This is a genomic window from Nitrosomonas sp. Nm132, assembly GCF_900100485.1.
GTDB lineage: Bacteria > Pseudomonadota > Gammaproteobacteria > Burkholderiales > Nitrosomonadaceae > Nitrosomonas.
On record NZ_FNDH01000006.1, the window covers coordinates 1 to 57671 of the forward strand.

Here is a 57671-nt window from a genome sequence, read left to right on the forward strand (position 1 = left end):
ACACGATACGACAAACTCAAGAGAAATTACGAAAGTATGGTAGCTATCGCGTGTGGATACCTGTGGCTACCTATGTGAAATGTCAACAGACCCTAGTGTGCGAGAAAAAAATCACCGCGCAGGAATAAATGCGTTGAGGCGAACAACTTTACATTAGGTTAGCAGGATCGGGTCGGGGTAACGGGATTGCGCCCGTTACCCCGACCCGATCGCGGGCTAAGCACCACAGCACTTCTTATATTTTTTTCCGCTACCGCAAGGGCAAGGGTCGTTTCTGCTAACTTTAGCAGGCGTAGTCAGGGAAGAAGGATGCAGCATGGGCACATCGTCTCGCCTGAGCTTGGTTCGTAGCCGATTGAAGGTGTTAGTGAGGTCCTGATTGAAATGAGGGGGGTTACCCATTATTTTCCATAAGGGGCGATTCTCCAGGATGGGTGCAAGCAGTTCGAAGGCTTCAGTTTCATTATCCTGATCAATCAATAGTTTTGCTAGCTCAAGACGAACATTGGCCATGTACGGATCGATCTGCAGCAATCTTTCAAAAGCAGCCTTTGCCGCTTTGGGCCGATTCAGATTTAACAGCAGTATGCCGAACGTGTACCAGTGCTTTACATCATTGGGGTTACGCTGGAGATGTTCGCGCGTGATTTTCAACCCCTCGGACAGAGGCATAACCTGACCCTCCACTCTGCAATCATGAAATGAAATCAGTGATTTTCCTTGCCAGCCGGTTTTTCTGTCTGCTGCCGCAATTATCATTTGCGCCGTTACGCTCATGTTAGCTTCCGGGGTGAGTTCAAATTCCACATCCTTGCCACATGACAGGCAAGGTATCTCATCCGCAATGAGAATAGTCGAAGTTTGATGCTCAGCAAGAGGAGAAACCACCACGCCTTTGACATGATATAGATTGATCGCATTGCATTCGGGGCAACGAAGTTTGAGCGATAAGGAATCTCTAAATAATTCACCACGCTCGAATGACTCCAACCGGAGCTTGCTCATTTTATAATCATCCAGTACGCGTTTTTCGACTGTTTCCAATAAAGGATCATCTTGTTCAAGCAGACGGCTGATTATGTAGAAGGCGCGATCAATCCAGGGTTGTTTCCGCTTTAATTGAGGCCTGAGCAAATCGAGCATTCTGTGATCCGGCACTGACAAAGCTAATTGGCACCAACGCTCGGCATCCTCTTCGAATAGGCTTGAGAAGCGGTCTACTGTAAAATCGGCAGCATGCTTTCCGCCAATAGCGACAATAGTGGATAAGCCATAGATTCTTTGAGAGAAATCAAGCGTGTCCCATTGCTCGATCAGCATTTCTTGAGCTTTTGTGCCGATTGATTTCAGGGACTCTTCGGCAGCTTCGCATAAGAAATCATCCGATTCTTCTGTAGCTGATTCGATCAAACAGGGTATAAATTCTTCAAACTGCAGCTTACCCATTGCTTTTGCCAAATGCACACCGCCATAAGTCATGTTTGTTTTGGCTAGCAAATCAATCATAGCGATTGCTGTTTCCTGACGGGGAAAGGCTTGCAGTCGTGCAATGAGTTGATCGAATTGAGGGAGCCAATTTAAATCAATAGCCAGCAGCGTCAGCGTGTGATCGAGATCCTTGTCCGATGGATCGAAATCATCAAGTTCATAAGCATGTAGACAGGCGGCAAGCGTTGCATCATAGCGCATCTCTTTGCTTAAATACCGGGCTAACACATTTTCAGGTTGGATGAGTGCAAGAAAAGTTCTGCATGCCGGTTGATGTGCTTGTTCCAGGATTGTAACGAGATCAGCAAGCGAGCCATTTTTATCAAGGCATTGATCGAAAAGATCGAAAGGGGCATTGGTACTCAATAAACCTGCCATTGCTTCGACGCGCTGTGTGGATATTCCTTTGCGTCTGCCCACGGCGAGTTCGAAATAGGCTGAATGACCGAATAGACCGGAAAATAACCGTTTCAATAATCTTGTTTTTCCATCGTCATCTTCGTCATCGTCATTCTTTTGGACTTGCAGAGAAGCCTTGAGGATCGACTGCAGCGATGCTGTTGATAGAATATTCGCAAAATATAATACAGAGGAAGGCATTGAGGCTTTGAAGAAGGCATCACCCGATGATGCTGGAATCAATTTACACAATTTTTCAGCCAACGTTGCATATGACTTTTTAACCTCCGGAAACGCAGCACGTTCCATTGCGATAACACGGTAGAAATCAAGTGGTTCTCCGTTTTCGACATTTGCCAGATACCTTTCGAATAGCGCCAAGAGCTCCTTAGAATGAGATTGAGCCAGGAGAGGTGTCGCTTCCAAAGCTAATTTCCCAGGCCATTGCAGCCATCGATTAAGCAGTATGTCACTCAGATTCGCAAAACGCTCAGTGGGCAAACTCCTGAAAAGCTGACACAAAATATCGATGTCATTATTTTCAATCTGCTGGATCAGGAATAAATCAGGGAACCATTCGGACGCGAATTGGATAAACTCAGACGAGGCTGTGGAAGGTAAGTTTTCCAGGACATCTAAAGCCCATTCAATCATGACGAGGTTATCAAGTTTTTCTGAAACGCGGGTAAGTGCTAACATAAATTTTTACCTAATTTGATTAAAAAGAAGGGTGAAGATTTTTGGAAGTAAAAACAATGCTGTGAATGATCATACTGTAAGCCTGGTTGCATATAGAAGCACGGAAAATTTGACTTCAATCACATGCCACCATAACTTACCACTTTTTATTCCGGCAGCAAGCAGCATATCGGTAAAGGCCAATATTGGTTGCTAGCCCGAATATTTCATAAATTGGCACGTGACCTCACTTGCCAATTTATGAAATATTCGGGTTAAGATGAACACACTGACGCTCTACCCGTTAAATGAGTCAACCGGCAGTACCCAATAGTGCGAGAATTTACACTGATGCGCTGCTGGCGGGTATTGCTGAAATATTTTTTGATGTGCGCCCCCCGTTAGTATTGATGAAATTTTCCTACAAAAATCTACACGAGCGCATAAAAAGAAAAAGCACTTAGCCAGAATCTGGCTAAGTGCTTTTTCTTTTTATATGGTAGGCCGTGCGAGATTCGAACTCGCGACCAACGGATTAAAAGTCCGCTGCTCTACCAACTGAGCTAACGACCCCAAGGCGCGCTATTATATCAATTCATCCAACAATATGAAATACTTTATCCGTCACAAAAGTAAAACAGAGCAAAATAAAAGTCATATTTTCAGGAAAACTCTAATTCCAACCCAACATACGGATAGCCTGTGCGTTGCTCCATGAGAATACTTTCTCAGCTGCTTCCTCCCAAGGTAACCAGATGCTCCGCAGATGCTCGCGCGCAGCGATGCTGATGGGAATGATTCTGGGTACTTTTAGCCCAAAAACATGCTCCATATTCTGAGTGATACCTGGAGCATAACGCCAGCGCCATTCCTGGAAAATTTCATACTGATTTTGTATATGCCAGTCAGTCAGTTCATAACATGCCGCATCGAGGCCCGTTTCTTCTTTTAGCTCCCTGATAGCGGTTTGAAGCAGTGTTTCATCCTGATCCTGACTACCTGTGACAGATTGCCAATACCCAGGATGATCTGCACGTTCCAGCAGCAATACCTGCAAATTCACTGTGTGAACGATGATCAGAACAGAAACAGGTTTCTTGTAAATCGGCACCGCTGAAATTAATAACCCCTGGAAACAGTATCTCCAGGATTACGGAGACGAATATGCAATTCCCGTAATTGCTTTTCTTCAACAGCGTTGGGCGCTTGAGTTAACAGACACTGCGCGCGCTGTGTTTTCGGGAAAGCAATCACATCACGAATCGAATCAGCCCCCGTCATCATAGCCACAACACGATCAAGGCCAAATGCAATCCCACCGTGTGGAGGTGCACCATACTGGAGAGCATTGAGCAGGAAACCAAATTTTTCCTGCGCCTCGCTATCGGAAATATTCAGTGCATGAAACACTTTCGATTGCACATCCTGACGGTGAATACGTACAGACCCTCCCCCAATCTCGACACCATTTAAAACCATGTCATAGGCTTTGGATAAGGCCTTGCCGGGCTCTGTCGCAAGAAGATCTTCATGACCCTCTGCTGGAGAGGTAAACGGATGATGGAGCGCTTTCCAGCGATTTTCTTCCTCGTCCCACTCGAACATCGGGAAATCGACAACCCATAATGGCTTCCAGTCAGTACTGGCCAATCCGCGTTCATGACCAATCTTGACACGCAAAGCGCCTAACGCATCATTGACGACCTTAGCCTTATCTGCGCCAAAGAATACGAGATCACCCTCCTGAGCGCCGGTACGTTCCAGAACGGCGCTCACAACAGCTTCTGGCAAAAATTTCAAGATGGGCGATTGCAATCCTTCCATTCCTTTTTCCAGGCTGTTAATCTTGATATAGGCCAAGCCCTTTGCCCCATAAATGGCAACAAATTGCGTGTAATCGTCGATTTCCTTACGTGATAATTCACTGCCTCTTGGAATGCGCAACGCCGCAACACGTCCACCTGGTTTCTGGGCCGCATCACGAAATACCTGGAAGGGTACATCCTGCATTAACTCAGTCAACTCAGTCAGTACCAGTGGTATACGCATATCTGGTTTGTCGGAACCATACTTAAACATGGCCTCCTCATGGCTCAGTCGAGGAAAGGGATCGGGCAAGTCGATACCGATGGCATCCCGGAACAAATTGCGAATCATCCCTTCCATCAAGGCCATGATCTCATTTTCGTTGAGAAAAGAGGTTTCAATATCAATCTGAGTGAATTCTGGCTGACGATCCGCGCGCAAATCTTCATCACGAAAACAACGGGTAATCTGGTAGTAGCGATCAAACCCAGATACCATCAGCAGTTGTTTGAATAGCTGGGGAGATTGGGGAAGCGCAAAAAAATGTCCGTCATTAACACGCGAAGGAACTAAATAATCTCGCGCACCTTCGGGTGTTGATTTAGTCAATATCGGTGTTTCTACATCAATGAAACCCTGCTGATCGAGAAACGAGCGTACTGCCATGGTGACTTTGTGACGCAGACGCAAGTTTTTTTGCATGACGGGACGGCGTAGATCAAGATAGCGATGCTCCAGGCGTATCGCTTCACTCAAATTTTCTTCATCCATCTGGAATGGCGGTGTAAGTGACGGATTAAGGATTTCAATCATATTCACCAGCACTTCCACTTCACCTGTATGGATAGTCAGATTAACTGTCCCTTCTGGACGAGGGCGCACTACGCCATTTACTTTAAGCACATATTCGTTACGAATTTTCTCCGCAATTTGGAAAGTTACAGCATTTTCAGGATCACAGACGATCTGAACAATGCCTTCACGATCACGTAAATCAATAAAAATTACACCACCATGATCACGTCGACGATGAACCCACCCATAAAGCGTAATAGTTTGATTCAGATAATGAGTATTAATGGCGCCACAATAGTTGGTACGCATAATGTATCGGTTTTAGGTAAAAAAATTAGGAACATCCAAGGATTCATCGTTTTTGGGAGCGAAAAAGCTTAGTCTAACTGTATGCGTGATCAAACCACCGGCCATATCAATCAACGAGTTGATGTAAGAGCGCTGTCGAATCATTCCGTTGTAGCGGTAGATGAAACGGTACTGGCAGTACTTTCACTCTTAGTTTCTGGTTTTGACTTGCTTTCCGATGCTGGCTTGCTTTTAAAATCTGTAACATACCAGCCGCTTCCTTTTAATTGGAAGCCAGCAGCAGAAATCTGCTTAACATAATCACTACTCCCGCATTCAGGACAGCTTCCAATGGGCGCGTCATTCATTTTTTGCAAATGTTCTTTTTCCAGGCCACACGATCGGCAAATATATTCATAGATAGGCATCATTTACCTCCATTAATCTTACAGATGGGAAAAGCGATATTATACTTTAACCATTGCGTCTAATTGTTTTCAAATAAGGAAAACAGTTCTGCTCAACATACTCGCAAAATCTGCAGAAAGAATATATAGGCTGCGACGTTTTTTTAAAGTCTTAAACCTAAAAACTACTTTTATACTGATCATACTTCAAAATTCGGTTTTTATAATCCCTCATCCGGCCTTCTCCCAGCGGGAGAAGGTATAGCTGCCGAATTTTGAAGTGTGATGAGTATAAATTGGATGAGATCCCTGGTTAACCCTCATTTCTCCCATACTTGTCATCAAAGCGGACAATATCGTCTTCCCCCAAATAAGAGCCGGATTGAACTTCGATCATCTCAAGCGGTAAACGACCCGGGTTCTCCAAGCGGTGGCGAACGCCCAATGGAATATAAGTCGACTCATTTTCACTGACAAGATAACTGTTGTCATCACGTATCACCTTTGCCGTCCCGCGCACGACAACCCAATGCTCTGCGCGATGATGATGCATTTGCAATGATAAGGCGGCGCCAGGTTTGACTACGATTCGTTTTACCTGGAAACGCTCTCCCGCATCCACCGCATCATACCACCCCCAGGGACGATATATCTTGCGATGCAACAGCACCTCAGCACGCCCGCTGCGCTTCAGTACATCAACAATCTTCTTGACATCTTGCGTTCTATCTTTATGCGCAACCAGAATGGCATCGGGTGTTTCAATCACAGCCAAATCGTGAACGCCAACACAAGCCACCAATCGATTCTCGGAAATAACCAGCGTATTCTGGCATTCATGCAACAGGACATCTCCACGCACCACATTGCCCGTTTCATCCTTGGGCAGTACATGCCACAGCGAATCCCATGCACCGACATCAGACCATCCTGCAGAAAGCGGAATGACCACTCCAGAAGGCAATACATCACGCTGTTCAGTCAATCGTTCCATGACCGCATAATCAATGGAATCACTTGGGCACAGCATGAAAGCTGTTTTATCCACACGTAAAAAATCACCATCTACCGAGCCTTGATCCCATGCGGCACGGCATGCTGCCAGAATATCCGGGTGGCATTGCTCCATTGCTGATAACCAGATTGATGCGCGCATCATGAATATCCCGCTGTTCCATAAATAAGAACCATCGTCCAGATAGGCTTGCGCAGTGGCTTGACCCGGCTTTTCAACAAAACGGGTGATACCAAAAGCATCCTGCTCCTTCAATGCCTCGCCCGCTTGAATATAGCCATAACCTGTTTCCGGCGCGTCCGGTGTAATGCCAAAAGTTACCATTGCCCCTTCCTCGGCAAAGGCCATACCCTTGCGCACGCTCGTTTGGAAAGCAGGAATATCTACGATGACATGATCAGAGGGCATCACCAACAAAACAGGATCGGCATCATTACGGCCAGCAGCCAATGCAGCAAGTGTTAATGCAGGAGCAGTGTTACGCCCAGCGGGTTCTAATAAAATACTACATTCTTTTTCGATTACCCTAAGCTGCTCGGCAATAACAAAACGGTATTCTTCATTACATACAATCATGGGTGCTTGGATACGTACATCTGTTAACCCGTCCAAACGACGCACAGTCGCTTGCAATAATGAATCTTTATTAACCAGGGATAACAGCTGCTTAGGATATCTCTCACGCGAAAGTGGCCATAAACGCGTACCAGATCCGCCGGACAGGACTACAGGAATCAGCGATTGCATGTTTTTAATTCTGATCTCTTAAAACGATGTCAAATTATAACTGCTCATTTTGCATAAGCAGCGCTACTTCAACTACCCGCAAGCTTTGAGGCAAGTACCTCAACGATACGTTCAGCCGCTCTACCATCCCATAAATGAGGCCGACGCCCCTGTTTGCCCTCGCCACGCAAAATTTTACCCACTTCAGCGATAATGCGCGCGGGATCGGTCCCAACAAGTGTATTCGTCCCCTCCTCTACCGTGATTGGGCGCTCGGTATTCTCACGAATGGTAATACACGGCACACCCAATGCAGTCGTTTCTTCTTGCAAACCGCCGCTATCCGTTAACACCACGGCAGCGTCTTTCCATAAATCGAGAAAGGGCATGTAAGCTTGAGGTCCTACCAAAGTAATATGCCTTCCCAGATCAATATCAAATTTTTTCAAATTATCACGGGTCCGAGGGTGAACTGGAAAAATCAGCGGCAGTTCAGTAGAAATTTCTTTTAATGCCTTACTTATATTAGATAGCACCTCAACATCATCGACATTACTGGGCCGATGGAGCGTAATCACACCATAGCGTCTTGCCTGCGCTGCATGGACTTCTTTAAATTTGCTTGTCTCAGAAGCCTCCATTTCGGTTTGGGTTAGTTTGTTAATCTGATAAAGCAGATTATCCACCATGACGTGCCCGACATGATAAATGGCTTCATCGGGTTTTCCTTCCCGGCGCAAATGCATCATTCCGCTTGGTTCTGTTACAAAAAACCAATCTGAAATACTATCCGTGACCAGGCGATTGATCTCCTCTGGCATTTTTATATCGCCGCTACGTAAGCCTGCTTCTACATGAGCTACAGGGATATGAAGCTTTTTAGCCACAATTGAACAAGCAAGAGTTGAATTAACATCCCCTACTACTACGATAGCATCAGGTGGTTCTGCCTGACAATACTCTTCAAAAGCCAGCATGATTTTGGCTGTCTGCTGGGAATGGCTACCTCCTCCTGCTGCCATGAAAATATCGGGTTCTGGAATGCCAAGTTCCTCAAAAAACACATCATTCATCTCCCGGTCGTAATGCTGGCCGGTATGAACGATTCGATACACCAAATCCCCACTTTTCTGCAATGCCCGCACGATAGGTGCAATCTTCATAAAATTGGGCCGTGCACCCGCAACGAGATAAATTTTCTTAGACATGGTTCCTCCCGGTTTCTCTGGTCTCTGGTCTCTGGTCTCTGGTAATAGCTGCCGCTGATTGTAAACCATCCGTCAGTTGAAAAAGATGAGAATTCAGGCGATTTTATAGGCTTATTATCTTGAACCACCACTAAAAAAACGCTCGCTAATTATGACTACTTGCATTCTCCACAAATATGAATATAATTACGAATCATTCTCATTAACGATATTGTTTGCGCTATACTCATCATTAACAAACGAATTCTAAACCAATCGACAAAAGGCGTGCTTCATGTATATTTGTGTCTGCAAGGGAGTTACTGATCATGCTATTCGTGAGGCCGTTCTTCAAGGCGCTGAGCGAATGCGTGATCTAAAAGCTTGCCTGGGTGTTACTGAACAGTGTGGTCTCTGCGCCTGTCACACAAAAATGGTGCTGGATCAAACACGAAAGCAGAAAACCTTGGCGCAACCCCCTTCACCTGAACCCACTCGTCCCCACGAGTCCATCATTTGAGGAGAGAGTTATGAAAGGTAATGCAGATATTATTCGTTGGTTGAATCGCCAGTTACAGCATGAGTTAACTGCAATCAATCAGTATTTTCTTCATGCACGCATGTACGAAAACTGGGGCTTTAACAAACTCGGAGAGCACGAATATCAAGAGTCCATTGAGGAAATGAAACACGCTGATGAACTCATTAAGCGTATTTTGTTTCTAGAAGGATTACCCAATTTACAAGAGCTGGGTAAACTTTTGATTGGCGAATCCGCGCAAGAATGCGTAACCTGCGATTTGAATCTTGAAAGTGCTTCACGTGAGACGCTCATTGCCGCGATTGCTGCTTGTGAGACAGCTCAGGATTATGTTTCACGAGAAGTTTTTAAACAGATTCTGGAAGATACTGAAGAACATATTGATTGGCTGGAAATGCAACTGGAAGTCATGCAAAAAGTCGGTATTCAGAACTGGCTACAAAGCCAAATGTAACATTCTTAACCTGTCGCTGGCCGGACACTGCCAGCGGCATTCGACATTATCAGCCAGCCAACTCAACCAGCCAGCTATCCCCTCCCCCTGACAAATCAATCTTTTGCTTTGACCAATCTTATTGGAAATAATAATGCCTGCCCTTAGTTCTGTATTTTCTACTACTCAGAATTGGATAAAGACTTTCATTCAAGCGCAAAACAAATGTCGAGGCACTCAATCCAATCGTATAATTTTATATACGACATTATTTTTTCTCGTATATGCTGTTGTTTTACCAAACATTGTTTTTGCTGAATCGCCGGAAGTTACTGAATCTGCTACACGCACTTATAACATTCCCGCAGGCTCTCTGGAAAACGCCCTCAATCAGTTTTCGAATCAATCAGGCGTAAAAATATTTTTTGATGCTGCAAGCATCCAGGGCAAAACAACACAGGGTTTAACGGGTAATTATGAAACCAAAGCCGGATTAGATCGATTACTTGCCGGGACTGAGCTGCAGGTAATGTCGCATGCTGATGGCTTCACACTTGTAAAATTATCTGCCAGTTCCGCAACGAGTCCCGTTGTCACGACCTTACCCTCGATACAAATAACAGCCAATCGCGAAAAGAGTCGCTATATGGCCACCAACAGTATCACAGCAACCAAGACCAATACGCTGTTACGCGATGTGCCTCAATCAATCTCTGTGATAACAGAAGGTCTCATCAAGGACCAGGCAGTACGAAGTATAAGCGATGCTGTGCGCTATGTACCGGGTGTCGGTGTCTCACAAGGTGAGGGAAATCGTGATGCCCTGGTTTTTCGTGGCAATCGCTCAACGGGTGATTTCTTTGTTGATGGGGTTCGTGATGATGTTCAATACTTCCGTGATCTCTATAACATCGAGCGAATTGAAGTGCTGAAAGGCGCCAATGGAATGATTTTTGGGCGCGGTGGCTCTGGCGGGGTGATTAATCGCGTGACCAAACAGGCAGGCTGGGAACCCATTCGCGAGTTTTCTTTTCAGGGAGGCTCATTTAATCTGAAGAGAATAACAGCGGATGTCAACCAAGCCATTAATGATCAAGTTGCTTTCCGGGTAAATGGTCTATTTGAAGATGCTGGAAGCTTTCGTGGCGGCGTAGATTCAAATCGCCTGGGTATTTCGCCAACCGTAACCATTAAACCCACTAACCGCACCAAAGTTGTTTTAAATATGGAACGATTTCATGACGATCGCACTGCCGACCGAGGCATCCCTTCCTTTCAGGGCGGCCCGGTAGATGTTAAAAGATCCCAATTCTTTGGAGATCCGAGACGAAGCAATTCTAATGTCGAGGTTTTATCATTTAATTCCTTGATCGAACATCGATTCGATCTTGGGATAACCCTGCGTAACCGGACAAATTACGCTCAATACGATAAATTTTATGAGAACGTGTTTGCCAATGGCCCTGTCTCTCCCTTTACAAGCCTGGTATCACTGGGTGCCTATAATAATGCCACTGACCGTGAAAATGTTTTCAATCAGACGGATTTCCTGTATTTACTTGAAACAGGGCCTATCGCGCACACCCTGCTGGCAGGTATCGAAATAGGACAACAGATCACCAATAACAAACGGGAAACCGGGTTCTTTAATAATGATCTTACTCCTAGAGGAGCTAGCTTCCGCGTTCCTCTCAGCAATCCCATCACCAATGCTCCCATAACGTTCATTAATGCGGAAGGAGATGCGCATAACCGCAGTAAAGTTGATATTACATCTTTTTATTTCCAGGATCAGATTGAATTCATCCCTCAACTCCAGGCAATAGTCGGCGTGCGCTACGATCTGTTCGAGACAAATTTTCACGACAAGAATGGTAATCAAGATCATCTGAAAACCAAAGATGGCTTATTGTCACCAAGATTTGGCTTGATTTACAAACCGATCGAACCTGTTTCAGTTTATGCAAGCTTCAGTCAGGCATTTGTGCCGCGCGCCGGCGAACAACTGACCTCTTTGACTGTAACCACACAGACACTCGAACCAGAAAAATTTACCAATCTGGAAGCCGGTATCAAATGGGATATTCGTCCCAATCTATCCATAACGGGGGCTGCATTCCGAATAGACCGTACCAATGTGATTACAGTTGATCCCAATGATTCATCCCGGGCTTTTTTAACCAAAGGACAACGCACTGAAGGCGTCGAAGTAGGTATCAATGGTCAATTAACTTCAAACTGGAGCGTGATGGGCGGTTATGCTTATCAGGTTGGCGAAATTACCAGCTCACAACTTGGCGCACCCAAAGGAAACACGGTTGGTGAACTTCCTCGCAATACATTTTCAGCATGGAGCCGATATGACCTAACACCCAGATTTGGTGCCGCAGTGGGGGTCATCTATCGCAGCAGTATGTTCGCTTCAACTGATAATACGGTTAGCATCCCGGATTTTACCCGGGTTGATGCAGCCGTATTTGCTCAGCTAAGCAAGCAAGTCCGTGCTCAAATCAATGTAGAAAATTTACTTGATGCAAAATATTTTGCGTCGGTTCAGAACAATAACAATATTACGCCTGGATCGCCTGTTGCAGTCCGTGCATCCTTGATTGCTAATTTCTAACTAATAAATTAAACCTGGAAACCCTTCAGGTCTAATTTATTACCAATCCATTTTTATATTCTAAAGGAATACGAGCGACAGTGATTATATGATTGATAATAATTATTATTTGTATTACTGTTATTATTTTCAACAAGGGAGGGTTATATAAATGCTTTTATCTAGATTTTTAATCATGCTGGGCAGTATCTTGATGCTGTACGGCGGGATTACTACGTTGAGTAACGAGAGCGGCATTGTCCATGCCGCAACACTTCAAACAACCTCTAGCAAAGAGGCCATTGAAACGGCTGTTTCTGCTTTCAAGACTATTGGCACATTGCGAAGAGAATCACCCATTAACGCAGATGCCATTGCAGGCGCCTATACGGGTGCGCTGCAAACCCTTACTCAGGAAGTCGATACTACCAATAGCTTGAGTCTGGATAGCGATATTCTGGCTGCAATTGATGATATCAAAAAGAACAATGAACCCAAGTTAGCGGGCCAGGTCATCGACAAGACTTTGCAGCGTGTTTTCTATCAAATTATTTTTAATCGCATTGCAACGATACGAGAACAATTTAATGATGGAACCCCTGCCGCGCTCATTCAAAAGTTAGATGAAGCAGTCGCATCGTTTCAAGCGATTACTGGAACGGTTGCAAGAGCCAACCAGGTTCTGACTGCGGATAGACGGTCCCTGCAAGAAGGCGCCAATTCCGGATTGGATATTTTAATTAATGAATCATTTGAACGCGTTAGGGCAACGTTAACTAAAAGCAACCCAGTCGAAGATTTTGCGAACTTCGGGGTTGAGCGCTACGCTATCAGGATGTCATTAGCTCGCGCCTATTACAATTCGGTTTTACGTGAAGTGGCCGGTGTTATTGAGAATAGAGACCGTGATCCGGAAACCACAGCCATAGAGCTAAAAGAAGGTGAAATTTTTTATCGTATTATTGAATCACTTATCGCCAGAGATAATCCAGCAGGTAGTTTGCTCATTAAAGCTCAGCTGACAGGAAATGCTTCAAGAATTGTAGCAGATGAAATCGTCAGTGAATTAAGTAAGGGATTGATTGGCCGGGTCAAAGCTGAAATGAACGGTCAAGAACAGAATATTGGCAAAGATCGTGCTCATGCGATGGCAGAAGCTGCAGGTGCAGTGTATTTCGCCAATATCCTTCTACCGGATGTAGAACTCCGCCTGGGTACTGGCGTGCGCAGCAATCTGGAGAATGCGTTAAATCTTCTGCAAAGCGCCAGCAGTGAAAATAGTGCGCCTAAATCGGCAGAAGCACGTCAAGCCATATCAACCATTCTGGCTAGCTATGAAAACGAGCTTAATGTAGCCAAATATAATAATACGAGCGACACCGCTTTTATTGATAGCGCCGTTTCAGCTTATCAGGCTATTGGTGAGTTACGTAGACAAATTCCTGTTAATGCAGATGCCATCGCTGCAGAATATGAAGGAGAGTTGCAACAATTGACTCTGTTGGCTGATAGCATTTATGGATTGTCAATGAACAGCGATATATTGACCGCCATCGGATTTATCAGGAATGAAAATCAGGTTGCGTTGGCTGCACAAGCCATTGACAAAACATTACAGCGCGTTTTCGCCCTGGTCATCTATAACCGGGTAACGCTAGCCCTTGATGCATTTGATAACCTGGCACCTGAAGCGCTTAAACTTGAATGGGATCGGGCGTACGCGGCGTATCAGGCAATTATCGGCACGGCATCCAGAGAAAACAAGGTGCTGACAGCGGATAGACTGGCTATTGAGACGGGCACCAACCCCAACCTGGATGACCAAATAACACTGGCATTTATTCAGGGCAAAGAGGCATTAGGCAAGGAAAATGCCAATGACAAAACCCATGTTGCGATCGCGCGCGAAAACATCATTATTCCAGTGGTTAGAAGTTTCCTCATTGGCGTATTGCGTGAAGTGGAAGGCATTATTGCTGACCGGGACAGGGATATCGATGAAGCCAGAGAAAAACAGATTGAAGGTGTGTTTTTCTACCGGATTATTGAAGTATTTATCGCGCAATTCAATCCAACCGGCAGCAATCTTATTAAAGCCCAGTTGGCTGGAGATTTAGCCGGTACGGTTGCAAATCAGATTGTGAGCGAAATGAGCAAAGGCATCATTGGTCAGATTCGCAATAATCTAGCTCATATTGAGTCGACATTTAACACGGATCGCGATCGAGCCATAGTGGCGGCTGAAGGATTATCGCTTTATGCCAATATCTTTCTTCCGGATCTGGGGTTACGTCTAAATTCATTAGAACGCGTAAAAATGGAAAATGCGCTACAAAACTTGAAAGAAGCTTGTGCTTCAGGTGCAGTTGACAAAGCGATCGCTGCTCGTGAGGCCCTATTGGCAGTTATCGCCAATTATGAAAAAGAGTTGATTTAATACAAAATACCCGCCATGAAATCTTCATGGCGGGTATTTTTTCTAAAAAAACAGGCCGTGATCTTGATGTTTTCTTGATCACGGCCCGTTCTGTTTTATAATCGCCAGCTTCGCAAAGCTGGCTCTAGCTAAGTAATTAGAGATTAAAAACCACCATATCTGCGGTGATATCAGCGGTATGTATACCCACAAGATCAATGGAAGCGCCTACGTCGCCAAACTCAACGGTCACGCCATCAACCCTTTCATTGAAGCCGGTTATAAATGGCAGAAGCTGCTCGATACTATTAATGCCGAGTACTTCTGAATCAAAGAAGAAACGGTCCTCGCCAATAACAAAATCTTTTACCTGAAAATGACCGGGCGCATAAAAACCAAACGTATCGTGACCACTATCTCCAGTCATCCTGTCATGGCCATGACCTGCCCGCAGAATATCATTGCCTTCGCCGCCAAACAGCTTGTCGGTGCCTTCCCCGCCATCCAGATCATCATCCCCGGCATCGCCAAACAGAGTGTCGTTACCTCCCAAGCCTTTAAGCGTATCGTTCCCGCCATTTCCTTCGATCCTATCATGATCCTCGTTGCCGCCATTTCCTTCGAGGAAATTACCGGCCTCATCCCCAATAATAAGCAGGTCATTTTCATCGAATCCGCCTGAACCAAAGCCAAAAAATTCGATACCATCAATAATTTCAGAAGTTTTCCCAGAATTACTGAGATTTGGGCGGGGTTCGCGAGTAACAGCCATGTTGTTTCCTCCAATTGCATTAGTTTAAATCAAAAATTTACAAATTCACTTATTATTCTTATTTAAAAATAAGAATAATAATGAGAGTAATTCTCAATAATAACAAAATAATAAGTAAAATACCAAAAAATCACGGAAATCTGTAGAAAATCAAATCATGACCGAGAAACTGATGGAATCATTGCAGCAAGCACGAAACTTTATTCAAGCGGGTAATTTTACCGAAGCAGACAAAATACTGAGTCCGTTAAAAAAAGAATCCCCCCTATCACCCGATATCGCCAAACTATGGTGCGCGCTGGCAATGCGAACAGGTCAGGTAGCCGAGATTTTGCCGTATGCAGCGAAAATTTATGCCCATAGCCAAGGTGATTTCCAGAAAGCGTACTGGGCGCAATTGATGGGGACTGCAAGCTTCCTGGCATTGGACCTGGCAACTGCCCTGGATAATTTCACTGGTGCAATCAATCATCTCATTGCATTGGCCAAATCCGGAAAAGCGCCCGCAAAGCGGAAACAGACAGAAGAGCAAACTGGTGCAGAAAACCTGTTTGTTTCCGGCAAGGCAGAACAGTTGTTATGGACCACCTGTGCAGAACTGGCATCACAGGGAATACCCGCATTCCCGTTTGCGGGAACGCTGCTCGGCATAGTGCGCAACGGCCATCTACTGGATTTTGACAAAGATCTGGATATTGCAGTCTGGATGGAATCCTGGGAAGCCTGTTGCAACGCGCTTGAAAAAATGGGGTGGTGCAAGGTGCCCACGGGCATTACCTACAGTAATTATCGTGACTATGTGCACTCAGAGACCGGCATGACACTTGACTTATGTGGCCTGCAGTACAGAAATGAGCAGCAGATCACAGGTGGTTTTTCCTTGCCGGATCATCCGGCAGAGTATCAACGGGTTTCGGTTTTTCCCCGATTCGATTTGGTACAACGCAGCACCGCGTACGGTAACGTATGGTTTCCCCAACCTCCCGAGAAAATTTTAGCTGCATTTTATGGCGACTGGCGCACTCCCAATCCCCACTGGGATACCGTCATCTCGGCATTAAATCTTGAAAGATTTACCTTGCTGGTACGCTGCTATGCCTATCATCGCCTGATTAAGTGCTGGCTAGCAGGAAATCTTGCCAAAGCATGGCGTTATGCTCATCAAATCGCCCTGAAAGATCCCGATGATGTCGCCATTTTGCGTAGCCGCCAATGGCTGGAACGAACCCTGTCACGTTTAGGCCAGGATATTCCATCCTGGCCCGGAAACCGGCCTCAGCGGCGTGTTTATACACGAATGGTGGCCGATTTGTTTCATGAAGGTCACGTGAATTTCTTACGCGAAGCGCGCGCACTGGGCACCCATTTAACGGTTTGTGTCGTCCCGGACGAGCGGGTTCTGGAAAACAAAGGAAAACTCCCCGTCATGACGCAGGCAGAGCGTGCTGCAGTCGTTTCAGCTTGCAAATACGTGGACGTGGTCATTACCGACAGCCCGGTGAATACCACGCCTGAATTTATGGCGCAATACGGCTTTGCCATTTATACGTTCGCCTGCGCTTCCGAGGAAGAACGGACAGAAAAGTACAAACTATGCACGACGCTTCCACCCGACATGATTAAAGAACTCGTCTATACGCCCGGCATCTCCACATCTGATCTCGTCACACGTATTTTGAATGGTGCGGGAAGTACAGACTGAGAACCTGAGAATCCGCAGGCTGGCTAACAAAACTTGCACCTAACATCGCTTGGGCGCTTCATTCCCAGTTCAGCCTCACCGCTGCATAATGGTTGGAGCGCTTGCTCCACCCCTGCAGGTATTACAAAATAATACCTCCCTCCCCACCAGCCAAAGCAAAACCACTTGCCGGTTGCCCCCCCATTATTCTCCTGATAGCGTAAATAACCCGGGAATCTCCTACAAATCGGCCCTTAGGCAATTTATCCAGTGAATATAATCGACTGAATAAAAACCATCCTGCGCACCATCAATATGCCGCATACATTTTTCCCCAAGAAGAGATTATCGGTAAATTGTCGGCGCACTTCCAAGCGTTTAATAAACAACTCTCAGGGGACAACCTTAATGGCCAATACTAAACTCAGTCGCACAGCACATGCTGAGCACACATCAGAAGTAACGATAATTTCATCCAGCAAGATTGCTTTAGAAACAACTCAAGTACCGGCAAGCAAGTCTCCTGAAAATGGCTTCTCTCTGACTGCCCCTCCCCTACCCTTTAAAAATGACAATATATCTCCTTCAGCCGAACGTAAACAAATTGTCTTTATCGATCAAGGCGTCGAAGATTACCCATCGCTGATTGCCGGCACCAAGGCTGGCATAGAAGTCCATGTGATCGATAGCAGACAGGACGGAGTCCTACAGATCACCGATATACTAAAACAGCGATCTGCTATCAGCGCTGTGCACATCGTCTCGCATGGCAATGTAGGTTATCTGGCGTTAGGTAATAGCGTCCTATCCACCGAAACGCTAAATCATTATCAGGATGCCTTGTTCTCCTGGCGGCGAGCGCTTAATGACGATGCCGATATTCTGGTTTATGGTTGTGAAGTCGCCAAAGGATTGTCAGGCGAGCAATTCATTCAGCAATTAGCGTTCCATACCGGAGCAAATATTGCGGCATCCAGCCATTTAATTGGGAATAGCAGGTTAGGGGGAAATTGGATACTAGATATCTCTACTAATGATATTGTCTCAGAGCTTGTATTTTGTGAAGAAAACCTCAAATACTTCTCCTCTACTCTCACTACAAATACCTTAGATTTCTCAAGCGATATAGTTTCTAATTATGTTACCGCAACCCATCCAACAGCTAATTTCGGAACGATAAATCTTAAAATAATAAACGATGCAGATTCAACAGGAACAGCAAATGCGTCACTGACCTTAGCTACAGCTGGGGAAGTCAATGATTCTTTTAACGACTTTTACTATACTGGAGCTGATGGAGAGTATCTTGTTATTTATACTGATGGCCGTGAAGTTAGCTTCCAGTCAGTCAAGTTCGGTAGTATTGGCCCGACCATTTATACGAGTTTAACTGGTTATGCGTATAGAGACGGCATTTTGCTAGGCAGTCAAACAATTACCCCTTCGGGTACCAATTTTCCAAATGACTTAATTTCAATAACACCTGAGGCCGTAACGTTTACCAGCAATATTTTTAAGAATGCCGATGAAATCCGTTTAATTGGTACGAATATTTATGGTGATGACGTTGGTCAATCATTGATTGATGATTTGGTTATCGCAGATGCTATCGTGCTCCCTCTCATCACCAGCGCCACTTATAATGCCAGCACAGGCGTATTAGTCGTGACCGGTACCGACATTCAGGCAAACAGTAGCGGAGCGGATATCGATGTGTCCAAGCTGATATTCACAGGCGAGGGAGGCACACCTTATACCCTGACGGATTCGGCTGATGTCGAGCGTGACTCATCGACACAATTTACCGTCACGCTAAGCGCCACTGACAAGGCAGCCATCAATCAGATCATTAACAAGAGCGGCACCCTATCAACCAGCGGCACCACCTACAATCTCGCCGCCGTAGATGACTGGAATACCAATGTAACAGATGGTGATACCGCTGACACCACCGGTAACGGCATCACCGTCAGCAATGTGGCCGCCCCCACTATCACTTCAGCCACCTATGATGCCAATACCGGCGCGTTGGTGGTAACCGGTACGAATTTCCTGAAAGCAAGCGGTGCTGCCAATGATATCGATGTTTCCAAATTCACTTTCACAGGTGAAGGCGGCGCAACCTATACCCTGACTGATACCGCAGATGTTGAGATTGCATCAGGCACGGCTTTCACAATCACCTTGAGTGCCACTGACAAAGCCGCCATCAATCTGATTCTCAATAAAAATGGCAATCTATCAACCGATATCAGCACTTACATTCTATCTGCAGCAGAAGATTGGGCAGCCGGCGCCGATGCCGCCGTTGATGTCGAAGATACATTTAACAACATCACCGTCAGCAACGTCGCTATCCCCACTATCAACTCAGCCACCTATGATGCCGGCACAGGCGCTTTGGCGGTAACCGGTACGAATTTCCTGAAAGCAAGCGGTGCTGCCAATGATATCGATGTTTCCAAATTCACTTTCACGGGTGAAGGTGGTGCAACCTATACCTTGACTGATACCGCAGATGTTGAGATTGCATCAGGCACGGCTTTCACAATCACCTTGAGTGCCACTGACAAAGCCGCCATCAATCTGATTCTCAATAAAAATGGCAATCTATCAACCGATATCAGCACTTACATTCTATCTGCAGCAGAAGATTGGGCAGCCGGCGCCGATGCCGCCGTTGATGTCGAAGATACATTTAACAACATCACCGTCAGCAACGTCGCTATCCCCACTATCAACTCAGCCACCTATGATGCCGGCACAGGCGCTTTGGCGGTAACCGGTACGAATTTCCTGAAAGCAAGCGGTGCTGCCAATGATATCGATGTTTCCAAATTCACTTTCACGGGTGAAGGTGGTGCAACCTATACCTTGACCACGGCCAATGTCGAGATCACGTCAGGTACGTCTTTTGCAGTCACGCTGAACGCCACTGATCAAGCAGCCATCAATCAGATCATCAACAAGAACGGGACGTCATCGACCGGCGGCACCCCCTACAATCTCGCTGCCGCTGAAGACTGGGCAGCCGGCGCCGATGCCGCCGTTACCGTTGCCGATCTGACAGGTAACGGCATCACCGTCAGCAATGTCGCCGCCCCCACTATCAACTCAGCCACCTATGATGCCAGTACCGGTACGTTGGTGGTAACCGGCAGCGGCTTCCTGAGCCGCTCAGGCACAACCAATGATATCGTGGCGTCTAAATTCACACTTAGAGGCGAAGGCGGCGCAACCTATACCCTGACCGATACTGCCAATGCCGAGATCACTTCAGGAACGGCCTTCACCCTCACCCTGAGCGCCACTGACAAGGCGGCCGTCAATCAGATCATCAATAAGAACGGCACGTTATCGACCGATATCTCCACTTACAATCTCGCTGCCGCTGAAGACTGGGCAGCCGGCGCCGATGCCGCCGTGGTGGTTGCCGATACCACCGGCAACGGCATCACCGTCAGCAATGTCGCCGTCCCCACTATCAACTCAACCACCTATGATGCCAGTACCGGTACGTTGGTGGTAACCGGCAGCGACTTCCTGAGCCGCTCAGGCGCAACCAATGATATCGATGCTTCTAAATTCACATTTACCGGAGAAGGCGGTGCAACTCATACCCTAACCGACACAGCCAATGTCGAGATCACGTCAGGCACGGCTTTCACAATCGCCTTAGGCGCCACTGACAAAGCAGCCGTTGATGCGCTCCTCAATAGAAACGGCACGAGCTCTTACGATGCGACCACTTACAATCTTGCCGCAGCAGAAGACTGGGCGGCCGGCGCTGATGCCACCGTTACCGTTGCCGATATGACGGGTAACAGCATCACCGTCAGCAATGTTGCCACCCCCACTATCACTTCAACCACCTATGACGCCAGCACCGGCGTATTGGTCGTAACCGGGGCCAATATTCAGGCAAAAGGTAGCGGGGCTGATATCGATGCTTCCAAATTGACCTTTACTGGCGAGGGAGGCGCAACTTATACCCTGACCGATTCAGCGGATGTTGAACGTCAATCGGCAACACAATTTACTATCACCTTAAGTGCCACTGACAAGGCAGCTATCAATCAGACCATCAACAAGAACGGCACGTCATCAACCAGCGGCACCTCCTACAATCTGGCCGCCGCAGATGACTGGAATACCAATGTGACAGATGGCGATATCGCCGATGCTACCGGAAACGGCATCACCGTCAGCAACGTCGCCATCCCCACTATCAACTCAACCACCTATGATGCCAGTACCGGTACGTTGGTGGTAACCGGCAGCGGCTTCCTGAGCCGATCTGGCCCTGCCAATGATATCGTGGCGTCTAAATTCACGTTTACCGGCGAAGGAGGTATAACTTATACCCTCACCGACTCAGCCAATGTCGAGATCACGTCAGGCACGGCTTTCATGATCGCCTTGAGCGCCACTGACAAAACAGCCGTTGATGCGCTCCTCAATAGAAACGGCACGAGCTCTTACGATGCGACCACTTACAATCTTGCCGCAGCAGAAGACTGGACTGCCGGCGCTGATGCCACTGTTACCGTTGCCGATATGACGGGTAACAGCATCACCGTCAGCAATGTTGCCACCCCCACTATCACTTCAACCACCTATGACGCCAACACCGGCGTATTGGTCGTAACCGGGGCCAATATTCAGGCAAAAGGTAGCGGGACTGATATCGATGCTTCCAAATTGACCTTTACTGGCGATGGAGGCGCAACTTATACCCTGACCGATTCAGCGGATGTTGAACGTGACTCGGCAACACAATTTACTATCACCTTAAGTACCACTGACAAGGCAGCCATCAATCAGACCATCAACAAGAACGGCACCTTATCGACCAGCGGCACCCCCTACAATCTGGCCGCCACAGATGACTGGAATACTAATGTGACAGATGGCGATACCGCCGATGCTACCGAAAACGGCATCACCGTCAGCAACGTCGCCGTCCCTACTATCACTTCAGCCACCTATGATGCCAGTACCGGAATATTAGTAGTTACCGGAGCCGGTTTCTTGAAGCTTTCTGGCGAAACTAATGATATCGATGCTTCTAAATTCACGTTTACCGGCGAAGGCGGCGCAACCTATACCCTGACCAATACCGCCAATGTCGAGATTACTTCCGGAACCGCTTTTACGATCACCTTGAGCGCCACGGATAAGGCAGCCATCAATCAGATCATCAACAAGAACGGCATGTCATCGAGCGGTGGCCCCCCCTACAACCTGGCTGCTGATGAAGATTGGGCAGCCGGCGCCGATGCCGCCGTTACCGTTGCCGATCTGACAGGTAACGACATCACCGTCAGCAACGTCGCTGCGCCCTCATCTGGCAACAACAGCACACCCACGCTAATTGACGGTGTAATCGTCACGACAACAACCCAGTCCGATGGCGCTGTATTGCTGACCACGCCAGTCGTTGACATCACTCGGCAAGATGATCCAACCACTTTATTTAGAGACCATGCTGACATTCCTGTCGTCTCCAATTCACAAGATGATCCCATCCTGACTGTCAGTATTCCAGCTGGCGTGGGTTTAAGTGCGGAAGGCCAACCGCAGGCATTGAATAAGCAAGACGCCGCCAGCGACTTGATCCAGCGTATTGAGCAAAAGACCGCAGCAGGCAGCGAGCCGCGTCAGACCCTGACAAGTCATGGTCAGAATTTTCTTGATTCGTTGGCCCCGGGCGAATCTGCCAGCGTTCATACACTTGAACTCTTTGTCAGTGATCATCAGAAACCTGGTGCGCCTATTATTATCACGGGACCAGATGCGCCCACTGAAAGCAAGCAGATATTAATCATTGATGCTAGCAATCTGCCTGCTGACACGGTATTGCATATGAATAACGTTGCATTTGCAGTCATTATCGGCTCGGTCCGTGTGGTGGGCGGTAATGGTAAAAATTTCGTAACGGCTGATGTTCAAGATCAGGTTGTGATACTGGGCGCAGACGATGACATCCTGTTTGGCGGTGGCGGTAATGATACCGTGGGCAGCTTGGGCGGTGATGATCAGGTTTCGGGCGATGCAGGCAATGATATTGTCTATGGCGGAAGCGCGAACGATACTTTAAATGGTGGCAGCGGAGACGATCGGTTAAATGGCGGCCTGGGTTTCGACAGCGCCATTCAGGCAGGGCAATTAACAGATTTTCAGGTTGAAATTCACGGTCACGAAGTCGTTCTGACACATCGTAATGGCGCAGTCGACACCCTCACGGATGTTGAACTGGTGCACTTTACCAGTGGCCCCAGTCTGGCCATTGCGCATTCTGGCACTGAGGCTGCCGCACATCATCTGGTTAAAACCTGGCTGGGGCGTGATCTGACGGCGGCTGAGGGGAATGCCGTGCAGAACTGGCGCGATGCTGATGTCGACGATATTGTAGCCGCTTTTCTTGACCTTCCAGAAGCGATGGGTCTGCGTGATAAAACAGGCAGTGAGCTGCTGGCTGGTCTGGAAAATAACCCGAACATCCGGCAGCTTGACGTAGCACGTGAATTTACTGGCACTACGGCCAATAACGATCAAGGCTATCTCCCCTTAGGATTAGCTTTGAATGCGGACGGCGGCATGGGCCATGATGTGCTACGCATGCCAGGGAGTCGTCATGATGTTCACCTCGAGTTTGTCGGCGATACTTTGGAACTGACCCGCCTGAGTGATGGTGCCATGCTTGGCCTTAAAAATGCCGAGGCGATTGCTTTTGACAACGGCGAGACGGTTATATTGGCCCACAATTCGACAGAAGCTATTTTAGCGCGCTTATTCCATAGCTTCTTTAATCGGGATGCCACCGCCGCAGAGTGGCAATTAGGACGGGAAGCGCTTGCAGCCCAAATGAGTCCCGATATTATCCTTGATTGGTTCCAGCAAAGAGCCGGTCTAGGTGACCTGTCGAATACCGACTATCTCCAGGCTATCTTTACCCAAACACTGGGGCGCCAAGCAACAGAAACTGAATTAAACGAGCAGTTGCCCCGACTGGAAAAAGGTCAAATTAATCGCGAATGGCTGGCAGTTGAAATTGCCGGGAGTACTGAGGCGATCAATCTGGTGGGTAATGTGATCCTGCACGAAGGGTGGATTTAAATTCAATGCGCCATGAAATATTCGGGCTAAAGGTTGAAGTATGAATATCACGACCGACAAGGTTTTACTGTTATGTCAGTATTCATCTTGATAAATAGGACAAGTTACCCCTGCTGTTATCGTTTTTCTAAATCAGGCTTTAAAGGCACAATGACTGCTATGCTGTATGGATAGTCCGGAAATAGACTTTGCGGACAACTCTATACTTTTTTCCCTGTCACAAAATCAAGAAAGGAGTAATCGTGACCCATCATTTACGTCGTTCCGCTTTATCTCTTACCCTCAGCGTTGTGCTATCTTCCAGTGCTCTGATCAGCAATCCGGCACAAGCATGCAGTGGCGATAGTCCCATGCTTGGCAGCTTGTGCGTTTTTGCCGGAAATTTTGCACCGCGCGGCTGGGCATTAGCAAATGGCCAAATAATGTCTATTTCCCAGAATGCCGCCTTATTTTCGATACTGGGCACGACCTACGGAGGCGATGGCCAAACGACTTTTGCGCTGCCTGACACAAGGGGACGCTCCGTGATAGGTGCGGGGGTCGGCCCAGGATTATCAAACTATCAGCTCGGCGAAAAAGGTGGCGCTGAAACCATTACCCTGACTCAGGCGCAACTTCCCATCATCACGCCTACCGCTACTGTTCATGCCCAAAGTAGCGCCGGCAACAGCGATAATCCCAGTAATGGTGTCTGGGCAACGCTGGGTCGCCAGAATACTTATTCAAATGCTGCTCCTAACGTCACCATGAGCCCCAATGCGGTAACCATCAATTCGTTTGGTGGTGGAGAACCTCATGAAAACCGCTCCCCCTATATTGCCATGAACTGGATTATTGCACTACAAGGTATCTTCCCTTCCCGTGATTAAAGACTGACTCCGTCCATGACTTTAACCCGAATATTTCATAAATTCGGGTTAAATGGGCTGCTGAGTGGTTATACTCAGTAGCCTTTTTAATAGAATTTCGTTCCGATTGAAAATGCAGCTTATGGTAAGCAAATATAAAACGAGTGACTGGATAATTGGCCTGACGATTGGATTGCTATCGATACCCATGTCATTCGCCCAGCCACCTAAGGATGAATTAGCCGTTGCACAGCAATGGCTGGCAGAAGGTAACTACCCGCAAGCATTCGAAGTATTTCACTCCTATGCGCAAGACAAACAGAATCATCTGGCGCAATTTACTTTAGCGCTTTTTTACCAGCAAGGCTGGGGCATGGAAAAAGACGAGGCACTTGCCTGCCGGTGGCATGGGGAAGCAGCAAAAGGAGGGATACCGGCAGCCAGTCACTTTTTTGCCCAATGTCTGCAAGAGGGCATTCATCAACCCGTCGATTATAAAGCCGCCATTCATTGGTATCAGCAAGCGGCTGATCTGGGACATACCCTCTCCCTTTGCGCCATTGGCGAACTGGCCATGCAGGGAAAAGGCATGGAAAAAGATCCGCAGAAAGCCTTGGAATATTGCGAGCGTGCCGCCGCTGCAGGTTCCGTGCCCGCTCAATTACAGATGGGAGGATTTTATCTGGAGGGCGATCAATCAATACGTGATCCCCAAAAAGCGGCCATCTGGTTTGGCTACGCCGCCGAAAAAGGTTCTTTGCAAGCAAGCCATTACCTTGGTGTGATCAACCGTGATTTTTTCCGTGATACCGATCGCGCTTTATACTGGTTTGAAACAGCCGCCAGCCAAGGCTATATCCCCGCTTACTACCCGACTGCCAAATTATACTTTACTGCGCCCGTGTCAAATGAAACAGGCATGCCTGAAGCAGCAAATCTGGCTAAATCTTATTTATGGCTATCTGCCACCCAACGACAATCACACCATGAAAATGAACATGAACTGCAAGCAGCGGCGAACATGCTTGAAAAGGTACTACAAGTAATGCCTGCCGGCTGGCAGACGGATCTTGACCAGAAAGTCACTCAACACCTGCAAAAATATCAGTAGCCATAAAATGGCAAAATACAGCGATGCCCTGTCTACTCTAACAACGAACTTTCGTGCTATGAATCTCCTGTATTCAAATAAGGCTAATCTATCCCACTAACCCGAATATTTCATAAATTGGCACGTGCCCTCACTTGTCTTTTGATTAATAAGAAAGATTTTGCTCAATCGGGTGTATGAATCACTACACCCCTCCTTCTCAAAACTTCCCTATTAATCAAAATCCTGCGTGATCATCACGCGAATTTATGAAATATTCGGGCTAAGGTACTGTTGTGAACATCCTCGGAATGATGCTCACTATTTGTTTGAAACAGCTTTGGCGCGCGCCAGGCGTTTCCTTTGCCAAATAATCACACCCGTCACAGAAAGCATCGCGACCAACAACCCTAGCATGGAAACCAGAATGCGCCCTGGTAAACCAAGGATGCGACCAGAATGCAAAGGATATTGGGCCTGGAGGAATAGATCACCCGCACTGCCTGCGCCTGGTATATTGTCGCCTAGAAAGGATCCATCCTGCCCGTCAAAATAAAGCCATGGATTACCTAGACCCAAATCAGGATGATCATGTCCTGGCTCATGAAACGTTACACCATAAATACCATACGCCGGCTCGTAAAACATACCCCCTGGCGGGATATCCCAATTTCTTTTTTGTGCTTCTGCACGGGCGCGCTGAATAATCTCATGTCGCGCGATCGCAGGCTCGATCGGTTCGTCAGGTGGATTGGGTATGCGCATTGCAAATGGATCGGGTGTGAGCGTAGAAAATAGGGATACGATTGGCCGCATCACCTCCAATTTAAGATTCATCGATACTGCGGTCACAGCAAGTATCAACAATAAGCCCCACAACCATACGCCTCCTGAACGATGTAAATCAAAATTCAGCTTATAGCTACCTTGCCGCCAGCGGAAAATAAACGATTTGCGCCATGCCTGAAAATGGGGGAATGAAATCCATAATGCGATGAAGCAATCGATAGACCAGACGGTCGCCAGAATGCCCATGAACAGAATGCCTAATTCGATCCCGAATGCATCCGGAATATGCATGCTGTAGTGCAACCTGTACAGGAAAGGCAGAAAATTTTCCCGGTTAAGCGAAATTTCACCCCACCTGCGGGTACCCTGCACTTCTCCATTAACGGGATCAAGCGCAACCTGGTTAAACCCCAGATCAAAAGGCTTGCCCGTAGCGGGATCAAGGCGAGCACTGACCCCTAATCCCAGATTCTGGTCAGGCTCCAGGGACAAAGGCAGCCAGGTGATGAGCATTCTTGCATCAGATGCTTCGAATTGATCAGCAAGTTCTATGGGAGACAATGCGTCTCCCTGGCTTTGCCTTTCGAATAACTGTGGATTAAGCCATTCATCGAGCTCATGATCCCATGAGATCACCGCACCGGTCAGCCCTGAAATAAACAGGAAGACGGCTAGAAAGAGGCCTACCCAACGGTGTAACAGCGTGAATATTGAGCGGCCTGCTCTGGATTTACTGGATTGTTTTTCTGGTTGCTCAATTTCCTCAGGCAATGCCAATTCAATAAATTTTTTCATCGTATCAATTTACGCTTCATTATTATCAATCATGTTTTAGCCGTTATACATGCCACGCTTAATGGCTTGATATCATCAAACGACAGATAACCGCCCAGTAAACATAGCGTTTTTCATGCTAAAGCCCTTATATAGAAGAAGACGAATGTAAGCACGCAATATTTACTTTGCCTCAAAAAAAACCAGCCAATTCTTAAGCGACCGTTTGATTTAACCCGAATATTTCATAAATTCGCGTTAACCCTCTGCAATTTTCCCCCTCAGTAAATCTATCAAAAATATTAAATGATAATGTTTCTCATTCGTCTCCACTTATTGAGGTAGGAGAATCACTCATATCCGGTTACTCAGTCCGCTAAAAAGCAGCTTCCATAAATTGATTGCTTTTCTGGATTCTTCCTTCTTCACGGCTCGTAATTCTTTGAACACAATCATAATTAAATCATGAGGAATCATATGAAACCGGGTAGTATCGCTTTTCATCTCAAGCATACCCTTCTGTTTGCTTTACAATTTGCTGCGTTTGCGCTATCGAGCAATAGTTACGCACAGTCACAACAATCTACGGAGAAACCAGCAAAATCGGAAAGCCAGCAAACTCAAGCTGGTACGACATCGGATCATCCAGGCCCGGATCAATCGAATATCACTGTATTACCCTCTGTGACAGTCAATACTAAAGCATCCGACACGGCAGGATATGTCGCCAAACGTAGCCTGACCGCAACCAAGACCGATACGCCGGTTATTGAAATTCCGCAATCGATCTCGGTAGTCACACGTGATGAACTGGACATGAGGAGTGTGCAGAATTTTACCGAAGCTTTACGCTATGTCCCGGGTGTAGCTGTTGATCAGTTCGGGTTTGAGGGACGGGGTTACGAATATCTGCTGATGCGTGGTTTCCAAGGACTGACCACTGCAAATTTTCGTGACGGCCTGAGTCAGGCGGGGCGAGGCCTGTATTTTGGCTCCTTTATCACGGATCCCTATGGCATGGAACGGATTGATGTGCTGCGCGGGCCTTCTGCGGTGATGTTTGGCCGGGGTGATGCAGGCGGGATCGTAAATCGGGTCACCAAACGTCCTAGTGCTGATCCAATCAGGGAAATTGAGCTGCAGTATGGTAACTTTGATCGTAAGCGCGTCGCTGCTGATTTGGGTTTTGCCAATAAAGAGGGAACGTTGATGTTTCGTCTGGTGACGCTAGGACTTGATTCTGACACGCAAGTCAGATTTCCCAATACCGGTGGTGATCGTGCCCAGAATCGGCGTTTTTATATTGCGCCCTCAGTGACATGGCGTCCGACAGTGGATACCACGATTACCCTCATGGGGGATGTCCTCAATAATCGTAGCGAAGCCTCACCGTTTTATATTACTGCACCCGATGGCAGCCGCACCAATGTGCTGCTGGCTGATCCCAAATTCGTTAAATATTCAACCAATCAGTCTTCGTTTAGCTATCAGATCGAACATAACTTTAACGAGATATTTACGGTACGCCAAAACTTTCGGCACATGCAGCAGGATGGAAAGTTTAACGAATTGAATCCACTAGAATTCAATATTAACCAGCCGACAGTCATGGATCGCATGGCGTTTTCTACCAACGAGCGACTGAATCAAACTGTGCTCGATACGCATATCCAGGCCAAGCTCAATACCGGTCCCGTGCACCATACGATGCTGGTCGGGGCCGACTGGAATATGACCGATGCCTCCCTCAAATATTTTGCTGGCGCTAATACACCCGGAATCGATATCCTTAACCCGGTGTATCCTCAGCCGATTCCTAAACCCGATTTGCTGGCAATCCAGGCCAAGCAAAAAATTGATCAACTGGGGGTCTATATTCAAGATCAACTCAGATATGACCAGAACTGGATCCTCACATTAAGTGGCCGCTATGACAGAGTAAATACTACCAATGATGATATTCTGAATACCACAACAGACAGAAGCAAGGATCAGGCGTATACCGGACGAGCTGGTTTAACCTATCTTTTTTCCAATGGCATCGCGCCTTATGTCAGTTACTCACAATCATTCCTGCCGCAAGCAGGCTTTGATTCCAGCAATAATCCGTTTGACCCCACGCGCAGCGCGCAATATGAAGTGGGAATCAAATACCAGCCAGTCGGCGGCAGAAGCCTCTATACCCTGGCATTGTTCGATCTCACCAAAACTAATGTGTTGACCCGTGATCCGAACGATCCTTTCCGCAGTGTACAAAACGGTGAGGTCGGTTCGCGCGGCGCTGAATTGGAAGCACGAGCAGAACTGCTACCCGGTCTGAATTTCATCGGCTCATTTACTTATCATGAAGTCACCGTCACCAAGAGTAATGATGGCAATGAAGGCAAGATGCCAGTGCAAGTGCCAACCACCCTGACCTCAGCCTGGCTGGATTATTCCTTGGGAAGTCTGGGCATCGAGTGGTTGCGCGGTTTTGGCATTGGAGGCGGCGTTCGTTATGTGGGCAGAGTATTTGATGATGATCAGAATACCAGTTCTACCCCGGCATTTACCTTATTTGATGCCACGCTGCGCTACGATCATGGTCCCTGGCTATTCAATATCAACGCGAGCAATCTATTTAATAATCAATATGTCTCGTCCAATGTCTTTGGTACTTTTTATCTCGGAACGCAACGCACGGTGGTCGGCACCTTGAAGTACCGATTCTAGACAGCTTGATGCTGTGCTACCTCCCTTCCTGGCTATTAGTCGGGATTTTATTCACTAGCGGAGAATATTAAATGTCACTTGACCCGGATCTGGCTGCTTTTCTTGAGCTGGTTGAGGCCCATGCCGACAGTGGAAGCAAACCCAGAATGCATGAGTTAACCCCTGAGCAGGCGCGTAGAGAATACGATGCGTCAACGCAGATACTGGATCGTCCCGGGCCGGAAGTTGGCAGCATGCGGACTATCCGCATTCCCACTCGCGATGGCCAGGCGATCAGCGCACGCCTGTATACGCCCGCAGGGTTGATGGCAGAAACGCAACCTCTGCCAGTATTGCTGTATTTCCACGGTGGTGGATATTGTGTCGGCAGCCTTGATTCTCATGATTCATTATGTCGGACCTTAGCGGCATTGACGCCCTGTTGCGTGTTAAATGTCGCCTACCGGTTAGCGCCTGAATACCGTTTCCCGACAGCCGTTGAGGACGCGCAGGATGCCTATCAATGGATACTGTCAACAGGATCTGAGTGCAACCTGGATAGCGCTCGTATTGCTGTTGGCGGAGACAGCGCGGGTGGAGCCCTGGCAACCGGACTGACCATCGCGGCGCGTGACGCCAAATGGCCACTACCCGTGGCTCAGGTGCTGCTTTATCCTTGCACCAGTACTTGGCAGAATACTGAATCGCATCGCCGTTTTTCCCAAGGCTATCTGCTTGAAGCACCCACCCTACAATGGATGTTTACCCATTATCTGCGTGATATTGCCGATCGTGCCGATTGGCGGTTTGCGCCGCTGGAAGCGAACAATCTGAGCGATCTTGCGCCCGCATTCCTTGCTTTGGCCGAATATGATCCGCTGGTAGATGAAGGTGTTGCTTACGGCAATAAACTGAAAGCCGCAGGCGTTACCACACTGGTTAAAATTTACCCTGGGATGACGCATGATTTCGCCCGTCTTGGCAACATCGTCAATGAAGCCAATCAGGTTCGCCAAGACATTGCCTGTGTGCTCGCAAACGCATACCAGCATACCAGCATACCAACGAATGCAGGAGAGAAGACTCTTGAAGAGTGAGCGTGATCGCTGCGAAATGGTTATACCCCTGGTTAACTGGAATTGGATGGTTTTAAGTGCCTAGGATTTTTATTGGGATGGCGTTATTTGTTATTCTGGCGGGATGCAATATGCTGCCCCAGCGATCTGAGCAGGACGTGGGAGCAGAAATACCGGATCAATGGGTTGAAGAGAGAACAATCAGCCAGCCGGTATTTGAGCATTGGGTAGAAATTTTCGGCGATCCGCAACTCAGCAATCTGGTTTCCAGTGCGCTGGCTAATAACTACGAACTGAAAGCAGCAGCCGCTCGCGTCGATGCGGCTATCGCCCAGGCGCGCATTGATGGAGCGAGTCGCTGGCCCCAGCTTTCTTTTTTTGTAGAACACGAGCAAATGCAAATTCGCGAGGCTGGTTTCGGCTCAGCGAGATTTGGTGTGTTTGAAGCCTTATTCGGCCTGAGCTGGGAATTAGACGTTTGGGGGAGGATACGCGATTTTCAGCAGACTGCTGTGCTAGAAGCAGATGCCACCGCTGTCGATTATCACGGAGCGAGACTATCCCTGGCAGCGCGAGTGGCACAAAGCTATTTTGAATTGATTGAAGCGAAACTTCTGGCAGCAGTAGTCGAGCAGTCAGTCAAAGACCGCAACATCATAGTTAGCCTGGTACGGGGACGTTTTCAACGCGGCCTGGTGCGTGGACTTGATTTACGCTTGGCGCTTACCGATCTAGCGAATGCGGAAGTAGAACTCAAGGAAGCGCATAACCAGATCCAGATCATTACCCGCCGCCTGGAAATTTTACTGGGTCGCTATCCGGAAGGAAAGGAAATGGATGTAGCTACCCTCCCGTCATTGCCCACGGATATTCCTGCCGGATTACCTTCCGAACTGCTGGAGCGCAGACCGGATGTGGTCGCAGCATATAGCCGCCTGCAGGCTGCCGACTTTCGCACAGTCAGCTCAAAAAAACTGCGCTTGCCGCGCATCACCCTTACAGCCGCCGGCGGTACCCGCAGTACCGATCTCACTGAATTGATTGACCCCAGAGCAGCTGCCTGGAATGTCATTACCGGGCTCATGCAGCCTTTATTTACCGGGGGACGTATCCGGGGCGAGATTTTCCGGAATGAGGCGTTCGCAGAAGAAGCCCTGAATTTTTACAAAAGTACGGCGCTCAACGCTTTTCGGGAAGTTGAACAAGCGCTGGCTGCAGAGGAATGGTTACGGCAACAGGAAATCTCCCTGAGGAAAGCCGTTGAGCAAACTGAAGCCAGCCAGAAGCTGGCTGTTTATTCCTATCGTAACGGTCTGATTGAAATCCTCACATTACTGGACAGCTACCGCAGTACCCTCAATGCTCAGAGCGCCCACCTCTTTATTACACGGCAGTTACTCAACAACCGCATCAATATTTACCTGGCCCTGGGCGGGAAAGTGTAATGGAGTTAATGCAGTGACTGTACACCAAGATTTAATCACCATTCATCTATGAAAACTCGTCATCAACTGTTCATCGCACTACTGATTGCGATTGCGGGCGGATTGGCTGCTTTTGCCATTGTTAAATCCCCCCCCCAAACCAGTCAGCAGGAAAATATTATCAAAGTACCCGCAGTTCAAGTGGTCGAGGTAAAGCCAGAACGGTTGCGCATGGATGTTCACTCGCAAGGACGCGTTATGGCGCAAACTGAAATAGACCTGATTACGGGTGTTTCTGGAAATATCATCAAAATTTCGCCTGCTTTTGTCAGTGGAGGTTTCTTCAGGAAAGGAGATTTGCTGGTTTCGATCGACCCGGCGGAACATGACTTGAGAGTGGCTCAAGCTCAAGCCCGGGTAATGGAAGCCCAATATCAGCTCACACGGGAAGAGGCTGAGGCAGAACAGGCACGCGATGAATGGCAGCATCTGGGACAGGGAGACCCTAGCCCATTAAGTCTACGGATTCCACAACTCAGGGAAAAGAGAGCAAAGCTGGCAGCTGAGCAGGAAGAATTAAAGAATGCCAAACTGCTCAGGCAACGAACTGAGATACGTGCACCCTTCAATGGCCGGGTCCGTAGCAAAGAAGTGGGAATGGGGCAGTATCTCAGCAGCGGAGCAGTATTAGGAAGAATTTACAGCAGCGATCTGGTAGAAGTGCGTCTTCCCTTGAGCATGCAGGAACTGGCTTTTGTAGATTTCCCGGATTTGCCTCATCGCACTCATCCCACAAAGATGGCAAAGGTAGTACTTACGGCAAATTATCAAGGAGAGCAGCAAACCTGGACAGGCCATATCGTACGCAGTGAAGGCATTGTCGATCAAGAAACGGGCATGACAATGATCGTTGCTCAGATTCCTGATCCATTTAGTCTTACTACAAGTAAATCCAAATCTTCCAAAACCAAGGTCTCATCATCAGTCAGTTTGCCAATGGGTTTGTTTGTCGAAGCCATCATTGAAGGACGCTGGCTAGATGATTTGGTCATTCTGCCAGCCAGTGTGCTGCTCAAGAATAATCTTGTAGCCATCATTGATCAGAAAAATCAATTACGTTTCCGCACTGTGGAAGTACTCAGGAGGCAACGTGATCAGGTGATCATTAGCGCAGGCTTAAATGCAGGCGAGCGAGTGTTTGTTTCCGGCCTGCATCACCCGATCGAAGGGACGCAGGTCACGCCTGTAGAATTTGTCCAGGAAGATAGCAAACTAGCGCACGAAGCAATGATAAAAGAAGAAAGCGTAAGCACGCAGTTCACGCCATGAAGCTGATCATCTGGTTTGCCAAGAATCCTGTCGCCGCCAACTTCCTCATGTTGCTGATTGTTGCAGGGGGGCTATTCGGTTTAACGATATCAAAGCGATACACGGTTCCCCCTGCACCTCAAAATCAGCTGCAAATCGAGATTACCTATCCTGGCGCAGGCCCAGGTGAAGTGGAGCAAGCGTTATGCATTCCTATTGAAGAAGCCATTCATGATCTGGAAGGACTCAAGAGTATTATTTCGGTTGCCAATCAGGCCCGATGTGAAGTGACAGTAGAGTTTGATCCAGCTATAGACTCGGCACATTTTCAGGCTGCGGTTCAAGCCAAAATGAATACGATTACGGCATTTCCTAAAGATGCTGAAAAACTGAAACTGCAAGAGTTGAAGACTGGCACACCAGCCGTGGTTGTAGTGGTACGCGGTGAGGTCGATATCCTGGCCTTGCAGCAGCAGCGTGACCAGCTAAAAGCCATGCTGAGTAAACATCCCAATATGGGCGCGCTTATTTCCTGGCCTCAGTATTCCTACGAAATATCGATTGAAATAACAGAACAGAATTTACGTCGTTACGGACTCAGTTTTGAGGAAATATCCGAAACTATTCAGAATGCCTCAAAGAATATACCGGCAGGTGAGCTTAAAAAATCTGACGGAAAATTATTGCTCAGAAGCAAGGGCCAGGCTATGACGGTTGCTGATTTCGCTGCAATTGAATTGCGTTCCGCTTATCAAGGTACACGCCTGTTGTTGGGAGATATTGCACAGATTCGTAAAATCGTTAATGAACAAGATCTGTTGGTAAGGGTTGATGGTAAGCCCGCAGTAGAAGTCTTTGTGATGCCAAAAGACCAGATTAAAGCAACGGTGGAAGCCGTCAATCAGGTCATTGAAGTATTTCGCTCAGAATTACCCGATGGCATTGACATTACGACATGGGACGACTGGTCAAAATACTATGAACAGCATATGTCCATGTTAATGGAGGACGCAATATCCGGTTTTATTCTGGTCTTTCTGATATTGATGTTTACATTGAAGTTCCGCCTGGCATTGTGGGTGAGCAGCGGCATAGTGATATCGATTATGGGCACGCTCTGGGCTATGCCGATATTGGAAATTTCGTTGAACACTTACTCCATCTCGGCTCTTATTCTCGTTCTGGGTGTTTTAGCAGATGACGCCATAATTGTGGGTGAGAATATCTACACGCATCAGCAACAAGGGCGCGCTGGTTTATCCGGCGCGATCAGTGGAACGCTCGAAGTTGCACAACTGGTGGTACTGATGGTACTTTCTACAATGATTGCTTTTGTTCCTGGGCTTTTTCTGCCGGGATTAAGCGGACAACTGATGTACAACGTTTCCATGGTCATTATCCTGACATTGGCGTTTTCCATGCTGGAAGCGCTGCTGATTCTACCTTCCCATCTGGCAGCCAATCATGCTCCAGTCACAGGTCGCAATACCTGGTACGCTACTGCGATAGGACATATTCAAGAGCGGGTAGATTCGGGATTGCAATGGTTTATTAACCATATTTATATCCCGGTACTGAGAACACTGCTGCATTTTCGTTACATCACGTTGTCGGTGTTTTCTATTATATTGCTCATTACTGGCGCATGTGTTTTTTCCGATCGTATTCCTAGTGTTATGGATGCCCAAGTGAACGATTATTATCTGCTGGGGCAGCTTGAATTTCCACCTGGCACCCCATTTGAGACAGTTGATCATCACGTCTTGCGTTTGACCCACATTGCCAATGAAATTCGGGAGGAATTGAATATTGAGCTCGGTATGGGTTCTTCCAATGGAATACGCGATAGCTTTCAGCATACGATTTCTCAAATTGATGAAAATATGGGTTGGGTCGATATTGAGTTAGCCGTTGATGAGCGTGTTCGTTCACGGGTGGATGATATCAAGAAACGTTGGCAGGAGCGCTTCGGCGAGGTTCCTGCTAATGCGACGCTTTCTTTTCAGACTTTCTGGCCACGGAATCTCGGTATGCCCTCTAGCGGTTCTGCAAAAGCGATTGAGTTAATGTTGATTGCACCCGATGCTGCACTACAAAGCATGGCTGGAGAGATGCTCAAAGCCAAGCTTGCTTCTTATGCCGGAGTCCACAGCGTGACTGGCTCCATGCAAGCGGGTAAACCTGAGTTACGCATCAAACTTAAACCTGGAGCAGTATTCCATGGATTAACCATGCAAAGTCTTGCCGAGCAAGTCCGCCATGGTTTTTTCGGACTGGAAGTACAGCGATTTTTCCAAGATCGAGATGAAATCAGGGTCATGTTGCGTTTCCCTTCCGCCCACCGTCGTTCTCTGGATGATCTGTACAGCATGCCGATCAAACTCGCCAATGGAAGTACCGTATCGTTTACCACTGTAGCTGAAGCTGAGTATACACCCGGGTTTGCTAATATTACCCGCCAGGATCGGGAGCGAATACAATTAATCAGCGCTGAGGTCTATAAAGAAGAAGCAAGCGCTGAGACCATCCTTGCTGATTTGCGTGCGACTGTCATTCCTGAACTGGAAGCTCAATATCCGGGATTAAAGATTGGGCCCGGCCAATCCAGGCAGAGGCAAGAAGAAACCATGTCATTTCTATGGAGTTACGGCGCGCTGGCAATGCTTGGAATTTACGCGCTCCTGGCGATACCGCTACGTTCCTATACTCAGCCGGTTGTCATTATGTCAGCGATCCCGTTTGGTTTTATTGGCGCAGTATTAGGACATTTGTTGCTGAGAATTCCATTAACCCTCGAATCTTATGTTGCACTTTTTGCTGTTGGCGGGATCGCTATCAATGATAGTCTGATATTGGTTGCTCAAATCAATAAGAACTTGCAGAACAATCATTCTATTCATGAAGCAACCATACGCGCAGGTAAAGCGCGTTTCCGAGCCATATTTCTGACAACAGTAACCACAGTTATCGGTCTATTGCCACTTATTAACGAGCAAAGTTCCCATGCAGAGAAAATTTTACCCATGGCGGTAACGCTCGCGTTTGGTATTTTATTCGCAGCACTGGTAACTTTGCTGCTGGTGCCAGTCAGCTGCGTTGTGTTAAAAGAATTATCCAGCAGAAAATTTTCTGGTTTGACAGCTAAGCCGTCATCCAATTTATAAAAGCCACTAGATTGAAAATGATTATTTACAAAGCAAATAATAATCATTATCATTTGCATCTATCAATAGTGTATTTGAATCCTGCTGCGAGGCTGGCGACAATATAAAAAACCAGGTGATACGAGCAGTCATATGCTCAAAAACACTACGATCAGACTCATTCCCTAACAAAATGCTTATAGCCAGCTAATCAAGCTATATCGCTTACAAGCCAGCCATTATTCAACTACCAGGAGATGGCTTATGCATGGAATAAAACGTTTAGCTCATAACGAAAATCGAGCGTTCATAAGATGAACGGGCATTTTCTGCAATGTTTATATCAAGCAAGTGACTTACCCCCCCCTACATGGCATAAAAAAATTATGAATGCACCTTTCTTACTTACCCAACCCAAGTCCGGCATGTTTACAGGGGAAAATCTTAATGAAACCGATTTTCCGCACTTTGTAGTCGAATTGAAACCCGCCAAGCGTAGCAAAATCTGGCAGCTCAAAGAAGCAAACCGCTGTCCGCTCATTGGCACCTGTTTATCGGTGGATGACCTGCTTCGTTTTGCCAAGCGATATCACTTTAAAGCATTGTCCAATGATGCATTCTTGCTGCATATTGAAATGGTGAATTACATGGCTACGAGAAATCCCATCTCCGAAGCTGTCCAGAAGCATCTCGACGCACGCTATCAGCTTTTCATTGCCCGTTTTGAGTCAGCAAAAACGGATGCAGAGGTCCTGAACTTGTGGAAACAATGCTTCACTCATGGAGAAATTGCTGGCGCCTTGTGGGCAGCACTGACTCACAAAGAAGTCAGCGATGAAACCCGAGGGGCAATTTATGCTGACATTCATATGCACGCTCACCAGATGGGGGCAGGCCAGGCAGCCGATGCGCGCCGGTTAATCCAGCTGGAAAAAGATCATGCCGAAATGAAAATCGCGATGGAACAGCAGAAGCAAAAGCATGAGCGCACTGAGGCAAAATTACGCCAGAGACTTCAGGGATGCTTGGCAGAAGCGCAGCATTTGCACCGGGTCGAGAAAAATTTGACGGTGTTGCAGGCACGTCTGGCAACCATAGAATCAGGTAAAACCATGACCGAGATGGGGCAACGCCTGATGAAGCTCACCATTGACAACGAACAGTTACAGACAACAGTCAGGCAACTCGATCAACTCAAGCAATCACTTCAGCTTGCTTGTAACAAAATAGCATCACTGATCCGTGACCGTGAAATACTGACTGAAGAACGGGATACGCTCAAAGCACGGTTGCTGACCGTGACTACCCACGATGTACCTGACGAACTGCCGCATTCCTGTGATGAGCCGCAAATTCAACACGATTGCGTCATTTGTGTAGGAGGACGCATCGCCCTGCTCCCACAGTATCGCTCATTGGCCGAACAACTCGGTATTCATCTGATCCATCACGATGGTGGCCAGCAGGACGCCCTTTCTCGCCTGCCAGAGATGATCAGCCGTGCTGATGCAGTCATCTGCCCCACGGATTGCGTCAGCCATGCTGCCTATTATCAACTGAAGCGTCTGTGTAAACGTAACGGAAAACCCTGTTTATTATTCAGAGGAACGAGCGTTTCCAGCTTTGCCACAGCGCTTGCAAAGCTAACCTCGGGTAAAGCCAGTATCAATAGCGTTGATCTCGATCTCTCTGAGAAAATAACCGAGTAGGTATTTGGCGTAGTTAATTATACTCATCGCAATTCTGAAGTGCATCGGCCGGGCAAGCTTGTTTGTTTCAGTGACGATGATCTTGATCAGCCTTGTTCTAGCAAAAGAAAGCAACCGGCATCAGGCATCATAAAACTGGCTTTCTCGTTCTAACTGCGGAATGAACTTGGCTCAGGATTCGCGTCCCACCCCTTGTTTGTCCAACGGGTCGGGGAGCAAATTTCACTAACGTATCATGAGCTGTTGATAAAGATCTATATATTGGCCCAATGATACGTTAATATTTTGCCTATATTGGACTCATCTTGAAACGTTGTTCGCTTAACCCGGATATTTCATAAATTCGCGTGATGATCACGCAGGATTTTGATTAATAGGGAAGTTTTGAGAAGAAGGGGTGTAGTAATTCATACACCCGACTGAGCAAAATCTTTCTTATTAATCAAAAGGCAAGTGAGGGCACGTGCCAATCTATGAAATATTCGGGTTAAGCACCATGATGAGCATTTAAACATCATTTCAAATAAAGGAATCCGTTACGATGAAAACACGTGCTGCCGTGGCCTGGCAGGCAGGACAACCCCTCACGATTGAGGAAGTCGAGTTGATGGCTCCCAAATCCGGGGAAGTGCTGGTTGAAATCAAGGCAACCGGTATTTGCCATACCGATTATTACACCCTTTCCGGCGCCGATCCCGAAGGGCTGTTTCCAGCCATCCTGGGACATGAAGGCGCGGGCGTGGTGGTGGATACCGGCCCGGATGTCAAGTCGCTGCGACCGGGTGATCATGTCATTCCTCTGTATACGCCGGAGTGTCGTGAGTGCAAGTTTTGTCTGTCCAGAAAAACTAATTTATGCCAGGCGATCCGCAGCACGCAGGGTCGCGGATTGATGCCGGATGCGACCTCCCGCTTCTCACTCAATGGCAAACCGATTCTGCATTACATGGGCACGTCCACCTTTTCCAACTACATCGTCGTGCCAGAAATAGCGCTGGCCAAAATTCGTAAGGATGCGCCGTTCGACAAAGTCTGCTATATCGGTTGCGGGGTCACGACGGGGATCGGTGCAGTGGTATTCACCGCCAAGGTCGAAGTGGGTGCGAATATCGCCGTATTTGGTCTCGGCGGCATCGGCCTGAATGTCATCCAGGGCGCCAGAATGGTCGGTGCTGATAAAATTATCGGCATCGATATCAATCCGGCGCGCGAGGCGATGGCGCGGGAATTTGGCATGACTCATTTTCTCAATCCTCAGGAAACAGAGAATATTGTCGATGCCATCGTACAACTGACCGGCGGAGGCGCCGATTATAGCTTCGAGTGTATTGGTCATACGCAAGTCATGCGCCAGGCACTGGAATGCACGCATAAGGGATGGGGACGCAGCATCATTATTGGTGTGGCGGAAGCCGGTGCTGAAATCAGCACCCGCCCCTTCCAGCTCGTCACGGGCCGTAAATGGGAAGGTTCCGCCTTCGGCGGCGCACGCGGCCGCACCGATGTCCCCAAGATCGTCGATTGGTATATGGAAGGCAAGATCAAGATCGATCCATTGATTACCCATACGCTGAAATTGGAAGATATCAATGAGGGCTTCCAGTTGATGAAGGCAGGCAAATCGATCCGCTCGGTGGTCATTTACTAGCATAAAACGATGACAATACATCTGGAAACGCGCAGCACACACCGCTGTTTTGGCGGCATACAAGGCTTCTATCAGCATCATTCGGCAGTTATCGGCCTGTCGATGCGATTTTCGGTCTATCAGCCGCCTCAGGTTGAGAATGGTCTGGTACCCGTTCTTTTCTTTCTTGCCGGGTTAACCTGCACGGAAGAAACTTTCATGATCAAGGCGGGAGCGCAGCGTATCGCGGCCCAGCTCGGAATAATGCTGGTCAGTATGGATACCAGTCCGCGCCAAACGGGTATCGCTGGTGAAGCCGATGATTGGGAATTGGGTGCGGGTGCGGGATTTTATCTGGATGCGACGGAAGCGCCCTGGTCAAAATATTTCCGTATGGAAAGTTACGTGACGCAGGAACTGTACCAGCTCATTCTGTCGCATTTTCCGGCAGATCAAGATCGTACCGGTATCTTTGGTCACTCCATGGGCGGTCATGGCGCTCTGACGCTCGCATTGCGAAATCCAGGATTATACCGATCCGTATCGGCATTTGCCCCAATTGCCGCCCCGCTCCATTGCCCGTGGGGGCAGAAGGCATTCAGTCATTATCTGGGAGCATCTCCGGAAAACTGGCGCAAACATGACGCGACCGCCTTGATTGCAACAGGTCATCAACTGCCTGCACTGCTCATCGATCAGGGCCTCAGCGACCCTTTTCTGGCTGAGCAACTGCACCCGGATCGTTTTGAAGCAGCTTGCCAGCTAGCCGGACAACCCCTGACATTGCGCCGCCATGAGGGGTATGACCACGGTTATTACTTTATCAGCACCTTCATGGCGGATCATTTACAATATCATTACGATTCGCTTATCTAGCTCGAATATTTCATAAATTGGCACGTGCCAATTTATGAAATATTCGAGCTGGATGTCACATTTAATTAACTGAGTCAGCCACTGCAAGCTCAGTTTGTACCCTTTTCAACCAGACCTCTATCCATTGAGGAATTTCCTCGGCCAGTAAGGGTTTGGAAATAAAATTACCTTGGGCAAGATCACAGCCAGTATGGCGCAGCAAATCCCAGTCATCCCGATCTTCGACACCTTCAGCCACCGCTTCCATATTTAACTGTTTAGCCAATGCCAGACTCGTATCATAGATCACCCGCAATGTCTCATCTTTCCAGGCGCGATGTACGAATCCCTGGTCGATCTTGAGCTCATCAAAGGGAATATCGCGTAATTGCGCCAAAGAAGAATGTCCTGTGCCAAAATCATCGATGGAAAGATGAAAACGCTTTAATCGCAGACGAGTGAGTATCTCAAGCGATACGCGTATATCCCCCATCAGTTGACTCTCGGTGACTTCCAGCACTATTTTATGCGGAGAAATCCCCGTCTCGCCAGCAAGCTTGACCACCAGATCCTGAAAATCCAGGGAAGCCAAATTATCCATGGAAACATTAACAGCGACGCGTAATTCAAACCCAGCCTGCTGCCAGATCTTTGCTTGCGCAAATGCCTTGAGAAGGACTAACCGGGTTAAATCATTGATCAGACCATGGGCCTCTGCCACGCTGATAAACTGGTCTGGAAAAACCAGACCATCTTCAGGATGATGCCAGCGCACCAGGGTTTCCACACCTACCACCGCACCGCTAGCAACCGACACCTTGGGCTGATAATAATTAATCAGCGCACCTTCTTTAATGGCCGTTTTTATTTCTTCTGCGCTATATATTTTTTTAACCTTGGACGGTTTCACTGGCAAGGGGGGTGCCCATTGCGTCAACATAGCCAGGAGTGCCGCAGGTTTGACAGGTTTTTGCAGATAACCCAGCATATGAATTTTATGAGCCTGGACCAATTTCTCGGCTGTTCGCAACATACGCTCATCTTCGCCGCTCACCAGAATCAGGCTCCCCGTAAACTGCCGATCAACAAGGTAACGCACGAATTCGATGCCATCCATTCCCGGCATGTTCAAATCGAGCAATATCAGATCAGGCCGAGTCGATTCATTATCTACCTGCACCAATGCATCATGCCCATTATCGCAGCAAACGACGGAAGTAAATCCCTGGTTTGCCAGCATACGCGTCAATAGTTTGAGCATAAATAGCTCATCGTCAAGAATCAGAATCTTGATCGCAGATCTTTCGAGCATGATGTTCCTTTCCAAAGGAAAAATAATTAGCCATGTTAATTCTATTTCATTCGCTTACCGCATCAGGTAATCGTCTAATCAATCCAGAAAGCACCTTTCTGACGTTGCAAATACCAATGAGCACTCCCCTGTTCTCTGCAGCTGCCATAGCGAAATGAGGGTGGCAGTAAAGGAAATTTAAAGCGTAAATCGTAAAACCAGACACACACGCCTTTCTCAGAGGTGTCAATTCTATCCAATTGCGGGAATATCGCAAACCGCCGGAAATCTGCCAAGGCAGGTTGATGCCAGGCTTCGCGCACCAATGTGGCGTCAGCCGGAGAATCACCAAATCGGTCAAGCTGTTGCCAGTTTGCCATTGTTTGCGGCCGATAAACCGTATCCATCCTTGATAACAGCCCAATATCAGGGAATGGCGCCCAAGAACTACGCCCCAGATTCACTAATAAAATATGGTAGATCTCTCCTTCCGGGACGATAATTTTCCAATTGAAAGGTGAAAAAGGTTGCGGTAACACGCTGATTTCTGCGTGAGTCAGGGCCATTTTCCCGGCATACGCCAGGCCTATATTTTTGGCACGGCCATGCAATGTTCCCAAAAACACGACATAAAAGCCCAGGCAAGCAAGCGCCAAACCAGCGACAGACTGCTTTTGGGGAAAAATCTGGCTCATGACCAGCCCCGAGATGACGATGACGCTGAACCATGGATCAATGACAAACGCCAGCGGTACAGAAAATCGCTCGGTAGAAAAAGGCGCCAACAGCATCAATCCATAAGCAGTGATCAAATCTGCCGCAATGTGAATAGCCATACCCAGGCAGGCCGGTATAAAAAATAGCCGCCATGAATAATGACTGCGTGTCACCCTGGAAAATAACTGCGCCAGCAGAAAGGCCCATAGCGGCAGCATCACCAATGAGTGGGTCGGACCCTGGTGCCAGTTGAGATAGCTCAGGGTATCGACCAACCGTAGCGCAACATCAATATCGGGGAAAGCTGCTGCCGTAAATCCGGCGATAAGACGGGCGCGCAATGGCAGCGCTTGCATCTTCGGCAACACGGGTTCAGCCGCGCGTACCAGCAAGGCGCCGCTTAAGGCGTGGGTCAAGGGATCCATTGCGTTAAGTTATCAGTGAGCCGATTCGTTGGATGGCAAGCTAATTTGATCAACCGGCGTCTCGGTTGCACTGGGCTTGTTATCACCATAAATAACCTGATCTAGCCCCATTGCCAGACTTAGATTGCGATCCAGAAATTGCCGGGTACGACGCGACCCTGGTGATTCGTCCCGCATCCAGAAAAAGAAAGTCATCAGATAGAGAGTGGTCAATACCGACTCCTCCAGCGCCCGTCGCACAAATGTGGCATTGCGTTGTGCCGCCTCGCGTACCCATTGCACAGTGCGGCTGATCCGCATCACGGCGGGAACCTGAATATGGATGTGTCCGGGTTCCAGCTTTGCCAAAATCATTTGTCGCGTCACCTTGCGCTGAACGGCCAGAGCATCCAGCCAAACCATGATGAGACGATGGATACGCTGCTGCGATGTGAGCGCCAGAAAATCAGCCGTATCCGCCTCTCTCAACATGATGCCGTCGGCACGATCGAACCAGGCATCGACCAGATCTTCCTTTTCACGAAAGCAGCCGCGTATCTCATCCAGGGAAATATTCAGCTCAGCTGCAATATCATGAAGACGAACGGCTTCCCACGAAGTACGCGCACCTAATGCAACCGCAGCATTGATAACTGCATCACGAATATTTTCGTTCTCTGTCATCATCCTGATCTCCTTAAGCGATTTCTTCTCAATTGCGAGAATACCTAGAAATACCCAGTTTAATTAGCTAAATCGTCCTTTATCTCCGGTGTGTAAAATGAGAACATGCTCGCCGTATCTTATCTCGATAAAGATAGGATACTCTAATCAATTCAATAAAAATTCATTTCATCAAATTAAACGGGAGGTTATTAACATGAAATATCGCACGAAGCAGTTAATTTTATCTGCCTGCTCGCTTGCCTTGCTTGGCGGCACTCACTTCGCTTTAGCCGATACGGTCAGTGATACCGAGACTCTGCTCAACTGGGCTGAGAAAACTTATCCTCAGTTTTTCCCCAGCCACCAGACTACGCAAAGTATCGAACCCTGGTTATTCAGGCATTATCCTGAAGCAAACATTTATGCAGGCGTCAACAAGCATGAAAACAACGCTTATGTCATGGGCGGTCCATGGGGAAATGAGCCAACGCTCATCGACACACTGCCCAATATCATCAACCATATTGCCGACACGGGCGGCAATGGCGGCATTGCGGCCTGTAACACCGCCAATGTACCTGCCGGACTGGTTTTCACGCAAAAGGACAATATCGTCAATGTCACGACCAATGGAGAATGCATTGAAATTCCCAGCAACACCAATTTTTGTGAAACACCTAAGCAGTCCGCTGAAACCGGTATTTCTGTGCTCAGCGCCAGTAGCGTTGCCACAACGGCATGGAGTGGCATCACATTAAGCATACCATTCGATCCATCGACATTCTCAGCTAGTAACGTTAAACATTGCACCATCCATGCCCCTGCGGAACAAGCCAATCTGATAGTCAATACGGATATCTGCATGGACATGACCAAACAACTTGAAAGTCAGTTAATGCCATTGATTGCGCAGGGGCTCGCTACCGTTACGCCCCCCATCACGTTGACGACTCAATCCACTTTCCAGAGTCAGCAAGTAGCGGACTGCTTCGCTACCGATGCCACTACCATTTACAATGCCGTCACTCAGGAAATGTGGATCAAGGGAGATGGCGGATTTACCAAAATCAATAATTAATTTGTTGATCCGCTGATTAGCATTCGATTAGCAGGACGTGTAGAAAGCTATTGATATCAAGATAGCTTTCTACCTCACCCTTATCCCGAAAATCGGTTATCTCTATCCAATTTTGCGCAACGTCAACAGCGGCGGTTGCGAGAGCGTTGAGTGGGTTCCCACGAGTCCTGCGACTGTCACGCCGATCACCCCGGCCAAAATACCGGCCAACCAGATCCAGGGATTAAAGGTATAAGAAACATGCAATGCATATTTGCTGATCACATAAGCCAGCACGGTTGCGCCGGCTGAGGCAAATATTCCTACCAGACCACCGAGTATGGCGAACTCAGCCGCCCAGGCACGCATTAGCTGCCTGCGTTTAGCGCCCAGCGTGCGGAAAATGGCCGCCTCATAAATCCGCTCATCCTGAGTAGCTGAAATCGCGGCATAAAGCACGATAAAGCCAGCCAGTAAGGTAAACACGAACACGAATTCTATCGCCCTGGATACCTGAGCAATCATTTTCTGCACCTGCTCAATCACGGTCGCCACATCAACTACCAGCAAATTTGGAAAATTCCTGACCAATTCGTGCATGGTGCCCGCTTGTGAAGGCGGTAAATAGAAACTGGTTATATAATTAATCGGATATGCTTCAAGTTGACCGGGGCGCACCACTACAAAAAAATTGACACGGAAAGTATCCCAGTCAACTTTGCGCAGACTCGTAATCGTCGCCTTAAACAAACTGCCAGCGATGTCAAACGTTAATCGATCGCCCAGTTTGACTCCAATCGTTTCGGCGATTTCCTCCTCCATGGATAGCTCGTTATCCAGCGAATCCCCGCTCTGCCACCAGCGGCCCGCCACGATCTCATTATCCGGCCGCAGCTCATTTATCCAGGATAGATTGAATTCACGGTTCAGCAGCTGCTTCTTGCGTGCCTCAGCAGCATCATCCCCCACTTGCACCGGATAATCGTTAATAGTCACCAGACGACCGCGCACCATCGGATATAAATCCGGCTGCCTCATGCCGCGCTGCGCAAAAAATTCTGCCAGGGGTTGTAACTGATCTGTCTGAATGTTGAGCAGAAACCGATTAGGCGTATTGGGCGGCAAGCTGGTCCGCCAGTCTTTCAGTAAATCATTCTGAATCAAGGTCAGGACCAGCATCGCCATTAAACCCAGCCCTAATGCAATCGCCTGAACGACACTGGCAATGGTCCGCCGCCGGATATTGGCCAATCCGTAACGCCACGCACTCGCACCCTGCGGCCGCACAAGCAGCAATAGCTTAATCAATAGCCAGCCGAATAATGCAAAAATCGCGATAGCTGCCAGAAATCCGAGCATTACCAAGATCCCCAGACGGAGTTCACCTGCCTCCCATATGAATAAGATAGACAGCGCCAGCAGGCCAAACGCATAACCCGCCAGGCCATGCAGATTGGTCATGCCAATATCGCGGCGCAATACCCGTAATGCAGGAACACGCCGTAAATTGAGTAACGGCGGCAAGGAAAAACCGAGCAACAACACCATTCCACTCAATAACCCATGCACAGCAGGCAGTCCACTGGGCCAAGGTAACGAGGTATCAACCAGGCCAGCCAGCCAACGCGCAAGAAATTCTTGCGCCACAAAACCCAGCAAGCAGCCTAGCCCGCTCGCCATCCATCCCAGGGTAAGGAAATGATACAGATACAGACGCAATATCGTCGACTGACTGGCTCCCAGGCAGCGCATGATAGCGCAACCGTCGAGGTGGCGCTGAATGAAGCGGCGCACAGCAAGCGCGACAGCAGCGGCGGCTACCACCACACTCGCCAGGGCAGCCAGGCTCAAAAATTTTTCTGCGCGCTCCAAGGCTGATCGGATTTCCGGACGCGCATCACGTATACCTTCAATGCGCTGTCCAGGGACGAGCTGAATCTGCGCCCAGCTGCGAAACTCGGCAACCTGCTCTTCTTCGCCCGCGACCAGCAATTGATAAGTCACACGGCTACCCGGCTGGATCAGATCGGTACCTGCCAGATCATCTGCATTCATCACCAATCTTGGGCCCATATTGACAAAACCGACGGAATGATCCGGCTCGCGGGCGATCACCGCAGCCACGGTCATTTGAGTAGCGCCCACTTCCAGTTTCTCACCTGGCGCAATCTCGAGTCCAGCCATCAATTTTTCATCGATCCATACCGTGCCTGAAGCAGGAATATCGGTCGCAACATGGGTGATTTGTTCCGTAATGATTTCACTGGTATCGCCAGCAAGCCTCAATTCACCCCGCAGCGGATAACCAGGCGACACTGCCCTGATCTCGGTCAGGAGATTATTTTCTTCCTTGCCCGTCATACTGGGGAATCGGGTCAATGTTGCAATTTTTAAACCGAGCTGCCTGGCTTTATCAGCATAGCTGGCTGGCAAAGGGCGATCGCCCATGATCAGCAGATCGGCTCCCAGTAATCGGTTACTTTCTCTGGAAAGGGCAAGCTGCACCCGGTCTGAAAAAAATCCAACCGTAGTGATGCTGCCCACCGCAATCATCAGCGCCAACGCAAGAATGCGCAATTCGCCTGCGCGCCAGTCGCGATGCAGCATACGTAAGGAGAGTCGAAAAAGATTCATAGAGATTATTCCATCAAAAATTCTCAGCGTCATATTCAGGCCATTCTTCCAGGAAACGCCATCAACCTTTCAAGAGATCGGCATGCTCAGGTTGCTCGCTGATTTGAATCGGCCCCTTTCCTGAAAATCGATCGAGATAAAGGTAAATCACTGGCGTGATAAACAGAGTAATCACCTGGGAAAATAATAACCCACCGATCACTGCCAGCCCCAACGGCTGACGCAGCTCGGCACCCGCACCCAAGCCCAAGGCAATCGGCAGTGCGCCCATCATGGCTGCGAGCGTCGTCATCATGATCGGACGGAAACGCAACAGGCAGGCTGTACGAATCGCTTGATAGGGTGACAGACGCTGCTCACGTTGGGCATCCAGCGCAAAATCGATCATCATGATGGCATTTTTTTTGACAATGCCGATAAGCATTAAAATACCGATCATAGCGATGATGGAAAGCTCGATATGGAATAACCATAATATGCCCAATGCACCGACGGCTGCAGAAGGCAGACCGGAAAGAATGGTAATGGGATGAATGTAGCTTTCGTATAACACCCCGAGTAACACGTAAATAACCAGCAATGCAGCCGCAATCAGTAGGATCTGGCTTGTTTGCGAAGATTGAAAAGCTGCGGCATCGCCTGCAAAGCTAGTCAGAATGCTGTCAGATAGATTCATTTCCTGCTCGAATTGTTCGATCAGCTTGGCGGCATCCCCCAAAGCAGCGCCCTGCGCAAGATTAAACGAGATCGTCAGAGACTCAAGCTGTCCCACATGGTTAATTGCCAATGGCCCCATTTCGCGTACTACTGTAGCCACACTCGACAGGGGCACCAGCGCACCATTCTTTGCTCGCAAATGAATGGCGTGAAAAGCGCTTTCGTCGGTACGATACTCTCCTGCAACCTGCAGAATGACCCGATAACTATCACTCGAAGTAAAAATGGTTGAAACCTGCCGTTCGCCAAACGCGCTATAGAGCGCCGATCGAATCGCACCAATTTCCACGCCGAGTAAATTGGCTTTATCGCGATCAATCTCGAGCCGAGCCTGAAGTCCCTTGAGTTTCAGGTCGCTGGTAACATCCCGGAAAACCGCATGCTGCTGCATACGCGACATCATGGCATCAGCTGTCATGTATAGATCCTCGGCGCGCACGCTGCGCATCACATATTGATAGCGACTTTTGCTCGGCATACTGCCAATCCTTAGATTCTGTGTGGGTGTCATGAATATCTTGACACCAGGGATATCGCGTACCCCCTGGCGCAGCACTTCCAGCACTTTACTCATTGGTGGGCGTTCGCTATGCGGCTTAAGGCCGATAAATATCCGTGCACTATTGGCGCCTTCTGTAAAGGTAATGGTATTGTCGACAACAGCATTGGCCCGAATGATCTCATTCGTGTGCTCTACTAACCGGGTCAAGGCAGGAAAAGAAATATCTTCTGCTGCTTCAATGGCAATCATGAGCCGACCCGTATCTTCTTCAGGAAAGAATCCTTTGGGCAGCACGATAAAAAGCGCAGCCGTTGCAGCCAGGGTACTCATGGCAACGCCCAACACTGTTCGCCGATGACGCAAGGCCCAATCCAGCAAATACGTGTAAGCCGCCAGTAAGTGATTAAATCCGTTTTCAAACCATTGCGTCAGCCGCATACTCCGCTCCCCCGCTGAATGCGGCGTCAGATAACGGCTCGCCATCATGGGAATAAGCGTCAGTGAAACAACTGCCGACATGAGCACCGCAATACTCACGACCGCGGCAAACTCGTGGAACATCATGCCGATCACCCCTGGCATGAAAAAAACCGGGATGAATACCGCTACCAGTGAAATAGAGATCGATACGATGGTAAAGGTAATCTCCCTCGATCCGCGTAATGCAGCCTGCAGCGGCGATAAACCTTTCTCGATGTAGCGCACGATGTTTTCCAGCATCACAATGGCGTCATCCACCACCAACCCGACCGCAAGGGTAATGGCCAGCAGGGAAATATTATCCAGCGTATAGTCAAAAATGCGCATGAACGCTACCGTGCTCAGTAACGAGATAGGCAGTGACAGCGCCGGAATAAGTGTAACAGTGGGTTTACGCAGAAATAGAAACATGACTAGGATGACGAGAGCAACCGTTAATCCAAAAGTCAATTGCACGTCAAAGATTGCTTCCCGGATCGACTGAGCACGATCAAGGAAAAAGGCCAATTGAACAGAAGGCGATAATTGCGCGTTGATTCCGGGCAAGGCTGCTTTGACCGCATCGACGGTTGATACGACATTTGCTCCAGGTTGCGCATAAACAAGCAAGATGATAGATGGTTGGCCATTTGTCCAGCTAGCAGTCTTGACGGATTCCACACTGTTTTCAACAGTCGCCACTTCTGACAATCTGACCGGATGACCGCTGGGGGTGGTAGCAATGATCAATTCTGCAAAGGCATCAGCATTATCAAGTTGGCGATTGGCTTGAATGATCAGCGTCTGCCGAGGTCCATCCAGTGTTCCCACGGGTGAATTATTATTGGCCGTCGCCAATGCAGCGGCAATATCATCCACCGTTAAGTTGCGTGCTGCCAGTGCCAGCGGATTGACCTGCACTCGCACCGCATACTTCTTCTGTCCATTGACACGTATCTCTCCTATTCCGGGAAGGGTAGACAAGGTCGGCACAATCAGTTTGTCAGCGAAGTTATTTAACTCCGGAAAAGGCATCGTGTCAGATGTCAGCGAAAGGATCGTAATCGAAGTATCGGCTGGATTAACTTTCCGATAGGAAGGCATCATCGTCATTTCAATCGGTAGGGATTGCTGTGCCCGCAATAATGCTGCCTGGACATCTACTGCAGCACTATCCATATCACGGTCCTGATTAAACTCCAGGGTCACCACGGTATTCCCTTGAGTACTGGTTGAGCTGATGACTGATAAACCGGCAATCGCTAAAAACTGACGCTCAAGGGGAGTGGCTACTGCCGAAGCCATCGTATCCGGGCTAGCGCCCGGCAACATGGCATTTACCGTAATGGTGGGCGTATCAAAACGGGGTAATGCCGCAATAGGAATACCACTATAGGCAAGGAGGCCTGCAATGACTGCTGTCAGGGACAACAATATTGTCATCACAGGACGGCGAATACACAATTCTGCCAGATTCATCACTCGCCTAAAGAGGTTGAGAACTTCTATCCTCTGAACCAGATTTCAACTTGGCTTGATCAGACGGAAGTATTTTCCTGCAAATTCTGCTCTCGCTCACTATACTGCCGGAACGAAGATTCTGAGCGCCTTCAATCACCACACACCGGCCCAGCCCTATCCCTTCTACCACCGCGATACCCTCCTGAATTAACCTGACATTGACCGGCTGTGGAATGACTTGATTATTCTCCTCAACGACAAAAAGAAATTGACCATGCGATCCGGTTTGCAGGGCCTGGGCGGGAACAGTCAATGCATTAGTCAACACACTGGATATCAGTGTGACATTGGCAAACATGCCCGGCCAGAACTTCCCGTCGGCATTAGCGAATTCAGCCTTGACCTGTATCGTGCCGCTGGCGGTATCGACCGCGCTGTCAATAAATACCACACGCCCCTCTCGCTCCTGTTGGTCGGGCAGATTAAGCTGGGCACTGACAATCACTTTCTTCCTGGCAAGAGCTTGTTTCAAGGCGCCCAACTCGCGCTCGGGCAGTACAAAGCTCACATAAATCGGGTCAATCTGCGTAATGCTCACCAGCATGGAGGCTTCAGGTCGCACCAGACTCCCCGGATAAACCTGGATCGCACCGGTACGTCCCGCAATCGGCGCAACAATCTCACCATAGTCACGGGCGACACGATCTGCCTGTACTGCAGCCTGATCGAAACTCAGTTGATTCTGCAGCAAATCAACCTGATTTTCCGCAACATCAAGTGCTGCCTGCGAAATAAATTTTTTGTAGAACAATTCTTTTTGACGATTGAAATTACGCTGGGCATTCTGCAATTCGACGCGTGTCTTGGCAAGTTGGGCAGTGGACTTGGCCAGATTGGCTTCCTGCGCACGAGTATCCAGTGTGAACAGCCGCTCTCCCTTGCTCACGAACTGGCCTTCCTTGATATGGACTGCTTTGATCGTGGCAGAAACCTGCGGACGCACCTCAACGGTTTGTATAGAAGATACCGTACCTTTGATCTTGATTTTGACCGGCACATCATGTTGCGCTACTGCAGCTGTCACGACTGGAACGGCTTTGGTTTCAGTTCGGATGTGGGTTGCAGCAGGATCAGGAGCGCGCAGAAACCAGAAACCGGCTGCCAGTGCAACGAGCAGAAAGCTCATGATGGCAGTCTTCAAACGTCTTTTGCCGGTTGCTGCCACTTTTTGGGAAATCGTTGCTTCCAATACTTTATTCCGTGATTAAGCTGTTAAGAAAGCTTGGCGTAACCCTTTCAATTAACTATCCTGCCACTGGCCATGCGTATCCGCCTGGAACAACGACTGGATAATGCTTCATCATGGGTCACGAGCACCAGTGTAGTCCCTCGTTCACGATTCAATTCAAACATGAGCTCAATGATTTGGGCGCCTGTAGCAGAATCGAGATTACCGGTGGGTTCGTCGGCGAATAACATTTTGGGTTGCGTTACAAAAGCGCGGGCAATCGCAACACGTTGCTGCTCACCACCCGAAAGTTGCCTGGGATAATGTCTTAGCCGCATCCCCAGCCCGACACGCTCGAGCAACTCCTGAGCCGCTCGCCTGCTATCGTTTACACCGGAAAGTTCCAATGGCAGCATCACATTCTCAATTGCAGTCAATGGAGGCAGTAGTTGGAAAGACTGAAACATAAAGCCGAGCAACCTACTCCGTAAAGCTGCTCGTTCATCCTCATCCAACAGGAAGATATCCACGCCATCCAGATAAACATGACCACTAGTCGGAACATCCAGTCCTGCCAGTAGTCCTAGTAAGGTAGATTTGCCGGAACCAGAAGCGCCTACTACGGCGATCGATTCACCTGCATTTACTTCCAGGTTAATATCCTGCAGAATCGTTAATTGATTATCCCCGGTATCAACCTGTTTAGTTAAGGCGCTTGCTTGTACGATAAGGTGTGCCGCTTGTTTGGCACGATTATTCATCATGAAAAATTTTTTAATCATTCTTTTTTTTCTATTCAATATTGCTTCTTACGCAGTAGCCAGCCTAGCTAATGGCACGACCGTAATGATTTTTGGAGATAGTTTATCAACCGGTTATGGTTTGCCGGCAGAAGCTGGATGGGTGAATCTGCTTAAGCAGCGTATGCAAGCGCTCTCCCCTCATTATCAGGTAATCAACGTCAGTATCAGCGGTGAAACAACACTGGGCGGACGCAATCGTATCGGGCATGCCCTGAAAACGCATCACCCGGATATCATTATCATCGGATTAGGTGGCAACGACGGACTGCGCGGCGCATCCATTCAATCCATTTACGATAATCTGGAAGCCATCATTCAAGCTTGCCAACAAAATAACGTCACGCCGCTGCTGGCGGGTATGCAGCTACCGCCCAATTATGGCATAGCCTACACTCAAAAGTTCCGCAATATTTATCCCCAGCTCGCTGAACGCTATCAACTGAAACTCATCCCTTTTCTACTGGCTGGATTTGGTGACAAGCGCGATTTTTTCTTGGCTGATGGCATTCATCCTGATGCACAAGCACAAAAATTGATTACTGAGAATGTTTGGGAAGTGTTACACCCCATACTGGAATCAAACTACTCTTCTGCACAGAAAGAAATACAAATTGAACCTGCGTTTAATAACTAATACTAATCTGATCAAAAGAACAGGATGATTTTAATCTTCACTTTGCATGCTCCTCATCCAACCTATGCAGGAAGGCTTTCAGATCACCGGTCAGCGGTGCTTCCAGGTGAATACTTTCACCTGTAGCGGGATGCATCAACTCCAAGCTGCCCGCATGCAGAAACATGCGCTTTAAGCTCAGTCCCTGTTCACCTTTCATCAACTGTTTGTTCAGCTCAAAATTACCGTATTTATCATCTCCTGCGATAGGAAAACCAAGATGCGCCAAATGAACTCGGATTTGATGAGTACGGCCAGTTTTCAATTCCGCCTCCAGCAAACTAAAATTTTGCCAATTTTTCTTCAAAGTAAACACGGTGTGGGCTGGCAGTTCTTTTCTTTCCTCACTTTTTCCTGAAACAACCGTCACTCGCCGCTCTCCGTCAGCGGTAACATATTTATTAAGCGATAATTTGACACTCTGCTTAGCATTGCGCCACTTACCGCTGACAAGCACCCAATAGTGTTTCTGCACAACCCCCTCGCGAATTTGCCGATGCACCTCGACCAATGCGCTACGTTTTTTAGCAAGCAGCAAGACCCCGGAAGTTTCCCGATCCAGGCGATGCACCAGTTCCAGAAATTTCCAGTCCGGATAACGTGCACGTAATTGCTCAATCACACCATGGCTAATGCCACTCCCGCCATGTACCGCTATCCCCGATGGCTTATTAATAGCCAGCAGCCATTCATCTTCAAACAATACCTCGAAAGCGATAAAATGAGGCTTCGCCATTCTTTTGATACTTTGCAAAGAACTGCCCTTGGATACTCTAATCGGCGGAATACGCACCTTATCATTCCGCTGTAACCGGTAATCGGCATTGATACGTTTGCTGTTGACGCGGACCTGGCCACTACGCAAAAGTTGATAAACATGGCTCTTAGGCACCCCTTTAAAACGCTTAAAGAAAAAATTATCGATGCGCTGCCCATCGGCTTCTTCATCGATATTTTCTACACTGACGCTGGCTATATCTGGCATAATATTTTTGCCTGACGCTTTAATTTTACCTATACTTTTCAAATTGGAATTCCGATATATACCCCTATACTACATAAATCATGTGCCGGATACATGATGAACATGATTACACCGGGTAATAATTAACTCACTCGATAGTTTTGAAGTGTTGAAGAAAATCAGCACTGATTTGGTTAATGTCGCTCACCACCTAAAGTAGCGATAGTAATTGATTTGCGCGCTCAAAGCACCTATGAATTTTAGTTTCTGGTTTCGTAGTACCCGTCGACGGGATAGACTTTGTCGAAACCCTGTATAACTTGATTTCAATCCTGTTTCCACAGTATGCAGGAACCAAGATACAAACTGGAAATTGGCCAATCTTCAAGGATAGGAAAATTAAAGAAGGTCTGAATAAGTGAATAAGAGAAATAAAGTGGGAAGCACCCGGGACATAAGACCCGAGCAAACGAGCAGAACGAGTTTCAATAAAACGAGCGAAGCAAATTTTGGCGAAACCCATACTATCTGGATACGTCAGGGGATCAAATCCTGCGATACGGCAATGTGCCATTATAGCCACTCCATATAGACCTTTCTTAATACCATGACCCAATTATCTGAACAATAAATTCTATTATGCGTAAACGATAGGAAGCTATGCTGTCTAGATGCAGCAATCTGCCCGTGAATTGAGCGCGGGAGGCATAAAATGAAACGCATGTTATTCAATGCGACACAGCCAGAAGAGCTGCGTGTCGCAATTGTAGATGGACAAAAACTGATTGATCTCGATATTGAGACAGTTGGTAAAGAGCAACGTAAAAGTAATATTTATAAAGCAATTATCACCCGACTAGAACCCGGACTGGAAGCCGCCTTTGTTGATTACGGCGGAGACCGCCATGGTTTCCTACCCTATAAGGAAATTTCCCCTACCTGCTTCGGCGAGGATGTAGACTTACCGAGTCATCGTATTCAAGGTTTACTCCGAGAAGGTCAGGAGCTAATCGTTCAAGTAGATAAGGATGAGCGCGGCACTAAAGGTGCTGCGTTGACTACCTATATCTCCCTGGCAGGACGTTATCTGGTCTTGATGCCTAATAATCCCCATGGTGGAGGTATTTCCCGTCGCATCAGCGCGGAAGAACGCACTGAGCTGCGCGATGTCATCTCGCACCTGCAGGTTCCGGCCGGAATGAGCATTATTGCACGTACTGCAGGCATTGGCCGCAATGAAGAAGAGTTACAGTGGGATTTAAACTATCTGACGCAACTTTGGCACGCGATTGAAGAAGCCGCCAAAAATCAAAGGGGCGTCTTTCTGATTTACCAGGAAAGCAGTCTGGTCATTCGTGCCATTCGCGATTATTTTCATCATGAAATTGGTGAAATTCTGGTTGATAATCCTGAAATTTATGAGCAGGCGTGTCAATTTATGGCTCACGTTATGCCGGGTAATGTCGATCGACTCAAATTGTATCAGGACGATGTACCGTTATTCTCCCGCTTCCAAATTGAACATCAGATAGAGACGGCCTACTCCCGGCAAGTATCGCTACCTTCAGGCGGGGCGATCGTAATTGACCACACAGAAGCACTTGTTTCGATTGACGTCAATTCGGCGCGAGCCATTCGCGGCACTGACATTGAAAACACCGCGCTTAATACCAATCTGGAAGCTGCAGATGAAGTTGCCCGGCAACTTCGTCTGCGTGATCTAGGAGGGCTCGTTGTTATTGATTTCATTGACATGGAAATCGCCCGCAATCAACGTGAAGTAGAGTCGCGTCTACATGAAGCGCTGCACTTTGATCGTGCGCGCGTTCAGGTTGGAAAAATCTCACGTTTTGGGCTGTTGGAACTATCGCGACAGCGCTTGCGCCCCTCCCTTGGAGAAAGCAACTATATCACTTGCTCACGTTGTCATGGTACGGGACACATACGCGGCACCGATTCGTCTGCCCTGCATATTCTTAGAATCATCCAGGAAGAAGCCATGAAAGAACATACCAGTGCGCTGCACGTGCAGTTACCTGTAGATGTGGCTACGTTCCTGCTAAACGAGAAACGTTCTGATATTCATAATATCGAAGCACGCTTAAAAGTTAATATTATCCTCATTCCTAATATCTATCTGGAAACGCCAAATTATAAAATTACCCGGCTGCGCCATGAGGATATCAAATCAACAGAAATGCATGCCAGTTATGAGATGGTAGAGAAAGTTGCGGAGGAAATTGTCCTTCCGTCAACCACGCAGGAAACGAAACCAACACGTCCCCAGGCAGCGGTCAGAGGAATCACACCGGCACGGCCTGCGCCGCTACGTGAAGAAAAGCCTCGCGAGCAGATCTCATTTCTAGATAAATTCTTTGGCTGGTTCAGACCAGCCGACCATGAACACG

Annotated in this window: 35 protein-coding genes, 1 tRNA gene and 1 pseudogene (1 of these 37 running past the window's edge); 20 read left to right on the top strand and 17 right to left on the bottom strand. The window is 48.0% G+C overall.

The genetic code is table 11. The features are described 5' to 3' along the window. A pseudogene (locus BLP80_RS15080) lies at positions 1-78 on the top strand (IS5/IS1182 family transposase); the annotation flags it as partial. 138 nt (positions 79-216) lie between these two features. Here the strand turns inward: BLP80_RS15080 and BLP80_RS15570 are convergent. The 7 genes from BLP80_RS15570 to wecB form a co-directional block, all read right to left on the bottom strand. After that, the gene (locus BLP80_RS15570; protein WP_176754255.1) at positions 217-2586 is read right to left on the bottom strand and encodes an SEC-C metal-binding domain-containing protein; all 2370 of its coding nucleotides are present in this window, start codon (positions 2584-2586) and stop codon (positions 217-219) included. A gap of 476 nt (positions 2587-3062) precedes the next feature. Continuing rightward, a tRNA-Lys gene (locus BLP80_RS03760) sits at positions 3063-3138 on the bottom strand. A gap of 100 nt (positions 3139-3238) precedes the next feature. Beyond that, positions 3239-3676: a dihydroneopterin triphosphate diphosphatase gene (gene nudB / locus BLP80_RS03765; protein ID WP_176754256.1), complete on the bottom strand. Its 438-nt coding sequence runs from the start codon at positions 3674-3676 to the stop codon at positions 3239-3241. A gap of 8 nt (positions 3677-3684) precedes the next feature. Then, the gene (aspS, locus tag BLP80_RS03770) at positions 3685-5475 is read right to left on the bottom strand and encodes an aspartate--tRNA ligase (protein WP_090540299.1); all 1791 of its coding nucleotides are present in this window, start codon (positions 5473-5475) and stop codon (positions 3685-3687) included. 140 nt (positions 5476-5615) lie between these two features. Next, the gene (locus BLP80_RS03775; RefSeq protein WP_090540301.1) at positions 5616-5882 is read right to left on the bottom strand and encodes an FmdB family zinc ribbon protein; all 267 of its coding nucleotides are present in this window, start codon (positions 5880-5882) and stop codon (positions 5616-5618) included. Positions 5883-6174: 292 nt separating this feature from the next. Further along, a complete protein-coding gene (locus tag BLP80_RS03780; RefSeq protein WP_090540303.1) occupies positions 6175-7623 on the bottom strand; it encodes a mannose-1-phosphate guanylyltransferase/mannose-6-phosphate isomerase in 1449 nt (482 codons plus the stop codon). Between the two features lie 68 nt (positions 7624-7691). Further along, on the bottom strand, positions 7692-8810 hold the full coding sequence (wecB, locus tag BLP80_RS03785; protein ID WP_090540306.1) for a non-hydrolyzing UDP-N-acetylglucosamine 2-epimerase: 1119 nt from the start codon (positions 8808-8810) through the stop codon (positions 7692-7694). A 274-nt stretch (positions 8811-9084) separates the two neighbouring features. Between wecB and BLP80_RS03790 the strand changes: the two genes are divergently transcribed. The 4 genes from BLP80_RS03790 to BLP80_RS03805 all read left to right on the top strand — a co-directional run bounded on the left by BLP80_RS03790 (position 9085) and on the right by BLP80_RS03805 (position 14802). Then, a complete protein-coding gene (locus tag BLP80_RS03790) occupies positions 9085-9309 on the top strand; it encodes a (2Fe-2S)-binding protein (protein ID WP_090540310.1) in 225 nt (74 codons plus the stop codon). A 10-nt stretch (positions 9310-9319) separates the two neighbouring features. Further along, positions 9320-9784: a bacterioferritin gene (gene bfr, locus BLP80_RS03795; protein WP_090540312.1), complete on the top strand. Its 465-nt coding sequence runs from the start codon at positions 9320-9322 to the stop codon at positions 9782-9784. 133 nt (positions 9785-9917) lie between these two features. Then, on the top strand, positions 9918-12386 hold the full coding sequence (locus tag BLP80_RS03800; protein WP_090540314.1) for a TonB-dependent siderophore receptor: 2469 nt from the start codon (positions 9918-9920) through the stop codon (positions 12384-12386). A 151-nt stretch (positions 12387-12537) separates the two neighbouring features. Beyond that, complete coding sequence (locus BLP80_RS03805; protein WP_176754257.1) at positions 12538-14802, top strand: hypothetical protein; 2265 nt, start codon at positions 12538-12540, stop codon at positions 14800-14802. A gap of 136 nt (positions 14803-14938) precedes the next feature. On the opposite strand, the gene BLP80_RS03810 is transcribed toward BLP80_RS03805, so the two are convergent. Beyond that, positions 14939-15553, bottom strand: coding sequence for a calcium-binding protein (locus BLP80_RS03810; RefSeq protein WP_090540316.1), 615 nt, complete (start codon positions 15551-15553; stop codon positions 14939-14941). Between the two features lie 157 nt (positions 15554-15710). Here BLP80_RS03810 and BLP80_RS03815 point away from each other — a divergent pair, with 157 nt between their 5' ends. From BLP80_RS03815 to BLP80_RS03830, 4 genes are all read left to right on the top strand, one after another. Further along, a complete protein-coding gene (locus tag BLP80_RS03815) occupies positions 15711-17255 on the top strand; it encodes an adenylyltransferase/cytidyltransferase family protein (RefSeq protein WP_090540319.1) in 1545 nt (514 codons plus the stop codon). A 387-nt stretch (positions 17256-17642) separates the two neighbouring features. After that, the gene (locus BLP80_RS03820; RefSeq protein ID WP_176754258.1) at positions 17643-24353 is read left to right on the top strand and encodes a DUF4347 domain-containing protein; all 6711 of its coding nucleotides are present in this window, start codon (positions 17643-17645) and stop codon (positions 24351-24353) included. 242 nt (positions 24354-24595) lie between these two features. Beyond that, complete coding sequence (locus BLP80_RS03825; RefSeq protein WP_218120368.1) at positions 24596-25222, top strand: phage tail protein; 627 nt, start codon at positions 24596-24598, stop codon at positions 25220-25222. Between the two features lie 121 nt (positions 25223-25343). Next, positions 25344-26312 carry a tetratricopeptide repeat protein gene (locus tag BLP80_RS03830; RefSeq protein WP_176754259.1) on the top strand — a complete coding sequence of 323 codons (969 nt, stop codon included), beginning with the start codon at positions 25344-25346 and terminating at the stop codon, positions 26310-26312. 300 nt (positions 26313-26612) lie between these two features. Here BLP80_RS03830 and BLP80_RS03835 read toward each other — a convergent pair whose 3' ends face one another. Continuing rightward, on the bottom strand, positions 26613-27875 hold the full coding sequence (locus tag BLP80_RS03835; RefSeq protein ID WP_090540325.1) for a PepSY-associated TM helix domain-containing protein: 1263 nt from the start codon (positions 27873-27875) through the stop codon (positions 26613-26615). Between the two features lie 456 nt (positions 27876-28331). Between BLP80_RS03835 and BLP80_RS03840 the strand changes: the two genes are divergently transcribed. The 8 genes from BLP80_RS03840 to fghA all read left to right on the top strand — a co-directional run bounded on the left by BLP80_RS03840 (position 28332) and on the right by fghA (position 41708). Continuing rightward, on the top strand, positions 28332-30566 hold the full coding sequence (locus BLP80_RS03840) for a TonB-dependent siderophore receptor (RefSeq protein WP_256324939.1): 2235 nt from the start codon (positions 28332-28334) through the stop codon (positions 30564-30566). A gap of 71 nt (positions 30567-30637) precedes the next feature. Beyond that, positions 30638-31642 carry an alpha/beta hydrolase gene (locus tag BLP80_RS03845; RefSeq protein WP_090540329.1) on the top strand — a complete coding sequence of 335 codons (1005 nt, stop codon included), beginning with the start codon at positions 30638-30640 and terminating at the stop codon, positions 31640-31642. A gap of 77 nt (positions 31643-31719) precedes the next feature. Then, positions 31720-33066: an efflux transporter outer membrane subunit gene (locus BLP80_RS03850; protein ID WP_090540331.1), complete on the top strand. Its 1347-nt coding sequence runs from the start codon at positions 31720-31722 to the stop codon at positions 33064-33066. A gap of 48 nt (positions 33067-33114) precedes the next feature. Further along, a complete protein-coding gene (locus BLP80_RS03855; RefSeq protein ID WP_090540333.1) occupies positions 33115-34374 on the top strand; it encodes an efflux RND transporter periplasmic adaptor subunit in 1260 nt (419 codons plus the stop codon). Next, positions 34371-37517, top strand: coding sequence for an efflux RND transporter permease subunit (locus BLP80_RS03860; RefSeq protein ID WP_090540335.1), 3147 nt, complete (start codon positions 34371-34373; stop codon positions 37515-37517). The genes BLP80_RS03855 and BLP80_RS03860 overlap by 4 nt, the downstream gene beginning before the upstream one ends. A 365-nt stretch (positions 37518-37882) precedes the next feature. After that, positions 37883-39205, top strand: coding sequence for a DUF2325 domain-containing protein (locus BLP80_RS03865; RefSeq protein WP_176754260.1), 1323 nt, complete (start codon positions 37883-37885; stop codon positions 39203-39205). Between the two features lie 541 nt (positions 39206-39746). After that, complete coding sequence (locus tag BLP80_RS03870) at positions 39747-40853, top strand: S-(hydroxymethyl)glutathione dehydrogenase/class III alcohol dehydrogenase (RefSeq protein ID WP_090540339.1); 1107 nt, start codon at positions 39747-39749, stop codon at positions 40851-40853. Between the two features lie 9 nt (positions 40854-40862). Continuing rightward, on the top strand, positions 40863-41708 hold the full coding sequence (gene fghA, locus BLP80_RS03875; protein WP_090540341.1) for an S-formylglutathione hydrolase: 846 nt from the start codon (positions 40863-40865) through the stop codon (positions 41706-41708). A 61-nt stretch (positions 41709-41769) separates the two neighbouring features. On the opposite strand, the gene BLP80_RS03880 is transcribed toward fghA, so the two are convergent. The 3 genes from BLP80_RS03880 to BLP80_RS03890 all read right to left on the bottom strand — a co-directional run bounded on the left by BLP80_RS03880 (position 41770) and on the right by BLP80_RS03890 (position 44786). After that, positions 41770-42999, bottom strand: coding sequence for an EAL domain-containing response regulator (locus BLP80_RS03880; protein ID WP_090540343.1), 1230 nt, complete (start codon positions 42997-42999; stop codon positions 41770-41772). Between the two features lie 74 nt (positions 43000-43073). Beyond that, positions 43074-44120, bottom strand: a complete 1047-nt coding sequence (locus tag BLP80_RS03885) for a metal-dependent hydrolase (protein WP_090540345.1) — start codon at positions 44118-44120, stop codon at positions 43074-43076. A gap of 12 nt (positions 44121-44132) precedes the next feature. After that, entirely contained in the window at positions 44133-44786 is a 654-nt protein-coding gene (locus BLP80_RS03890; protein WP_090540346.1) for a TetR family transcriptional regulator, read from the bottom strand. A 193-nt stretch (positions 44787-44979) separates the two neighbouring features. Between BLP80_RS03890 and BLP80_RS03895 the strand changes: the two genes are divergently transcribed. Beyond that, positions 44980-45843, top strand: a complete 864-nt coding sequence (locus BLP80_RS03895; RefSeq protein WP_090540348.1) for a hypothetical protein — start codon at positions 44980-44982, stop codon at positions 45841-45843. A gap of 102 nt (positions 45844-45945) precedes the next feature. Here BLP80_RS03895 and BLP80_RS03900 read toward each other — a convergent pair whose 3' ends face one another. From BLP80_RS03900 to BLP80_RS03915, 4 genes are all read right to left on the bottom strand, one after another. After that, positions 45946-48456, bottom strand: coding sequence for an ABC transporter permease (locus BLP80_RS03900; RefSeq protein WP_090540443.1), 2511 nt, complete (start codon positions 48454-48456; stop codon positions 45946-45948). A 61-nt stretch (positions 48457-48517) separates the two neighbouring features. Further along, the gene (locus BLP80_RS03905; RefSeq protein WP_090540352.1) at positions 48518-51613 is read right to left on the bottom strand and encodes an efflux RND transporter permease subunit; all 3096 of its coding nucleotides are present in this window, start codon (positions 51611-51613) and stop codon (positions 48518-48520) included. Between the two features lie 7 nt (positions 51614-51620). Continuing rightward, on the bottom strand, positions 51621-52844 hold the full coding sequence (locus tag BLP80_RS03910; RefSeq protein WP_256324940.1) for an efflux RND transporter periplasmic adaptor subunit: 1224 nt from the start codon (positions 52842-52844) through the stop codon (positions 51621-51623). Positions 52845-52891: 47 nt separating this feature from the next. Beyond that, complete coding sequence (locus BLP80_RS03915) at positions 52892-53584, bottom strand: ABC transporter ATP-binding protein (RefSeq protein ID WP_090540354.1); 693 nt, start codon at positions 53582-53584, stop codon at positions 52892-52894. 1 nt (position 53585) lies between these two features. On the opposite strand from BLP80_RS03915, the gene BLP80_RS03920 reads away from it, so the two are divergent. Continuing rightward, positions 53586-54260, top strand: coding sequence for an arylesterase (locus BLP80_RS03920; RefSeq protein ID WP_090540356.1), 675 nt, complete (start codon positions 53586-53588; stop codon positions 54258-54260). Positions 54261-54297: 37 nt separating this feature from the next. Here the strand turns inward: BLP80_RS03920 and BLP80_RS03925 are convergent, their stop codons facing one another. After that, a complete protein-coding gene (locus BLP80_RS03925; protein WP_090540447.1) occupies positions 54298-55284 on the bottom strand; it encodes an RluA family pseudouridine synthase in 987 nt (328 codons plus the stop codon). A 691-nt stretch (positions 55285-55975) separates the two neighbouring features. Here BLP80_RS03925 and BLP80_RS03930 point away from each other — a divergent pair. Continuing rightward, positions 55976-57671, top strand: the 5' portion of a protein-coding gene (locus BLP80_RS03930; RefSeq protein ID WP_090540358.1) for an Rne/Rng family ribonuclease. Its footprint extends 896 nt past the window's final position; 1696 of the gene's 2592 nt are visible here — the first part of the coding sequence; its start codon is at positions 55976-55978; the stop codon falls past the right edge of the window.

Coding starts and splice junctions, on each gene's coding strand:
- BLP80_RS15570 (WP_176754255.1), bottom strand. CDS start 2,586: ATGTTAGCACTTACCCGCGTTTCAGAAAAACTTGATAACCTCGTCATG.
- aspS (WP_090540299.1), bottom strand. CDS start 5,475: ATGCGTACCAACTATTGTGGCGCCATTAATACTCATTATCTGAATCAA.
- BLP80_RS03775 (WP_090540301.1), bottom strand. CDS start 5,882: ATGCCTATCTATGAATATATTTGCCGATCGTGTGGCCTGGAAAAAGAA.
- BLP80_RS03780 (WP_090540303.1), bottom strand. CDS start 7,623: ATGCAATCGCTGATTCCTGTAGTCCTGTCCGGCGGATCTGGTACGCGT.
- wecB (WP_090540306.1), bottom strand. CDS start 8,810: ATGTCTAAGAAAATTTATCTCGTTGCGGGTGCACGGCCCAATTTTATG.
- BLP80_RS03790 (WP_090540310.1), top strand. CDS start 9,085: ATGTATATTTGTGTCTGCAAGGGAGTTACTGATCATGCTATTCGTGAG.
- bfr (WP_090540312.1), top strand. CDS start 9,320: ATGAAAGGTAATGCAGATATTATTCGTTGGTTGAATCGCCAGTTACAG.
- BLP80_RS03800 (WP_090540314.1), top strand. CDS start 9,918: ATGCCTGCCCTTAGTTCTGTATTTTCTACTACTCAGAATTGGATAAAG.
- BLP80_RS03805 (WP_176754257.1), top strand. CDS start 12,538: ATGCTTTTATCTAGATTTTTAATCATGCTGGGCAGTATCTTGATGCTG.
- BLP80_RS03810 (WP_090540316.1), bottom strand. CDS start 15,553: ATGGCTGTTACTCGCGAACCCCGCCCAAATCTCAGTAATTCTGGGAAA.
- BLP80_RS03815 (WP_090540319.1), top strand. CDS start 15,711: ATGACCGAGAAACTGATGGAATCATTGCAGCAAGCACGAAACTTTATT.
- BLP80_RS03820 (WP_176754258.1), top strand. CDS start 17,643: ATGGCCAATACTAAACTCAGTCGCACAGCACATGCTGAGCACACATCA.
- BLP80_RS03830 (WP_176754259.1), top strand. CDS start 25,344: ATGGTAAGCAAATATAAAACGAGTGACTGGATAATTGGCCTGACGATT.
- BLP80_RS03835 (WP_090540325.1), bottom strand. CDS start 27,875: ATGAAAAAATTTATTGAATTGGCATTGCCTGAGGAAATTGAGCAACCA.
- BLP80_RS03840 (WP_256324939.1), top strand. CDS start 28,332: ATGAAACCGGGTAGTATCGCTTTTCATCTCAAGCATACCCTTCTGTTT.
- BLP80_RS03845 (WP_090540329.1), top strand. CDS start 30,638: ATGTCACTTGACCCGGATCTGGCTGCTTTTCTTGAGCTGGTTGAGGCC.
- BLP80_RS03850 (WP_090540331.1), top strand. CDS start 31,720: ATGGCGTTATTTGTTATTCTGGCGGGATGCAATATGCTGCCCCAGCGA.
- BLP80_RS03855 (WP_090540333.1), top strand. CDS start 33,115: ATGAAAACTCGTCATCAACTGTTCATCGCACTACTGATTGCGATTGCG.
- BLP80_RS03860 (WP_090540335.1), top strand. CDS start 34,371: ATGAAGCTGATCATCTGGTTTGCCAAGAATCCTGTCGCCGCCAACTTC.
- BLP80_RS03865 (WP_176754260.1), top strand. CDS start 37,883: ATGAATGCACCTTTCTTACTTACCCAACCCAAGTCCGGCATGTTTACA.
- BLP80_RS03870 (WP_090540339.1), top strand. CDS start 39,747: ATGAAAACACGTGCTGCCGTGGCCTGGCAGGCAGGACAACCCCTCACG.
- fghA (WP_090540341.1), top strand. CDS start 40,863: ATGACAATACATCTGGAAACGCGCAGCACACACCGCTGTTTTGGCGGC.
- BLP80_RS03880 (WP_090540343.1), bottom strand. CDS start 42,999: ATGCTCGAAAGATCTGCGATCAAGATTCTGATTCTTGACGATGAGCTA.
- BLP80_RS03885 (WP_090540345.1), bottom strand. CDS start 44,120: ATGGATCCCTTGACCCACGCCTTAAGCGGCGCCTTGCTGGTACGCGCG.
- BLP80_RS03890 (WP_090540346.1), bottom strand. CDS start 44,786: ATGATGACAGAGAACGAAAATATTCGTGATGCAGTTATCAATGCTGCG.
- BLP80_RS03895 (WP_090540348.1), top strand. CDS start 44,980: ATGAAATATCGCACGAAGCAGTTAATTTTATCTGCCTGCTCGCTTGCC.
- BLP80_RS03900 (WP_090540443.1), bottom strand. CDS start 48,456: ATGAATCTTTTTCGACTCTCCTTACGTATGCTGCATCGCGACTGGCGC.
- BLP80_RS03905 (WP_090540352.1), bottom strand. CDS start 51,613: ATGAATCTGGCAGAATTGTGTATTCGCCGTCCTGTGATGACAATATTG.
- BLP80_RS03915 (WP_090540354.1), bottom strand. CDS start 53,584: ATGAATAATCGTGCCAAACAAGCGGCACACCTTATCGTACAAGCAAGC.
- BLP80_RS03920 (WP_090540356.1), top strand. CDS start 53,586: ATGAAAAATTTTTTAATCATTCTTTTTTTTCTATTCAATATTGCTTCT.
- BLP80_RS03925 (WP_090540447.1), bottom strand. CDS start 55,284: ATGCCAGATATAGCCAGCGTCAGTGTAGAAAATATCGATGAAGAAGCC.